The 57671-nt window shown below is 52.2% G+C and carries 51 protein-coding genes, 1 other RNA gene and 3 pseudogenes (1 of these 55 cut by a window edge); 19 read left to right on the plus strand and 36 right to left on the minus strand.

All coding sequences use genetic code 11. From position 1 onward, the window contains the following. Window positions 1-95 precede the first annotated feature (95 nt). Window positions 96-581, plus strand: a complete 486-nt coding sequence (locus CLH62_RS01545; RefSeq protein WP_099616396.1) for a MaoC/PaaZ C-terminal domain-containing protein — start codon at window positions 96-98, stop codon at window positions 579-581. Window positions 582-630: 49 nt separating this feature from the next. On the opposite strand, the gene CLH62_RS01550 is transcribed toward CLH62_RS01545, so the two are convergent. From CLH62_RS01550 to CLH62_RS01650, 21 genes are all read right to left on the minus strand, one after another. Beyond that, window positions 631-1623, minus strand: coding sequence for an AgmX/PglI C-terminal domain-containing protein (locus CLH62_RS01550; RefSeq protein WP_099616397.1), 993 nt, complete (start codon window positions 1621-1623; stop codon window positions 631-633). Beyond that, window positions 1616-2104, minus strand: a complete 489-nt coding sequence (locus tag CLH62_RS01555) for an ExbD/TolR family protein (protein WP_228152742.1) — start codon at window positions 2102-2104, stop codon at window positions 1616-1618. The genes CLH62_RS01550 and CLH62_RS01555 overlap by 8 nt, the downstream gene beginning before the upstream one ends. After that, window positions 2101-2631 (minus strand): ExbD/TolR family protein, encoded by a 531-nt coding sequence (locus tag CLH62_RS01560; RefSeq protein WP_099616398.1) that lies wholly within the window; start codon window positions 2629-2631, stop codon window positions 2101-2103. The genes CLH62_RS01555 and CLH62_RS01560 overlap by 4 nt, the downstream gene beginning before the upstream one ends. 9 nt (window positions 2632-2640) lie before the next feature. Then, complete coding sequence (locus tag CLH62_RS01565; protein ID WP_099616399.1) at window positions 2641-3300, minus strand: MotA/TolQ/ExbB proton channel family protein; 660 nt, start codon at window positions 3298-3300, stop codon at window positions 2641-2643. A 27-nt stretch (window positions 3301-3327) separates the two neighbouring features. Further along, complete coding sequence (locus CLH62_RS01570) at window positions 3328-3678, minus strand: hypothetical protein (protein ID WP_099616400.1); 351 nt, start codon at window positions 3676-3678, stop codon at window positions 3328-3330. Continuing rightward, window positions 3679-4158: a tetratricopeptide repeat protein gene (locus CLH62_RS01575; RefSeq protein WP_099616401.1), complete on the minus strand. Its 480-nt coding sequence runs from the start codon at window positions 4156-4158 to the stop codon at window positions 3679-3681. Further along, window positions 4148-6967, minus strand: coding sequence for a tetratricopeptide repeat protein (locus CLH62_RS01580; protein ID WP_099616402.1), 2820 nt, complete (start codon window positions 6965-6967; stop codon window positions 4148-4150). The genes CLH62_RS01575 and CLH62_RS01580 overlap by 11 nt, the downstream gene beginning before the upstream one ends. Next, the gene (locus tag CLH62_RS01585; RefSeq protein WP_099616403.1) at window positions 6964-8406 is read right to left on the minus strand and encodes a hypothetical protein; all 1443 of its coding nucleotides are present in this window, start codon (window positions 8404-8406) and stop codon (window positions 6964-6966) included. Before CLH62_RS01585 ends, CLH62_RS01580 begins: the two co-directional genes overlap by 4 nt. Before the next feature lie 6 nt (window positions 8407-8412). Beyond that, window positions 8413-8961 carry an AraC family transcriptional regulator gene (locus tag CLH62_RS01590; protein ID WP_228152743.1) on the minus strand — a complete coding sequence of 183 codons (549 nt, stop codon included), beginning with the start codon at window positions 8959-8961 and terminating at the stop codon, window positions 8413-8415. Window positions 8962-9320: 359 nt separating this feature from the next. Beyond that, window positions 9321-10499: a vWA domain-containing protein gene (locus CLH62_RS01595; protein WP_099616404.1), complete on the minus strand. Its 1179-nt coding sequence runs from the start codon at window positions 10497-10499 to the stop codon at window positions 9321-9323. Between the two features lie 22 nt (window positions 10500-10521). Further along, window positions 10522-11364: an AAA family ATPase gene (locus tag CLH62_RS01600; RefSeq protein ID WP_099616405.1), complete on the minus strand. Its 843-nt coding sequence runs from the start codon at window positions 11362-11364 to the stop codon at window positions 10522-10524. Between the two features lie 18 nt (window positions 11365-11382). Continuing rightward, window positions 11383-13386 (minus strand): VWA domain-containing protein, encoded by a 2004-nt coding sequence (locus CLH62_RS01605; RefSeq protein ID WP_099616406.1) that lies wholly within the window; start codon window positions 13384-13386, stop codon window positions 11383-11385. 22 nt (window positions 13387-13408) lie between these two features. Beyond that, window positions 13409-13753 carry a hypothetical protein gene (locus CLH62_RS01610; RefSeq protein WP_099616407.1) on the minus strand — a complete coding sequence of 115 codons (345 nt, stop codon included), beginning with the start codon at window positions 13751-13753 and terminating at the stop codon, window positions 13409-13411. Then, window positions 13753-14199: a YcgN family cysteine cluster protein gene (locus tag CLH62_RS01615; protein WP_099616408.1), complete on the minus strand. Its 447-nt coding sequence runs from the start codon at window positions 14197-14199 to the stop codon at window positions 13753-13755. The genes CLH62_RS01610 and CLH62_RS01615 overlap by 1 nt, the downstream gene beginning before the upstream one ends. Continuing rightward, on the minus strand, window positions 14196-14489 hold the full coding sequence (locus tag CLH62_RS01620) for a YcgL domain-containing protein (protein ID WP_099616409.1): 294 nt from the start codon (window positions 14487-14489) through the stop codon (window positions 14196-14198). The genes CLH62_RS01615 and CLH62_RS01620 overlap by 4 nt, the downstream gene beginning before the upstream one ends. Next, window positions 14486-15643 (minus strand): ribonuclease D, encoded by a 1158-nt coding sequence (locus CLH62_RS01625; RefSeq protein ID WP_099616410.1) that lies wholly within the window; start codon window positions 15641-15643, stop codon window positions 14486-14488. Before CLH62_RS01625 ends, CLH62_RS01620 begins: the two co-directional genes overlap by 4 nt. Before the next feature lie 18 nt (window positions 15644-15661). Further along, window positions 15662-16264 (minus strand): recombination mediator RecR, encoded by a 603-nt coding sequence (gene recR, locus CLH62_RS01630; protein WP_099616411.1) that lies wholly within the window; start codon window positions 16262-16264, stop codon window positions 15662-15664. Window positions 16265-16295: 31 nt separating this feature from the next. After that, window positions 16296-16619, minus strand: coding sequence for a YbaB/EbfC family nucleoid-associated protein (locus CLH62_RS01635; protein ID WP_099616412.1), 324 nt, complete (start codon window positions 16617-16619; stop codon window positions 16296-16298). Window positions 16620-16622: 3 nt separating this feature from the next. After that, window positions 16623-18458 carry a DNA polymerase III subunit gamma/tau gene (gene dnaX / locus CLH62_RS01640; protein ID WP_099616413.1) on the minus strand — a complete coding sequence of 612 codons (1836 nt, stop codon included), beginning with the start codon at window positions 18456-18458 and terminating at the stop codon, window positions 16623-16625. Window positions 18459-18609: 151 nt separating this feature from the next. After that, window positions 18610-18706, minus strand: an RNA gene (gene ffs / locus CLH62_RS01645) — signal recognition particle sRNA small type. A gap of 125 nt (window positions 18707-18831) precedes the next feature. After that, window positions 18832-19581 carry a 2OG-Fe(II) oxygenase gene (locus CLH62_RS01650; protein ID WP_099616414.1) on the minus strand — a complete coding sequence of 250 codons (750 nt, stop codon included), beginning with the start codon at window positions 19579-19581 and terminating at the stop codon, window positions 18832-18834. A gap of 118 nt (window positions 19582-19699) precedes the next feature. Here CLH62_RS01650 and CLH62_RS01655 point away from each other — a divergent pair, with 118 nt between their 5' ends. The 12 genes and pseudogenes from CLH62_RS01655 to CLH62_RS01715 all read left to right on the plus strand — a co-directional run bounded on the left by CLH62_RS01655 (window position 19700) and on the right by CLH62_RS01715 (window position 35475). Further along, window positions 19700-20623: a D-hexose-6-phosphate mutarotase gene (locus CLH62_RS01655; RefSeq protein WP_099616415.1), complete on the plus strand. Its 924-nt coding sequence runs from the start codon at window positions 19700-19702 to the stop codon at window positions 20621-20623. Next, on the plus strand, window positions 20620-21435 hold the full coding sequence (locus CLH62_RS01660) for a lysophospholipid acyltransferase family protein (RefSeq protein WP_099616416.1): 816 nt from the start codon (window positions 20620-20622) through the stop codon (window positions 21433-21435). Before CLH62_RS01655 ends, CLH62_RS01660 begins: the two co-directional genes overlap by 4 nt. Next, window positions 21435-22388: an SDR family oxidoreductase gene (locus CLH62_RS01665; protein WP_099616417.1), complete on the plus strand. Its 954-nt coding sequence runs from the start codon at window positions 21435-21437 to the stop codon at window positions 22386-22388. Before CLH62_RS01660 ends, CLH62_RS01665 begins: the two co-directional genes overlap by 1 nt. Before the next feature lie 187 nt (window positions 22389-22575). Beyond that, on the plus strand, window positions 22576-23199 hold the full coding sequence (locus tag CLH62_RS01670) for a DUF642 domain-containing protein (RefSeq protein ID WP_099616418.1): 624 nt from the start codon (window positions 22576-22578) through the stop codon (window positions 23197-23199). Between the two features lie 126 nt (window positions 23200-23325). Beyond that, window positions 23326-25461 carry an XrtA/PEP-CTERM system histidine kinase PrsK gene (gene prsK / locus CLH62_RS01675; protein ID WP_099616419.1) on the plus strand — a complete coding sequence of 712 codons (2136 nt, stop codon included), beginning with the start codon at window positions 23326-23328 and terminating at the stop codon, window positions 25459-25461. A 102-nt stretch (window positions 25462-25563) separates the two neighbouring features. Continuing rightward, on the plus strand, window positions 25564-26937 hold the full coding sequence (gene prsR / locus CLH62_RS01680) for a PEP-CTERM-box response regulator transcription factor (RefSeq protein WP_099616420.1): 1374 nt from the start codon (window positions 25564-25566) through the stop codon (window positions 26935-26937). Window positions 26938-26987: 50 nt separating this feature from the next. After that, entirely contained in the window at window positions 26988-29687 is a 2700-nt protein-coding gene (locus tag CLH62_RS01685; protein ID WP_099616421.1) for a tetratricopeptide repeat protein, read from the plus strand. A gap of 206 nt (window positions 29688-29893) precedes the next feature. Beyond that, window positions 29894-30227: pseudogene (locus tag CLH62_RS01690) on the plus strand (IS1380 family transposase); the annotation flags it as partial. 743 nt (window positions 30228-30970) lie between these two features. Then, window positions 30971-32077 (plus strand): glycosyltransferase, encoded by a 1107-nt coding sequence (locus CLH62_RS01700; protein WP_099616423.1) that lies wholly within the window; start codon window positions 30971-30973, stop codon window positions 32075-32077. Continuing rightward, a complete protein-coding gene (locus CLH62_RS01705; RefSeq protein ID WP_099616424.1) occupies window positions 32074-32850 on the plus strand; it encodes a phytanoyl-CoA dioxygenase family protein in 777 nt (258 codons plus the stop codon). The genes CLH62_RS01700 and CLH62_RS01705 overlap by 4 nt, the downstream gene beginning before the upstream one ends. A 289-nt stretch (window positions 32851-33139) precedes the next feature. Further along, window positions 33140-33360: pseudogene (locus CLH62_RS01710) on the plus strand (transposase domain-containing protein); the annotation flags it as partial. A 168-nt stretch (window positions 33361-33528) separates the two neighbouring features. Continuing rightward, on the plus strand, window positions 33529-35475 hold the full coding sequence (locus CLH62_RS01715) for a PA14 domain-containing protein (protein ID WP_099616425.1): 1947 nt from the start codon (window positions 33529-33531) through the stop codon (window positions 35473-35475). Here the strand turns inward: CLH62_RS01715 and CLH62_RS01720 are convergent, their stop codons facing one another. After that, on the minus strand, window positions 35476-36198 hold the full coding sequence (locus CLH62_RS01720; protein ID WP_170005742.1) for a 4'-phosphopantetheinyl transferase family protein: 723 nt from the start codon (window positions 36196-36198) through the stop codon (window positions 35476-35478). Between the two features lie 144 nt (window positions 36199-36342). Here CLH62_RS01720 and xrtA point away from each other — a divergent pair, with 144 nt between their 5' ends. Then, on the plus strand, window positions 36343-37833 hold the full coding sequence (gene xrtA, locus CLH62_RS01725; protein WP_170005743.1) for an exosortase A: 1491 nt from the start codon (window positions 36343-36345) through the stop codon (window positions 37831-37833). Window positions 37834-38080: 247 nt separating this feature from the next. Here xrtA and CLH62_RS01730 read toward each other — a convergent pair. After that, window positions 38081-38301 (minus strand): annotated as a pseudogene (locus tag CLH62_RS01730) (transposase); the annotation flags it as partial. A 29-nt stretch (window positions 38302-38330) separates the two neighbouring features. Between CLH62_RS01730 and CLH62_RS21495 the strand changes: the two are divergent. After that, a complete protein-coding gene (locus CLH62_RS21495; protein WP_265734805.1) occupies window positions 38331-38465 on the plus strand; it encodes a hypothetical protein in 135 nt (44 codons plus the stop codon). Window positions 38466-38600: 135 nt separating this feature from the next. Here the strand turns inward: CLH62_RS21495 and CLH62_RS01735 are convergent, their stop codons facing one another. From CLH62_RS01735 to CLH62_RS01755, 5 genes are all read right to left on the minus strand, one after another. Further along, complete coding sequence (locus CLH62_RS01735; RefSeq protein WP_099616428.1) at window positions 38601-39572, minus strand: glycosyltransferase family 2 protein; 972 nt, start codon at window positions 39570-39572, stop codon at window positions 38601-38603. A gap of 312 nt (window positions 39573-39884) precedes the next feature. Next, on the minus strand, window positions 39885-40652 hold the full coding sequence (locus tag CLH62_RS01740) for a sulfotransferase family 2 domain-containing protein (RefSeq protein WP_170005744.1): 768 nt from the start codon (window positions 40650-40652) through the stop codon (window positions 39885-39887). Window positions 40653-40880: 228 nt separating this feature from the next. Beyond that, the gene (locus CLH62_RS01745) at window positions 40881-41801 is read right to left on the minus strand and encodes an ATP-grasp fold amidoligase family protein (RefSeq protein WP_099616430.1); all 921 of its coding nucleotides are present in this window, start codon (window positions 41799-41801) and stop codon (window positions 40881-40883) included. A gap of 82 nt (window positions 41802-41883) precedes the next feature. Then, window positions 41884-43056, minus strand: a complete 1173-nt coding sequence (locus tag CLH62_RS01750; protein ID WP_099616431.1) for a DegT/DnrJ/EryC1/StrS family aminotransferase — start codon at window positions 43054-43056, stop codon at window positions 41884-41886. Window positions 43057-43093: 37 nt separating this feature from the next. After that, complete coding sequence (locus CLH62_RS01755; RefSeq protein ID WP_228152744.1) at window positions 43094-44227, minus strand: glycosyltransferase family 2 protein; 1134 nt, start codon at window positions 44225-44227, stop codon at window positions 43094-43096. 204 nt (window positions 44228-44431) lie between these two features. Here CLH62_RS01755 and CLH62_RS01760 point away from each other — a divergent pair, with 204 nt between their 5' ends. The 4 genes from CLH62_RS01760 (at window position 44432) to CLH62_RS01775 (ending at window position 48852) form a co-directional block, all read left to right on the plus strand. After that, complete coding sequence (locus CLH62_RS01760) at window positions 44432-45466, plus strand: polysaccharide deacetylase family protein (protein ID WP_170005745.1); 1035 nt, start codon at window positions 44432-44434, stop codon at window positions 45464-45466. Window position 45467: 1 nt separating this feature from the next. Further along, complete coding sequence (locus tag CLH62_RS01765; RefSeq protein WP_170005746.1) at window positions 45468-46619, plus strand: glycosyltransferase family 4 protein; 1152 nt, start codon at window positions 45468-45470, stop codon at window positions 46617-46619. A gap of 17 nt (window positions 46620-46636) precedes the next feature. Next, the gene (locus CLH62_RS01770) at window positions 46637-47587 is read left to right on the plus strand and encodes a glycosyltransferase family 2 protein (RefSeq protein ID WP_099616434.1); all 951 of its coding nucleotides are present in this window, start codon (window positions 46637-46639) and stop codon (window positions 47585-47587) included. Window positions 47588-47670: 83 nt separating this feature from the next. After that, entirely contained in the window at window positions 47671-48852 is a 1182-nt protein-coding gene (locus CLH62_RS01775; RefSeq protein ID WP_099616435.1) for a glycosyltransferase family 4 protein, read from the plus strand. 200 nt (window positions 48853-49052) lie between these two features. Here the strand turns inward: CLH62_RS01775 and CLH62_RS01780 are convergent, their stop codons facing one another. The 8 genes from CLH62_RS01780 to CLH62_RS01815 form a co-directional block, all read right to left on the minus strand. Next, the gene (locus CLH62_RS01780) at window positions 49053-49982 is read right to left on the minus strand and encodes a glycosyltransferase family 2 protein (protein WP_099616436.1); all 930 of its coding nucleotides are present in this window, start codon (window positions 49980-49982) and stop codon (window positions 49053-49055) included. 6 nt (window positions 49983-49988) lie between these two features. Further along, window positions 49989-50858 carry a polysaccharide lyase family protein gene (locus tag CLH62_RS01785; protein WP_099616437.1) on the minus strand — a complete coding sequence of 290 codons (870 nt, stop codon included), beginning with the start codon at window positions 50856-50858 and terminating at the stop codon, window positions 49989-49991. A 179-nt stretch (window positions 50859-51037) separates the two neighbouring features. Next, window positions 51038-52042, minus strand: coding sequence for a glycosyltransferase (locus CLH62_RS01790; RefSeq protein WP_099616438.1), 1005 nt, complete (start codon window positions 52040-52042; stop codon window positions 51038-51040). A gap of 38 nt (window positions 52043-52080) precedes the next feature. After that, window positions 52081-52908 (minus strand): sulfotransferase, encoded by an 828-nt coding sequence (locus tag CLH62_RS01795; RefSeq protein WP_099616439.1) that lies wholly within the window; start codon window positions 52906-52908, stop codon window positions 52081-52083. Window position 52909: 1 nt separating this feature from the next. Continuing rightward, window positions 52910-53761: a sulfotransferase family protein gene (locus CLH62_RS01800; RefSeq protein WP_099616440.1), complete on the minus strand. Its 852-nt coding sequence runs from the start codon at window positions 53759-53761 to the stop codon at window positions 52910-52912. Then, window positions 53761-55254 carry a lipopolysaccharide biosynthesis protein gene (locus tag CLH62_RS01805; RefSeq protein WP_170005747.1) on the minus strand — a complete coding sequence of 498 codons (1494 nt, stop codon included), beginning with the start codon at window positions 55252-55254 and terminating at the stop codon, window positions 53761-53763. Before CLH62_RS01805 ends, CLH62_RS01800 begins: the two co-directional genes overlap by 1 nt. Next, window positions 55247-56485, minus strand: coding sequence for a glycosyltransferase family 4 protein (locus CLH62_RS01810; protein WP_099616442.1), 1239 nt, complete (start codon window positions 56483-56485; stop codon window positions 55247-55249). The genes CLH62_RS01805 and CLH62_RS01810 overlap by 8 nt, the downstream gene beginning before the upstream one ends. Then, a protein-coding gene (locus tag CLH62_RS01815) for an O-antigen ligase family protein (protein ID WP_099616443.1) crosses the window boundary here: on the minus strand, window positions 56482-57671 show its 3' portion. Its footprint extends 169 nt past the window's final position; the window shows 1190 of its 1359 coding nt (coding positions 170-1359); its start codon lies off the right edge, out of view — the gene reads right to left on this strand; it ends in the stop codon at window positions 56482-56484. The genes CLH62_RS01810 and CLH62_RS01815 overlap by 4 nt, the downstream gene beginning before the upstream one ends.

The following is a 57671-nucleotide window of genomic DNA, read 5'->3' on the forward strand; positions in this document are numbered from 1 at the left end:
GTGGGGAGAGAATAGCAGTTTTGTAACCGATGAGGTAGTTTTCGAGGTTCTTACCCGAACACCTGTACTTAAATGGCAACCGTGCGGAGCGCACCATGAGCGATACCCTTGATACTCTTGAAAATATTACCTATGACGAGCTGAACGAGGGCGATACCGCCACCTTCACACGCACCCTTTCCGAAGACGAACTGGTGCTGTTTGCTGCGGTCTCCGGTGATGTGAATCCGTTACACCTGGACTCCGATTTTGCCGCTGGCTCCACGTTCAAGGAACGTATTGCCCATGGCATGTGGAGCGGCTCCCTGATCTCGGCAGCGCTGGCAACGGTAATGCCGGGCCCCGGAACCATTTACCTGGAACAAAGCCTGTCATTCAAACGCCCGGTGAAGCTCGATGACACACTGACGGTTAACCTGAAAGTGCTGCGCAAGGAGCCGAAGAACCGGGTCGTTGTCGCGTGTGATGTGCGGAACCAGAATGGCCAGAAGGTGGTCTCCGGCGAAGCCAAGGTTATCGCGCCGACGGAGAAAGTTTCCCTGCACAAACCCCAACTGCCCAAAATCACTATTGAAAGCTGATTCACCCGGGGACAGCGCACCGCTGTCCCCTCTGGCACCTTACTTCCGGTCAGCCGGGCAGGAAATCAATCGGGAACCGCACTTTGCGGGTCTCGACCTTGTCGGCACCAAAGTGGAACAGTCGTACCCGCATGGCGATTCTCTGCTCCAGGGAAGGATGCTCCAGTTCGGAGCTGACAACTTCACAGGCGGAAACCGAACCATCCGGTTCGATCACCAGCTCCAGTAATACCTTGCCCTCAAGCGTTGGGTCCTGCCGCAACTCCCGTCGGTACAGGGAGTAAAGCGCGGTTTTCTGGGCGTCAAATACCTTGCGAATATTGCTCATGGCACGCTCACCCACTGACGGCCCGGAATCAGCAGGCTTCGCAACCACGGCACGGGCCTCCTCAACGGGCGCTGCGACTTTCCTGACCTCGTGTCCGGCCACATTAACCGATGTTTCCGGGGTCACAGCGTCTGTAACCCCGCCGCTGCCACTGAGCACCCTTTCCGAATCCCCTGGGGCAACGTTGCGAGCCACGCTATCGGAATCTGTGTTCGCCACAAATTGCCTGCCTGGCGCCGGTTCGGGCGCCCTGAGCGAGGCCAGCCGGTCTTTCATCGCCAGCAGCCCGGACCGGGATGCCTTCTCCCTCGCCTGCTCGGTGGTTTGCTGCGGTTTGGCCGGCTGGGCAACGGTGGGCTCCGGCCGGGGTGCGGGTTTCGGTTCAGCTTTTACGGGTTCGGGGGTCGGCTTTTCCGGTTCTTTTTTCTGAACCTCGGGTTCGGGCTCCGGTTCTTGTTCGACCGGCTCTGGCTTGACAGGCTGAGGTTCCACAACGGGCTTTGGCTTCTCCACAAGGCGCGCAAGCCTCGGTGCAATTTGCTCGGCGTCACTGCGTTCAATTTCCGGCAGGTCCAGTGTCGGAATCAAAAATGCCGGAGGCAGTAACAGTGCCAGCATCACCGCGACGATGGCACCAAACCGGAGATTCTCACCGGTATCCCGGCTCCATGGCAGCCCGGCGGATTGCGCCGCAGGAGAAAAGGTATCAGCCATTGCGAGCCTCCCCTTCCACCGCAAGCCGAACCTGTCGGTATTGCTCGTCAACACAAGTCTGCATCACTTTCCGGAGCAGCCGGTAATCGGTATCACGGCCGGCCATGATGGTAACCGCCAGTCCCTCATCGGGGAGCTCGGGCCAGCGGTTACGCCGCCAGGCCAGTTCCTTCGATAAACCGGAAATATGGGTATCTCCTGTTTCGATGCCGTCCAACCGGGCCACTTCATTGCCCTGAACGAGAATTGAGTTGCCGGTTACCTGCACCGTGAGACTCTCTTCGGCTTCCTGCTGTGCCGTCGATTTGGGCAGAGTCACATCGGTGGTGTTCTGCATGACCTTCACATCGGAGGAATTCACCATCAGGAAGAAAACCAGAATGGTGAAGATGTCCATGAGCGAAACCAGATTCAGGCCACCCGGCTTGTGCATGCGGCCACGGTGCCGCTGGATCCTGCGGGCCTTTCGCGATTTCTTCACACGCCCTCCCCGGATGCTTTCCTGTTAGCGGCGGCAAGCTGGCGATTCTCCGGAGCATCCATCAGGGAAACATCCGGAAAAAGCTCGCCCTCAACCACACTGGCCGCGACCACGGCCGGGTAAGAGCGAACCGTATCCATGGCGGTGACCAACGTCTGGTAATCGATATCGGGGCCAACTTCCAGCACCACATCGGTTTTCGCCGGCACCCGGTTTTTCACCTGGCGAAGGACGTCACGAAGCGCGTCAAAATCCTGTGCTCCCTGATTTTTCGGCAGCACACGGATCAGCCCCCGATCGCTGTCAGCAATTTCGATGCCCTCCGGAATCAGTGTTACCACTAGGCGAAACTCATCCGCTTCCGGAGCGTCGCCGGCCTCCATTCCCGGAAAGTTCAGTTCGATCATGCGGACCTGGCTGAACACCATGCCCAGCAACAGAACCGGCACCAGAACGATCATGAGGTTCAGAAAGGCAGTTATGTCCAGCTCCGGCGATGTACTCAGCCTGCGGTGTCGGCGTCTCATGGCATCAACTCAGGCTGCGGATGGCCGGGAGTGCGGGTTCGAAACAGGATCAGAAACAATGTTCAGTAGTTTCACGCCAGCCATTTCAAAACTGTCCACGATTTCGTTGGTGCGGGTTTGCAGCACGGCATGGAACATCAGCAGCGGTATCGCAGACATCAGCCCGAATGCGGTGGTATTCATGGCAACCGAAATACTGCTGGAAAGCAGGCTGGCCTTTTGGGAAGGGTCTGCGGCGGCCACTGCGGTGAAGGCGGCGATCAGACCGATGATGGTACCCAAAAGTCCCAGAAGAGTGGCGATGTTGGCCAGGGTTGCCAGGTACTGGGTGCGTTTTTCCAGCCGGGGAAGGACTTCCATCAGACCTTCCTCCATGGCGTATTCAATATCTTCCCGCCGGCTGTTGCTCAGCAACCGGCCAATGCCTGCACCCATGATGGCGGCAATGGCACTGTCCGAATTGCTGGCCGCTTTCATGGCCCGCTGGTAATCACGCTTCTGCAACAAGGGCAGGATACCCCGCTCGAAGGCCGCCCGGTTGCGCCGCCTGACTCCGGAGAGGTAGAAAAACCGTTCCAGGGTAATGGCCAGGCCCAGCGCCAACACAACGGCGATGGGGTACATGAAGGGGCCGCCTTCCTGGAAAAAACGTACGATGGTGTCGAGCATGATTGTTCTCCCGTTGTTACTGCACAGTCATGGCTGAGTCCCCGAGGAGCTGGGAATCAGGGGGCTCAGGATCAGGGGGTTAAGGGTTTCACGAAACAGGCGATGCCTTTCCAGCGCCACAGGGTCTGCCGGCCGCATCAGTTCTGGCGCCGTATCATCCAGCTTTGCCCGGGGGCGTTTTGGCAGGCTCGGTGCCCGCCAGGGCAATATGTAAAGCACCCGAGGCTCATCCTCGCCAAGACTGGCCGATATGCCGTCAACGCTCAGACGAACGGTGTCATCCGGGCTCGCCTCTGCACGGACCGGAGCCAGCGCGATCAGTCCGGCCACAACGACTGACAACACACCCGTTGCGGTTTTCTGCAGGTAGTTGCGCATCTATTGCAGCCTCCGTTCCAGGTCGGCAATCCATCCGGTGACGAGCGTGTCGTCTTCCTCCGTCAGTGCCCGATAGCGGTGGTAGTGAATCAGCGCCTTGTCGAGTTCCAACAGATACAGTTCCGCAATCACGGCCAGGTTGTAATGCAGCTCGGCAACCTCCGGCGAGTTCGAAATACCGGTCTCCAGAAGCTTTGCCGCTTCGGCAAAGCGGTGTTGATCTTTCATTACCAGGGCCAGATTATTCACGACGACCGCATTGCCCGGGTCCAGCTCAACGGCCTTCTGCCATGCCTCGGCGGCGGCATGCCTGCGGCCCTGTTCCAGAGCCAGTTGCCCTTCCCTTGCGAAGCTTTTTGCCAACTCCGGGTTCGCCTGCACGGGTTCGGGCTCTTGAACCGTCTGCCCGGCGCAGCCTCCCAGCAGAACAAGCAGAAGAGTCCAGGCCAACAGGCTCTTCAAGCAGCCATTACGCACCATCACCAGCCTCCATGTTCCAGCTCAACCATTTCACCTTGCGCTCGTAGCGCCCCGGATGCAGATCGGCCAGAACACCCAGGCTGCGCCCAATCCATGCATCGTATCCCCGGGAGGTGATCCGCCGATGGTTCTCGGTGTGCAGCCGAATGGCCTTCTCTTCAAACGGATAGGCTTCCTCTTCCAGCAGCATTTGGTATTGCATGGTCTCCAGCTCATTCAGGTCCGCGGGCACTGATGACGCCATAAGGTCCCGGGCCAAACCCCGATACAGTTCCGCACGGCGATAAAGGGACTCAGACAACACCGCCTCTCCGCCAAGTGCCTCGGCATCCAGGAATCGTTGACGCGCGGTTTCCAGCGCGCTTTGCTTACGTGCCAGCGAGTCTTCCAGGGGATGGGTCAGTTCAATGCTGGTGAAAACGGCAGCGGCGCGGGCACCGAGAACCAGCGAAGCGCGAGAAGCCCACTGCAGGGTGTCCGGGCTGTGCCACGGGCTGTCCAACTCCGCGCGGACCATGGCTTCCCGCCAGTAATCCCCCTCAACGCCTGATTCCATAAGGCGGTAACGCATGGTCTGAAGTTGCAGGTGGCCCGGACCATCCTCAGCAACGATGCCAGTGGCCAGATAGTCCCGGTAAAGGCCATTGCGTTCGGCGACATTACCAGCTTCGTGTAGCAGTTCGGCGGCTCTGAGCCGAAGCTCCCAGGGATCAGGTTGGCCTTCAGCCACCAGGAGGAGTTCTGATGCGGCCAGCGCTGGCTGCCCCGATGAAACCCAGGCGTGAACCAGCTTATCGCTGATGCCCGATGCCAGCTCATGCCCCGGGAAGTCCGACCGGAAACGTTCAAGATCTTCAATTGCCCCGGGCCAGTCCGACGCTTTGAGCAGGGTGTTGGCGGCGTCGTAGCGGCCCTTGATGGCAAGATCTGATCCCGGCAGCACGGAACCGACGCGACGGAAGTGTCGGACCGCCTCTTCGATCTTGCCATTGGCCGCGGCCCGCTCGCCTTGACGGTACACCACCGTGGCCAGCTGTTTGCGGATGCTTGCTATCTCATCAGCCCCTACCGGGTTGTTGGGGAGATTCCCGATGTCGCTGTTTTCCGCGAGCTCCAGAGCCTGCGTCCAGGCCCTCTCTGCAAGACCGTATTCATCCTGTTGCTGTCGGACTTTTGCGGTTACCTGCCATGCTGCATAACGTTCCCGGGGCGAAGCTTTCCCACGGGTGATGACTCTGGCGCTGTAATCCAGAGCGCGCTGGTGTTCGCCTGCGGTGAGCCAGCGGTCAGACAGATCTGCCATCAGGCCGGCACTTCTGGCATCGCCGGAAAAACGTTCGGCAAACCGATCGGCTTCGGCAGAAACTTCCTCAAGCCCCGGGGTGAATCCCTGGCCCGTTCGCCGACCATCAAGGCCTTCGCGTAGCAACGAAACGGCCGCCCATCCGGCATCAGCCGCCTCGTTGTAATTCACCTCATAGGCGGCGCGCCTGAAGTTCGCCAGTGCCTCGGGAAACTGACCTGCCTGGAGCCGCGCGTCACCCGCCAGCCGAAGGATTTCACCAATCCGGACTGAATACCGGGCAAGCCCCTCGTAATACCCCGCAGCCAAAGCAAAAGCCGCCTCGCCGATGGTAACATCGTTCGTGTTAGCCGAGTTTGTTCCCCGGTTATACTGAAAGTCCGCCAGCATCCGGCTGAAGCCTTGCCATTGTTTCTGCTCGCCCGGGTTGAGGCGATCGTAGCCGGCGTCGGTCGCGAAACGTGCAACGAACTCGGCCCTCGCGCCACGAACCCGTTCAGGCTGGCCAGCCCGCTGCCAGACATCGACTAGCTGCAACAGGAATGCGGGAACCTTGGCGTGATCCGGCGCGTAGTGAATAAATGCCTCGTTGACGGCAACGCTGGCTTCGGTCTGCCCCTGGACAGCGTAATAATCCGCGAGCCGGTCAAACAGCAGATGCGCCCAGGGCCGCATCCGGCTCTCGTCCAGCCAGGAAATCAGAGTTTCAGGACCACGTTTTCTGGCCGCCATCAGGGCAAGCACGCGGAAGGTGTCATCGATAGTGTCGACACTCGATTCGTTAACATTTTCCAGGCTTTGGGCGCTTGGCAGAAACTCGTCCAGAACGGTGACGAAGGTATTGGCTGCCCGGTCCCAGGCCCGGGCACCCTGCTTGAACTGACTCCAGCCCAGCATATATCGGGCCTTGGTGCCGAGTTCGCCGTTTTCGCCGGATTCAACCAGAAGCTGATAACCAGTTTCTGCCTCTGCGTAGCGACCGGACGCAAAGGCGGACTCCGCAATCCGGAACCTGGCCTCTGGCACCAGCGCCGAATCCGGATAGAGGCCGACCAGCTGTTTCAACCGCTGAATGGAATCCTCATGGTTGCCTGTCAGGGCATGGGCCTTGGCCATCTGATAGAGCAACTCATCAAGCCGCCCGCCAAAGGAGCCCCGTTCCAGGATCGATTCGTAGCTACTGATGGCCTCGCGGTAAACCTTCTGTTCCTCGGACGGAGAGAAGCCGATGTCCGCACCGGACTTGTCGCGAATGTTACTCAAGCGATTCAGGGCATCAATCCGCACCTCCGGCTCATCCGAGTTCAGGAACAGGCGATGATAGCGACGTGCCACTTCCGAAGCCGAAATCGCCGGCATGGGGCGGGACTCGAATTTCAGAAAAACGGGGCGCATGTCACCGATGGTTTCGCCATCACGCCCGAGGTCGACCCGGAAGGACTCCTGGGCCATCACCGGTGAGAGGAAACAAAGTGCGGTGAAAAACGTTGGAACCAGTCGTCTCATGGCCGCCCCTCCCCCGCTTTGTCTTCGGAGAGATCGGCGTCGGCAAGACTCTGCAGAGCAAGGTATTCGTACAGGTGGGCTATCTGTTGTTCGGTTTTATCGAGGGCGAATGCCATCTGCTGATCCCGGCTGGCAACGTAATCGAGGGCCAGTTTGTCCAGAGCCTCCTCGGCTTTCATTCTCAGACGATTAACCGAGGAGACGAGCGCGTCATTCCTGCTCTTTAGCGCGAGAGACTGATAGCGCAGCTGCCGAAGCTCCTCCGGTCGCCCGGATGCCCGATGATCGAGATTGGCCAGCCAGTCCTGGGTATCCGCCAGGGTTTGCGCCAGACTGGAGAGCCGGCTTTTGTCAGCGGAATCCGCCGCTTTGGCCGACAAACGCTCGATCCTGTCCCTGAGATCAGCTCCCTGGCTGGCGAGTGCTGCTGTATGTGCGCTAGCAGTTTGCCGCTGAATGTTGGCGATCTGCTCGGCCAGCGCACTGTCGAAGATTCCCAGATCCCTCTGGTAACCCGCAAGCCTTGCGGCCATCGCTGCCAGAGCGGCGACCCGCCCCGCGGCATGCTGGGCGGCTGGCTGCTCCATGAAACCCAGCAGATAGGCCATGCGTGGCTGGGTCAGTGTGCGGCTGTCCGCCAGGAACCAGTCAATCCCGGTTTCCCTGGCATCTTCCACCAGTGTCTTGTAAGCCCCTTGGTCCCGGATTTTTTCAGCCAGTTTGCGCAGGGTTACCCGCTCGCTTTCAAAGGCTGCGTTGGCTGCGAGGTAGGCTTCACCGGCCTGCCCGAGGTAGCCAGAGAGATCGTATCCCCGGCCCATACCAATCCAGGCGTCCGCAACACCCGGGTAAGCCAATGGGTATTTCCTGGCCCGGTGCCAGCTCTGCATGGCGGCCCGGTGGTTGCTCCGCTGCGAGAGTGCAAGGCCATGAAGATAGAGCGCCCTCGGTGTGTTGAAACTGTCCAGTGAGACTTTTTCCAGAAAACCGATCGCTTTCTCGTACTCCCCGTGCTGGTACGCAAGGTAGCCGGCGCGGACGAGCAAACGGTTGCGAAGCTGGTCACGGCGGGCGGAGTCCTCGTCGCCTTCCAGCATGGCCAGGGCGACCCTCAGGGCAACCAGGGCACGGGCAGGGTTCAGGTCTTCCCTGGCATAATCGGTAGACAGATTGAGGTAACCCACAGCGGCCCAGTAGCCTTCTTTCATTCCGGCAAGGACGCGCCCGGCATCGTCCGTCTTCCCGCTCAAACGAGCTTCCTCGGCATCCCTATAAAGCGATTGCTGGTGGTTGTCGCCCAGGTTCACGCCCACCCCACTGGCCTGCCTGAATTCTTCCAGGCCATCCCGGATATCAGCGGGTAATACAGGTGCGGCAGACACCGTCAGTGGGTTGATGATCAGAAGCGATAAAGAAATGCGCAGGAGTCGAAAGGTCATGGCAACCTACTTCCACTCAACAAACGAAACCCGGGGTTCATAGTCCGGTGCACGTGCCTCCAGACTCATCTGTAACCGGAGGGTACCCGGGCGCTTCTGAAAACGGTGTACCGATTCGCGGCGAACGAAATCATCATTGGCGGAGCGGGCAGTTATAACCGTTTTCAGCTCGTGTTCCCCGTTCTTGAGATTGCCGGTAAACAGTTGCTGAATCCCTCCGCGTTCGAGGGAGGCACGTTCTCTTTCGGTATAAAGATGTGAAGCAACTGGCTGGCCGTTTACGAACAGCTCCACCGAATCAAGATCAAGCGCGTCCCGGCTCTGGAGCGTCAGAAAAACCGCCAGCCGGGTATTGGCGGGATGCAGCAGCTTCTGTTCAAGGGCAAAGACGCTGGCAGAGTGCCCGGCAACCTCGGCGCTCAGCGTCTCTATTTCCTCATCCAGCTCCGTGGCAGCCTTTGTCGCAGCGGGCAGCAGCAATAGCAGAAATAGCCAGCCGGTGAACGCTCTGTGTTCCTGAATCCGGCGTTTTTGTGCTTGTTGTATGCCGAACATAAGCCTCCTGCCTTTGTAACCCATGCAAACTTCTGTAACAGATCGGCAGAAAGCGTAACACTTGGTAACCGCCAAGAACGGTATCCAGATCACCAATTGGAAAACAGGGAGTGAAGAGAAATAAGGAGGAGTGTTGAACTGAAAGTTCGGAGAGTGTCGAGTTATTTAACAGAGGCAGAAATGGTCAGGGCAGCCGGGCCACTGAAACCGAATCCCGATACCACCAACCAGTTGATTTTATTGCTTCTATTTTAACTGGCCCTGTAATTGCTCATTGGAAGGCGACGGGAGCGCCTAACAGGCAACCCCCGTTTGATATGCCGAGCTTTGCCGATGCCCTCAACCGCATCGGCTTTTTTTTATTTGCTGAGTTGCTTCATGGCCGATTCAAGGCCCTCAACGGTAAGCGGGTACATGTGATCGTTGACCAGCTGCCGGGTCATGGCCAGTGAGCCGCCATTGCCCCAGTAACTTTCGGGCAACGGGTTGAGCCAGACCACCTTGCGGAAGTGATCGGAAATGCGCTGGAACCAGGTCGCGCCCGCTTCCTCATTCCAGTGCTCGATTGAGCCGCCCGGGTGGGATATCTCATAGGGCGCCATGGTGGCATCACCCACAAAGATGACTTTGTAGTCCGGCGTGTATTTGTGAAGGATGTCCCAGGTGCTTATGGTCTCGTTCATCCGGCGGACATTCTTCTTCCAGACGCTCTCGTAAACGAAGTTGTGGAAGTAAAAATATTCCATGTGCTTGAACTCGAGACGTGCCGCCGAGAACAACTCCTCACAGACACGAATGTGCGGGTCCATCGAGCCGCCCACGTCAAAGAAGATCAGCACTTTCACCGCGTTGTGACGCTCCGGCACCATCTTCAGGTCCAGGTAGCCGGCATTTCGCGCGGTAGAACGGATGGTGTCGTCCATATCCAGCTGGTCAGCCGCACCCTGGCGGGCAAACTTCCTCAACCGCCGCAGCGCCACCTTGATGTTACGGATACCCAGGGTAACGCTGTCGTCGAGGTCTTTGTATTCGCGCTTTTCCCAGACCTTTACGGCTCTGCCATGGCGGCCGCTCTTCTGGCCAATCCGAAAGCCTTCGGGATTGTAGCCATCAGCGCCGAAGGGCGAGGTACCGCCGGTGCCGATCCACTTGTTGCCCCCGGCATGGCGTTCCTTTTGTTCTTCCATGCGTTTCTTGAACGTGTCGATCAGCTCCTCAAGACCACCGAGAGAGTCGATCTGGGCCTTCTCCTCCTCGGACAGGTGCTTTTCGAACTCAGCCCGCAGCCATTCGTCCGGAATCAGCGCCTCCAGCAGGTCATCCAGGTTCTCGATACCCTCGAAATATGCCTGGAAGGCCCGGTCGAACTTGTCAAAGTGGCGTTCATCCTTTACCAGGCAAAGACGGGCCAGGTAATAGAATTCTTCCATATTGGCAAAGGCCAGCCGGTGCTGCAGGGCTTCCAATAAATCCAGAAACTCCCGCAAGCTGGCAGGTACCTTTGCGCGCCGGACTTCAAGAAAAAAATCAATCAACATAAAACGTGACTCTTGCCGGGTATCAGCTGCGGCGACGCGCCATGAATGCAAGCTTCTGCAACAGGTGCACGTCCTGTTCGTTCTTCACCAGAGCACCGTACAGAGGCGGTAACGCCGAGCTGGTATCTTTCTCCTGCAACATTTTTGACGACAGCTCATCGGCCATCAACAGCTTCAGCCAGTCAATCAGCTCCGAGGTGGAGGGCTTTTTCTTGAGCCCCGGCACCTTGCGCACATCGAAAAACACTTCCAGGGCATCACGAACGATTTCCTGCTGCAAGCCCGGGAAATGAACATCCACGATAGTCTGCATGGTGTCACGATCCGGGAAGCTGATGTAGTGGAAGAAGCAGCGGCGCAGAAACGCGTCGGGCAGTTCTTTTTCGTTGTTACTGGTGATGACGATGATCGGGCGTTGCTTTGCCTTAACGAGTTGCTGTGTCTCGTAGACAAAGAACTCCATGCGATCCAGTTCCAGCAGGAGGTCGTTGGGGAACTCAATGTCAGCCTTGTCGATTTCGTCAATCAGCAGAACAACCTGCTCGTCAGCTTCAAAGGCCTCCCAGAGTTTACCCTTGACGATGTAATTGCTGATGTCCTTGACCTTCTCGTCGCCGAGCTGGGAGTCCCGCAGACGTGATACCGCATCGTATTCGTAAAGCCCTTGCTGGGCCTTTGTGGTGGACTTGATGTGCCACGAAATCAGCTTCACACCAAGGCCTTCGGCCATCTCTTCGGCCAACAGGGTTTTCCCGGTGCCCGGCTCGCCCTTGATCAACAGCGGGCGCTGAAGTGTGATAGCGGCGTTGACGGCCATTTGCAGGTCATCGGTGGCAACGTATTTCTCGGTACCGGTAAACTTCATGAGTCTGGTTCCTGTTGGTTACTTTTTCTGATCTTTGTCGTCGGCTTTCTTTTTCGGATCGTTATCCGGCAACCCGGATTCGTCCTGGTCGAAATCCGGTAAGTCGTCGAACTCGGACAGGTCAAAATCCTCAAGCCCGAATTCTTCGCCGTCATCGTCTTCCGGGGCGTCGGCATCAGATGGATCGGCGACGTCTTCCAGTTCCGGAATGTTTTCTTCCTCGTCTTCTGCCTGCAGCGTCGCTTCGTGCTCATCAACCACTGCTTCCAGTTCCGACATATCATCGTCGGCCATTTCCTCTGTGACCTCCGGAATTTCCTCTGGTTCTGGTTCTGGTTCTGGCTCAGGTTCCGGTTCCGGCTCGGACTCGGGCTTCTCTTCCAGATCTTCCAGAGTCTCACGCTCAGCAGCAGCCTCCGCCTGGGCCTCCCGGCGCTTCTTGCGCTGACGAAGGGCGACCCATACAACGCCGGCAAACAGCGCAACCCCACCCGCGGCAGCCGCTATCATCCACATGGGCACTGGGAAGCTATCCTGCCTCTCTTCCAGCTCTGCTGACTCTGGTTCAGGCTGCTCGGGTTCAGGCTGCTCTGCCGCCGGCGCAGGAGGCTCCTCTACCTGGCTCACATCTATGGGTGGGGCAATCTCCGGCTCAGGCTGTTCAGCCACCGGTTTGGGCACTTCAGCCTCGGGTTGCGGCGCTACCAGTGGCTCGGCAACGGGCTCGGCGCCTTCCGGGACCGTAAACCCGACGGTCGCGCTGAACTTGCGGCTGAAGGTCTGGCCGTCGGCAACCACATCAATCCGGTACAGGCCGGCAGCCGGCAACCGGTTGACTGAATCCCGATAGGTTCCGTCTTCCGGGGGCTGTTCGGCTGACAAGACCTTTGTTCCACTACGACCGTCCTCGGAGGTGATGGTCAGCTCAACATCCAGAACTCCCAGAAAGTCCGGGTTGGTAATCTTTTCCTGTTCTTCAAAAAAGGCGATCCGGATATCGACCGGCCGTTCCGCAGAGAAGGTAGTTGGTAACGGATTGACCACCATTCGCAGATCGCTGACAACCGTCACCCGGCTGCCCTCACCCAGCTCTCCGTTTAGTCGCCACTCGCCTGCCACCGGCTCATCCACGGTAATCAGGTCATACCCGGCCTCCCGTGCCCACCGTATGTTGTCCGGCGAATCCGCCAGGTTAACCGCTTCGCCGTCGGGACGGACCAGCTCAAGTTCCCGCGTGGCCGAGGTTTCCGCATCGCCCCAGAAGATCAGCGCGGTAAATTCGCGAACGCCGTCGTCAACGGTAAAAGCGTTGCCCTCAATCGGAATCTGTTCCTGAGGAACTGCCGTGTTCAGGGCCTCCAGAAAGGCAAGATTCAGGGCATCCGCGGTTTCGGCAATCTGATAGCGACCGCCGGATTTCGCGGCCAGCGCCCTCAGGAAGTCCGTATCCGCGGCTTCAGAAAGCGCGACCGGATGAAAAGTTGCGCCCCTGGCGACCAGAGCGGGAACCATCTTTTCCAGAATGCGCTGCTCCTCTGCAGAATTTGCTGCAGAGTCGGCGGAAATATCCACCTTGCCATCGGTCAGCAGAATAAAGTGGGTGCTGCTCAGATCACCGTCGGTGTAGTAACTATCACTGGCGACTTCAATGGCCTTGCCCAGATTGGTTCTCAGGGCAACGGAATTTATCTGCTCCGAGCGTTCAATGGCCATTTCCCGCCATTGATCGGTCACCTCGCGGTGCGGAACCAGCATGTTCACGTACTGCCCGAAGGTCCAGACACCCGCCGTCGCGCCTTCTGGCAGGAGGCGCGCAAGCAGTCGTACAGCAGGCTGGCGTAGGTTCTGGGGATCGGTGTCCTTCATGGAACCGGAGATATCGACAATAATCCGCACATCCGACTGCCCGGGGAGCTGAACATCATCAGCCTCCTGCGCAGCTAACGGCAGAGGAAGGCTGAGTGCGATGACCAATGCAAACAGGCTCAGCAATCTGTGTTTAAGGGCTATCAAGGCTTTCATCCGTTCTTATTATTGATTGGCGTTACCGACGAACCAGGCGATAACGAACCAGATCCAGCACCCAGACCAGCAGCATCACCAGACCCGCAAGGCCAAGGTTGAACAGCGCCCGGCCCGCGGCATCTGCCTCTCCCAGGATCATTTCATAGCCGCCAAACAGCCAGGCCGGAATCCACCAGCCGGCAACCTCCGGGGACTCAACCGGGGTCAGCAGCAGGGCAACCAGCGCGGCGAGTATCAGTGTTCTCAACCCGTACAGGGGCAGGAAGCGAATCAGGCTCTTCATCATGTAAAAGAACACGACGAAGGCAATGGCGTAGGCGGCCCAGAAAATCCCGTAGGCCATTTGTGCATCAGTATCGATCATTACAGAATCCAGTGAATGATGTGTTCTTCCCAGTCCTCTTCCGGCACCCGGGCCTCTGAAACAACCCGGTGGCGGATGGACACGCCCGCCTCGTGCACCGAATCGGGGTCACCGCTTCGCAGCGGATGCCAGGCCGCCAGCGGCCGGCTTTCGGCCAGGGTTCGGTAGGCACAGGTATAAGGTAGCCAATGGTAGTCGGTGATGGTGCCCGGTGTCAGCACTGTGCAACCCGGGACCTTTTTCAGCCGCTCATCATAGACGGTGCAGCGGCAAGTCTCTTCATCCATGTAACGGCACACCAGGTCGGTGTGGTAGACCTCGCCGGTGTCTTCATCTTCGAGCTTGTTCAGGCAGCATTTGCCGCAGCCGTCACACAGGGATTCCCATTCCTCAGGTGTCATTTCGTCCAGGCGCTTGCGCTGCCAGAACGGCACCTGGGCAATCATGGGTTACGCTGCTCCGGCTTCGTCCGGAAGTCCACCACGTAGCCGTCTCTCTCCTCGGACATCTGCAGGAAAAAATCCTTCTCCCCGATGGCTTCGAGCACCTGCTTGCCGGTGGTTCTTGCCAGTTTGCGCTCCGGCGTCATAACCAGATCCATGGAATGAACCGGCTGACCGAAAATGCCACGCAGGCTCTCCGGCAGCTCCTCCCATTCCTGGCCTCTGCGGACAAAAATATAGGTATCGCTCTTTTTGCTGCTTCGAAATACAGAGACAAATTCCCGTTCTTTCATGACTTCAGTAATTCCTCGATATCAGCGCGAACCGGCGCGAGAATCTGCGCCCGCCAGCCCTGAAAAAATTCATGTTGTCCCAGATCACGGTGCTGTACCACTTTCTCAAGCCGCTTCCTGGGCGCAAGCAATTCCATTGGTATATCAGCATCTTCCGCAGCTTTCCTAAACAAACGCTTTAAGTGTTTGAAGAACCCCTGCTGATCCCTCGACAACGGCGGCGCGATGCGTTCCAGCCCGGAATTATCCGCTGTTGCCCCTTTGCTAACAAGTTCGATGACCGTGTCGCCATAACGCCGGACCGCACCGGAAGGCACGCCCTGAATATTGGAAAGTTCTCTCTGGGAGCCCGGCATGTTCTCGGCGATGGCGATCAAAAGGGCATCCGACAAGACCCGGTTTCGCGGCCGGTCCTGTTTCTGGCATTCAAGCTCCCGCCAGCGAACCAGTTCCCGGAGCACGCCCTGTTGCTGTGGCGTGAGAGACCAGCCACCCCGGAGCTTCAGGTAATGGTTGTCCGGATCCTCCTGCCCTGCCAGTTCGTCAGCGAATCGTGTGGACTCCTCCGCCAGCGCCGCCTCAAGGCCCCTCTTCCGTAGCAATCCCGTTACCCACTCGTACATGGGTTCCAGAAAGCGGATATCCTCAATGGCATAGCGCTGCTGCGCCTCACTCAGTGGTCGGGCGAGCCAATCGGACCGGGTCACGGATTTGTCGAGAGTTTCGCCAAACAGAGTTTCCACCAACCGGGCGTAGCCCAGGGAGAATCCAGCGCCAGCCATGGCCGCACCAATTTGCAGATCAATCACACCTGCAGGCTCAAGGTTCAGCCACTGGCGGAACAGCTCCAGATCTTCACTCATGGCATACAGAAGCTTGGGCGTTGCCGGATCGGCTAACATCTCACGGAAACGGCGGGACTGCTCGGCAACGGCAGGATCCACCAGGCAGAATTCGCCGTCCAGTCCGAGCTGGACCAAACCCGGAATCGGGTAGAAGGTGTTTACCCGTTCAAACTCGGTATCCAGTGCCAGGGGTTTGCCGGGCGCGCGATCAAGCCAGCGATTCAGTGCCTCCGGCTCCCGGATCCAGTGAATGCTGGCAGGTGCCGGAGGAACGTCAACAGCCGCAGCGGCCTGGGCAGAAATATCCATAGAAATGCCTGGTCAGATTTATTCGGAGAGAGGTTTGCGGCCTCGAAAAGCGTGGGTCAGAGTAAAGCCGTCCACATAGCCCAACTCGCCGCCCACTGGAATGCCGTGAGCCAGCCGGGTAATCAGAATCCCGCGGCCATCGAGTCGGTCCGCAATGTAGTGGGCGGTGGCTTCACCTTCCACCGTGGGATTGGTCGCCAGAATCAGTTCGGTAACGCCTTCGTCCCGAACCCGTTTCAACAGACGTTCGATGCCGATTTCCTCGGGGCCGACGCCATCAATGGGCGACAGATGCCCCATCAACACGAAATAGCCACCGCGGTAATCACCAGCCTGCTCGATAGCCAGCAAATCCGATGGGCTTTCAACCACACACAGTGTGCCGGTGCGCCGCTGCGGATTGTCGCAGATGCCACAGATCTCGGTATCGGCAAAGTTCTGGCAACTTTCACAGCGCCGCACACCACTCATGGCCTGGTTCAGCGCTTCCGAGAGCCGGGTGCCGCCGGAGCGACCCCGTTCAAGCAGGTGAAAGGCCATGCGCTGGGCGGTCTTTTGACCGACGCCGGGCAGGCAACGAAGGGATTCGACGAGCTCGTCAACCAAAGGGCTGAACGCCATGAAATGTCCTCAGACTACGGCAGGATGGAATTCAGAACGGCATCTTGAAACCGGGAGGCAGGCCCATGCCCGACATCATACCGGACATTTTATCCTTCTGATTGGCCTCGACCCGGCGAACGGCGTCATTCACCGCGGCCGCCAGAAGATCCTCCAGGATCTCTTTTTCCTCAGACATCAGCGACGGGTCAATCTCCACTTTGCGAACATCGTGTCGACCGTTCATGGTGACTTTCACGAGCCCGGCACCGGCTTCACCGGTGACTTCCGCCTTCGCGATTTCTTCCTGGGCTTTCTGCATCTCTTCCTGCATTTTCTGGGCTTTTTTCATCATGTCGCCCATATTGTTCATCATGCCTTATCTCCTGCTTGTCTCAATCGGCCGAATACTCTCTTCGACTACCCGCGCCTCAAATCGTTCAACAATAGACTGTACGACCGGGTCCTTCCGAATGGATGCTTCCGCCGCTTCCTGCCGGGCCTTGCGCTGACGCTCTTCGTAAGCTGCAGGTGTGTTCGGTCCCGGGTGGCCCTGTTCTATACGTAATTGGATGGAGTCACCGAACCGGTTTCTCAAGCCCGCGACAATTCTTTCCTCGTGACGGCTGTTCAGCAACCGGGCGTGGCCCTCGTCAATCGTCAGAGTAATCGTTTCACCCTTCTGGCTCATCGCGCCGTGGCTGGCGAGGTTTCCCGGCATGCCAACGATACCGAGGCTACGGAAATCACGGTGCCAGAGAAACTCACCGTCCGGTTCGGCGGGAACTTCCGGTTCTGGCTGATGCTCTGGTTCGGGTTCTGGCTGTGAGACCGGCTCCGGCGTCGTTTCAGCGGCCTGCTCTTGCGCAACGGCAGGCTCCGGACGGGATGAATACGGATCGTCGTATTCCTCTGCTGTTTGCGCCTGCGCATCCAGACTGGCCAGCCACGAAGAATCCTCCTCCGGTAACGGTGGGGAATCCGTTTCCGGTGCCGACTCCGGTTTCTGCGGTTCCGGCTCGGGCTGCTCGACTTTCACCTCGGGAACGGGCGCCGGGTCGGGCTCATCCCGTGGCTCAGGTGCGGCACTTTGGCCGCCGGAACTGATGGCAGGCGGCTCCCGGCGGTCAGCACCCGGCCTGAACGCCAGCATCCTGAGCAGGGTCATTTCGAAACCCATCCGGGCATCCGGCGTAATGGCCAGGTCCTTACGGCCAATCAGGGCAGACTGGTAGAACAGCTGGGCATCTTCGGCACTGAGTTTGCGGGCCAGGGACTGCACCTGTTCGGCATCGCCAAGGGAGTTATCCGCACTTCCTGGAACCACCTGCTCCATGGTAACCCGGTGAAAAAGGGACAGAAGATCGGCCAGTATCACACTGTAATCCGGTGCAAAATCCGAAATCCGGCTGATTTCCGCCAGCAAGGCCGGGCCATCCCCTTCAACCAGCGTATTCACGATACGTTCAATATCGCGTTGATCAATGGTGCCGAGCATATTGCTGACATCACTGGCCGCCAGCTTCTGGTTACCAAAAGCAATGGCTTGGTCGGTCAGGCTCAGGGCATCCCGCATGCTGCCGTCCGCGGCCCGGGCCAGAAGCCAGAGCGCCGGCTCCTCAAACGGAATCTCCTCCGCGCCGAGTACGTGCCTCAGGTGGCCGGCAATGTGTTCCGGCGTCATCCGCTTGAGGTTGAACTGCAGGCATCGGGAAAGCACCGTCACCGGCAGTTTCTGGGGGTCTGTCGTGGCCAGCAGGAACTTGACGTGTTCCGGCGGCTCCTCGAGGGTTTTCAGAAAAGCATTGAAGGACTGATTGGTCAGCATGTGCACCTCATCAATGAGGTACACCTTGTAGCGGCCGCGGCTAGGCGAATACTGGACGTTGTCGGTCAGTTCCCGCATGTCGTCCACGCCGGTGCGGGAGGCAGCATCAATTTCGATCAGGTCGACAAACCGGCCTTCCTGAATCTCCTTGCAGCTGGAGCATTCACCACAGGGATTGGGAGTAACGCCGGTTTCACAGTTGAGACAGCGGGCCAAAAGACGGCCGATGGTTGTCTTACCCACTCCCCGGGTGCCGGTGAACAGGTAAGCGTGATGCAAACGCTGGCTTTCCAGGGCGTGAATTAACGCCTGGAGCACGTGTTCCTGGCCCACCATGTCCTCAAAGGTGCGTGGGCGCCATTTACGGGCAAGTACCTGGTAGCTCATGTTCCGCCAACTGCAGTTAAAAACGGCTCTAACCTTAGCATGGACACAGGTCTATAAGAAGCAAAGTTCATCCCGGAAACGGACCGAAAAAGGTGCTGGTATGAGAGGAAAATCAGGGTAATAGCAATGCAGGAGAGAAAACTGGGGGTGACTCCATCAGCGACACCCCGGCACACAATTCCACCGCTTCGGCTGCTCCCTTCCGGGCCTGACCGGGTTCACGGTTTCATGTTGCGGAGGCACCAATGGAGCCACCATAACGGCGTTTCAGGACATTTCCCTGAAAGCGGCGCGCATATTAGCAAAAGGGTTTGCGGACTACAATGGGAAATCCCCGCCCGCTCAAGATACCGGCTTTATACAGGGGTAAAGGCTACAGGGGCAATGGCACTTCATCCTGACGGAACCAGCACGCCAGACTGTAACGGGTTCGATTAGCCGGAAGCACCCCATGAGGGATTTCCTCACTCATGAATAAAGCCATACGCCCGGCCTCGGGCAACACGGTGCCGTATGCCTTGTGTTCAATATCCCGACTGAACACCTGAAGGGCGCCGCCGTCGGACTCCTGCCAGTCTTCATTGAGGTAAAGCACCAGGCTGACCACGCGGGACGCGCGGCCCTGGAAACTGTCCAGGTGCTTTTTATAGAAATCACCGGGATGATACGTGGCGTAGTGCGTTTCAAAGCGTTTCAGGCCAAGGAACAGACGCTGATTCAATCCCTGGCGGATAGCATCAAAGAATTCAAACAGGGCGGCCTGCGGCGCGGTGATCCCCTGCAGCCAGGCAATCTTGTCACGGCGAACAGACCGGTCACGCATCAGGTCGCTGCCCCGGCCGATACCGGCCTTTTTCATGGCATCCGTGCGGTCCAGGATTTGAACTTCCTTCTGCAAAGCCGCCAGCAGTTCGCTACCCAGCCGGGCACGCACATCCAGTGTCATCCAGCCCTGCTCGCTCAACCCTAGTGCCAGCTCATCCAGCCAGGCATCAGAAACCGCGTCCAGCCGATCATGCACCAGGTCCACTGGCTGAACATCACTACCAGCAACAGCGCCTCGCACAGCATTGACCGGCGTGATCAGCGGATCATGAATGGGGATGACTACCGGCGTTTCCATCGGCGGGCCTCGGGCAGAATTTGAACGTATTTTAGGCGCATTTCTCGCCGGAGCGGCAGTTTTAATTTACTCTCTGAGTAGGCAAATACACTTAACCGGGTTTGATCAGTAACTCACCATGTCAGAAAGCAGTAACAGGCCACCGATATCACTTTCTCCGGGCCAATGGTCCTTCACACGCTGGAAAACCATCGGGCAGCTGGAAGCCCTTGAGGTACACCACCCTCTGTTTCAGGCCACCATTGTGCTGCAGGGCGCCCACCTGGCCCGTTTTGCGCCCCAGGACGAAGCGGACTGGCTGTGGATGAGCCCCACCGCCCGATATGAACCCGGCCGTGCCATCCGGGGGGGCGTTCCTGTGTGCTGGCCCTGGTTTGGCGATCCTGGCAAGAACCCGCCAGAGGTCCGGAAACGCATTCATACCGAAACCGCCCACGGATTTGCCCGCACAGCACTGTGGAAACTGGAGGATGTCCGCGAGAGTGCCCATGAGGTGGAAATCAGCCTGTCCCTGGACGCCAATGAAGATTTCAGCGATGTCTGGGCCGGTCACGCCCTGGCGCTGCTGACCTTCAGCTTCTCAGTTCGCGGTTGCCAACTGGCACTGACCACCACAAACCTCGGCAATGATCCCCTCGCCTTCAGCCAGGCCCTGCACACCTACTTCCCCACCAGCGACATCAGCCGTACACGGGTTCTGGGGCTTGGTGGCAGCCATTACATCGATACCCTGGATAACTGGGAATATCGCACCCAGGAGGGCCCTGTCTATTTCGAAGGCGAAACCGACCGGATTTATGAGAGCGGTGAACCACTGACCATTGTGACACCCAAAACCTCTCGCAAGCTCTCGGCGGTTGGCAGTGATTCCACCGTGGTCTGGAATCCCGGCCCGGAAAAGGCAGCGCGACTGTCGGATTTCCCGGACACGGCCTGGCAGTCAATGCTCTGCGTCGAAACCGCCAATGCCGCCGGCGATTATCGGGTGCTTAATAAAGGACAAAGCCACACTTTGGGTGTTTCAATCGGAAGGAAAGCATGAGCCTGGCATCGTTTCTGAAATCCAGACTGGTTCCAGCGGAACTGGACGAACATATCAACCGGATCCGCAAACCCATCGGAACCCTCGGGTACGACCCCTGGGGGTATAACAACGAAGCCATGAAGTATGGCCTCTCGATCACCAGACAGATCTATGAGAAGTACTTCCGTGTAGAGGCCCACGGGGTCGAGAATGTGCCCGCCGAAGGCCCGGTACTGATCATTGGCAATCACAGCGGCCAGCTGCCCATTGACGGACTGCTGGTCGGCTACGCCCTCGCGACCCGCAAGGAAAATGCCCGCATTCCCCGGGCCATGATCGAACGTTTCTTCCCCACCGTGCCCTGGCTCGGCAATCTGCTCAATGAAGTGGGAGCGGTGCTGGGCGATCCGGTCAACTGCGCCAAAATGCTCGCCAACGATGAAGCCGTGATCGTCTTCCCTGAGGGCGTGCGCGGCTCCGGCAAGCTCTACCAGGACCGCTACCAGCTCAAGCGCTTCGGCAACGGCTTCATGCACCTGGCCATGAAATACAAGGCGCCTATCGTGCCCGTCGGCGTGGTGGGCTGTGAGGAAACCATCCCGGCCATCGCCAACATCAAGCCTCTGGCCAAAGCACTCGGCATCCCTTACGCACCCATCGCCCTGCCCGTGGTGCTTCCGGCAAAGGTGCACCTGAACTTCGGGGCGCCCATGTATTTTGACGATCTGGAAATTCCCGAGGAACAGGTCACCGAACGGGTGGAGACGGTCAAAGCCGAAATCAGCCGGTTGATCGACAAGGGACTGAGCGAAAGGAAAAGGCTTTTCTGATGACCGAACAAGAACAACGCAGACCACACATCCTGATAACCGGCGCCGCCGGCGCCCTCGCCCAACAGGTGATCAAACAGCTCCGGGACACCTGCGATCTGGTGGCCGTGGATTTCCGGGAACAGGTCTACCTGGGTGACGATATCCCAAGCTACTGCATCGATTTCAACAAGCGCGTATTTGAAGACCTGTTCCGGCGCTACCGGTTTGACGGCGTGATCCACATGGGTCGCATCATGTCCAGCCAGCTCACCCGCATGCGCCGCTACAATGCGAATGTACTGGGCACCCAGAAACTGCTGGACCTCAGCCACAAGTACGGCATCCAACGCGTGGTGGTGCTCTCCACCTTTCACGTCTACGGTGCGGTGGCCTACAACCCCGCTCTCATTGATGAAGCAGCTCCGCTGAAAAGCGCCGGCCTGAGCGCCGACCTAGTGGATTCCGTGGAACTGGAGAACCTGGCCAACATTTACCTTTGGCGTTACCCGGAACTCAACATCACCATTCTGCGCCCCTGCAACATCGTTGGTCCCGGTGTGCGCAATACCATCAGCACCCTTCTGGCAAGCTCACGGGCGCCGGTATTGGCGGGCTTCTCGCCGATGATGCAGTTCATCCATATTGATGACATGGCAGACGCCATCGTCCTGGCGTATAAAAAACCGACACGGGGGGTATACAACGTGGCGCCTCAGGACTGGGTGGCCTACCAGCACGCGCTCAAGCTTTGCGGCTGCACGCGCATTCCCGTGCCCTCGATTCCGCCTGTTCTGCCGAAATTCATCCTGGGCACACTCAAGCTACGCAGCTTTCCGTCGTATTTGATGGCTTTCTTCAAATACCCGGTGGTGATTGATGGTCGGGCCTTTGCCCGGGAGTTCGGGTTCACGCCCAAACGGCCGCTGAAGGAGATTTTCCGATTTTATCGGGAGAACAAACGGCCGGTTTGATCTCTGGTGTTCAATTTTTAATACAGCACACAGGGAGGTGTGTCATATTTCTTTACACTTACATAATCCCGGCATGTCCCCGCTTCACCGATCCTCCACCTAAACAGTAGGTTAGAAAATCTGGAACATTCCGTGCTTACACCCTTCCCTGCGCTTATGTGTTAAACCACGAAGGAAGGGAAAGATCATGTCCAAATTAAGAAGTATTGGGACCGTAGTTGGTCTGGCCGCTTTGCTGGCCTCACCTGTCGCATCAGCCAACCTGCTGATCAACGGTGGCTTTGAACAATCGCCGGAGCTCACTCAGGCAGGCGGCGGCTGGGGCTTTTTCGACCCGAGCCAGGTAAATGGTTGGGATAGCGAAGACAACAACATTGAGATCTGGAATACAGGCTTTAACGGAGTGACTGCTTTTGAAGGAAAACAGTTCGCTGAGCTTAACGCTCATCCGGAGACAGGCAAGGCATTCACTCTGTTCCAGGACATCGTTACCACCATCGGTAAGAGTTACGAACTGACCTTCGCATACCGGGCAAGGTCCGGTCAGGAATCATTCGACGTCAATGCCGGAAACCTGAATGTAAACGTATCCAACACCAACACGAACAGCTGGAGCATCTACTCAGCCATGTTCACCGCATCGAGTGAGCAAACCAGGCTGATGTTCACATCCGTTGACCCGGATACTGAAACCCTCGGCAACTTCCTCGACAAGGTTTCTATTATCGCCAAAGTGCCCGAGCCGGGCACCCTTGCACTTCTCGGCCTCGGATTGGCCGGCCTGGGAGTTTCTCGCAGGCGCCGGAGCTGATCTCAGCCAATAGCAATGGATAGCCAGCGCTTGAAAACCGCTGGCTTTTTTCGCAAATGAGTTAACCTGACTTTCAAACAAAGCTATTCTTCCCAAAGGCATTTCATCTATTTGGGGCAATGAAGCATGTTCAGTAACATGGACGTACTCAGCTACTCGCTGGCGGCGATTACGTTCGGGCTACTGGGAATATTGGTAGCCGCGCGCTACTTGCGCCGTGGAGTGGACCGGGCACTTGCTCTCGCTGCGGCCGTTTCGGCCTTATGGGCGCTTGCTATCGTCAGCCAGAGTCTCTGGGGGCATCCGGGATTTAATATCCGCTACCTGACTGAACTGGTTCGGGACGCCGCCTGGATTTACCTGATAATAGCCCTGCTAAAAGACGGCTTGCGGGAAAACAGGCTCACCAGCAAAGTTAAAAAAATCCTCGGCGCCAGCGCTGTCGTTCTGCTTGTCCTGTTAATCAGCACCAGCGTGATCGAGCATTTCGGAAGCGTCGAAATCTCCACCGGCAAAGTCAAACTGCTTGGCCAGATCGGTCTTTCCCTCCTTGGCCTTTCCCTGGTGGAGCAGATCTGGAGAAACTCCCCCAGCTTTGGCCGCTCCAGCATCAAATATATCTGCATTGGCGTTGCCACCATCCTGGGCTTTGATTTCTTCATGTATGCCGATGCCCTGCTGTTCGGGCAGGTTGCGGACTCCTTCTGGAACGCCCGAGGGTTCGTCAACGCTCTGCTTACCCCCCTGTTCGCGGTCAACGTCATCAACACACGTAAGCAACCGGTTGATTTCCAGCTGTCCCGTTCAGCGGTATTTCACGCAGGAACCCTGGTATTCGCTGGCGGTTATCTGCTGTTCCTGGCACTGGGGGGCTATTATGTTCAGATACTCGGCGGTGAATGGGGGGATGCACTCCAGGTCCTGTTTTTCACGATCTCACTGGTCTTCCTGACAACACTCATGCTTTCGCGGCGAATCCGCGCCAAACTCATGGTGCAGATCAGCCAGAACTTTTTCGACTACAAATACGATTACCGGGAAGAGTGGCTGAAAATGACCCGGGAACTGGCCGATCTCAGTGACGATCCGCCACTGCCTGAACGTGTCATCCGTATTCTGGCGGGCCTGGTCGAAAGCAATGGCGGTGCAATCTGGCTGAAAGGAGAAAGTGACGGTTATGTTCTTAAAGCTGCCATCAATCTGTCCACACCCAAACACACCCTGATTGACAGCGATGCTGAGCTGGTCAGTTTTTTCTCAAACCGTGAATGGATTGTCGATTTGCATGAGTATCAATCGGACCCGGTCAGCTACAACCTCCTGGAAATACCAGACGCCATCGCAAAAACCCCAGACGGATGGCTGATTATTCCACTGTACCTGGGCAACGATCTTTACGGGATGGCACTGGTCGGCAACCCTTATGCCCGTGTTGTTCTGAACTGGGAGAACTTCGACCTTATCAAGGTCGTTGCCCGCCAGACCTGTAATCTGCTCGCCCAGGCCGATGCCCAAAACCGGCTCGCCAGAGCGATGCAGTTTGAGGCGGTGAGCAAGGCCTCGGCCTTCATGGTTCACGACCTGAAAACAGTGATAGCCCAGTTGTCGTTGCTGGTAAAAAATGCGCCGAGGCACCGGAATAACCCCGCCTTTATTGACGACATGATCAACACCACCGACCATGCCGTGCGAAAGATGTCGAACCTTGTGGACCACATTCGCAGACCCGCCACCGATGATGAGGACCCGTTAAAGCCGGTGAATCTTACCAACCTGGTGACAGAGCTCATCGAACACCATCAACATCAGGCACCTGCCCCGCACCTGGAAGGAGAAACCCCAGATGCCATTATCAAAGCCGACGTCGATCAGCTGCGCAGTGTTCTCGGCCACCTGATCCAGAACGCCCAGGACGCCACCCCGCAGCATGGCGAAATCACCATCGCTCTGAAAATCGCAAAAGGCAACGCGGTCCTGTTCATTCAGGATTCCGGAGCAGGCATGACCAGAGAATTTATTTCCACTCAGTTGTTCAAGCCGTTCGAGAGCACCAAGGGACTTACCGGGATGGGCATCGGCGCGTATCAGGCCCGCGAATATATCCGGAAAATCGGCGGTAACATTGATGTCACCAGTGAACCGGGTATCGGATCCTGTTTTTCCATCCGAATCCCGCTTGCGGACGAAAAGCTCACGACACAGAGTGTTAAGGCAGTGCGACCAGCTTCCGCCTCTCAAAACCCGATAAAGAGCGCCAATTAATTGTCATTATTGGGAGGAACCGAAAACCAGCGTTGCAAAGTGTCAATGTTCGGTTGAGAATCAGTGGTGTGGAATTTTCTTTAAAAAGGACTTGTTGTAGTTGTGACCAGACGACTCTTGATTGTAGAAGATGATCCCGGCCTCCAGAGCCAGATGCGCTGGTGTTTCAGCGAAGACCTGGAAGTATCCCTGGCATCAGACCGGGAATCAGCACTCACCTGCCTACGGCGGGACGAGCCGGAGGTAGTAACCCTTGATCTCGGCCTTCCACCGGACGCCGGCGGTGCCACAGAAGGCTTCAGACTGCTTGAAGACATCCTCCAGCTGGCCCCGATGACCAAGGTGATCGTAGTTACCGGTCGTGAAGACAAAGAAAACGCCGTGAAAGCCATCGGCATGGGCGCCAGCGATTTCTATCAGAAACCGCTGGATGCCGACATTCTTACCTTTGTGGTCAACCGTGCGTTCAGGCTGGCGGAACTGGAACGGGACAACCGCGAGCTCGCACGGGACCACAACGGCACTAGCATCAAGGGCATTGTTGCAGCCAGCCCGCAGATGCTCTCCGTCTGCCGTACCCTTGAGAAAGTCGCCCCCACCGATGTCACCACGCTGATCACTGGGGAAACCGGAACAGGCAAGGAACTGCTGGCGCGAGCCCTTCATGATAGGAGCCATCGTGCGGACAAGCCATTTGCGGCCATCAACTGTGCTGCCATTCCCGAAAACCTCCTCGAGAGTGAACTGTTCGGGTTCGAGAAAGGCTCGTTTACCGGTGCCACCCAAAGCAAAAAAGGCAAGATAGAAAGTGCCAACGGTGGCACCCTGTTTCTGGACGAGATCGGTGACATGCCCATGGCCTTGCAAGCCAAGCTGCTGCGGTTCCTGCAGGAACGGGTAATTGACCGGGTTGGCTCGGTAAAACCGATATCGGTGGACGTGCGCGTGGTGTGTGCCACCCACCGGAACGTTCAGGAGCTCATTAGCGAGGGCACCTTCCGCGAGGACCTTTACTACCGCATCAGCGAAATCACTCTGGATGTGCCAGCCCTTCGGGACCGTGAGGGAGATGCCCTGGTGATCGCGCAATCCTTGTTGCAGTCCCTGGGCAAACAAATGGACCGCCCCAACCTGGCCTTTACGGAAGACGCCATCAAGGCCATCAAGAGCTATCCCTGGCCCGGCAACGTGCGCGAAATGATCAACAAGGTGAAACGAGCCACCATCATGGCGGATGGTAAACGGGTGACCGCCGCCGACCTGCAGCTCAACTGCGACGAGGGAGGCCCGGAGAGCCAGCTCAACCTGCGGCAAGTGCGTGAAAACGCCGAGCGGGCAGCAATTTTACAGGCACTTCAGTCCTGCAATTTCAATATGGCGCAGGCCTCGCGCCTGCTGGGCGTTACCCGGCCAACACTTTACAACCTGACCGACAAGTACCGGATAAGAACGTCATCTGAAGCGCCAAGTGCCTGAGTAGCAGGCAGGGATCCAAAACAAGACCTAAAAGGGAAAGGAACAGGCCCATGAAATCAGTATCAGCAGTACGTGCCACCCTTCTTTCAGTTGCCATTTCGCTGACCCTCGCCGGCTGCAGTGGCGACAACAACAACAATGAAATGAGTCAGGCAGAAATCCAGTATCTCAGTCACCTGGACCAGTCGCGCTTTTTCCAGCGCCAGGGTGAGCTCAAGGCCAGTACGCTCGAGGCGCGTAGTGCTGCCGAATTACAACCCAATAATGCCGAACCTTACTTCATCATTATTGACAACCTTCTCACTGCAGGTGACGCAGTTAATGCTGAGCGCCAGGTTAACTTTCTTAAAGACCGTATTGCTCCGGATGCACTCAACGACACAACCCTCAACAGAATCAAGTTAATACGGGCAAAATCCAAACAGCTCAAAGGCCAGAGTGACGAGGCTCTTAACATTCTCGACGACCTGCAGAATCCTGATCGACCGCAACAGATCCAGGCCAATCTGCTCAAGGCGGACACGTTATTTGCAAAGAGGCAGCTTGACGAAGCCGAACAGTTCTATAAGAAAGCTCAGGAACTGGATACCTCATCAGTCAAACCCCTCATCGGCCTATCCCGAGTGGCCTACGCCAGAGGTAATGAGCAGAGCGCAGAGGATTTTATCCAGCAAGCGGAAAAGGTTGATCCGGATTCGCCCGAGCTTTGGCTATGGAAAGCACAGTTTGCCCAAACGAAGGAAAATTGGCAGGAAGCTGAAGACGCCTACATCCGTGCGCTTGAGGACGTCGGCCAATATGACATCATGACTTACAAAAAGTATGAAACCATTTCTTCATTAATTCGCGTACTGAGAGAACAAGGAAAAGCAGCGGAAGCGTTTGTCTATGAGGAAATGCTTGCCAAGTCTGCACCCGGCACCATTCGCAGCAATCTAGAAGCCGCTCAAGAGGCCTATGAGGCAGGCAATCTGGACGACTCCGCGCGCTATTTGGAAGAAGTACTTAAACAGGCTCCGCGACATGAGCAAAGTGCCCTTCTGCTGGGGATGATTCGGTTTCGCCAAGGGCGGATGGAAGAAGCCGAACGCCTTCTCACACCCATCGTCCAGAATGAAGACACGGAAGCAGCTGCCAAGTTACTGGCAGCCACGCAGATTCAGCTAAGAAATCTGGAAGACGCCCGTGAAATCCTGGAGTCACTGAGTGATAAAGAGACAGACCCTGGTGTTCTGGCAATGGTAGGCATTACAACAATTGCCGGGGGGGAGAATGAAGCAGGCGAACAATTCATTGAAAAATCACTTGAGCTCAAGCCAGACAATAACCAATTGAGAATCCGCTATGCCCGTTACCTGATTCAGCAGAACAAGACTGATCGCGCTCTGGCGCAACTTGAAGAGGTCATCAAGAGCGATCCAGACTCTTCTGGTGCGAGGCAGATGATTATTCAGGCGCACATGAATGCAGGTAATCAGGCCGCTGCGATTAGTTATGCCGATGAGTGGCTCAAGCAAAAGTCCGAAAGCACCGAGGCAATGCTGGCCAGAGGCCAACTGGCCTTGATTCAGGATAACAGTGAACTCGCTGAGGATCTGTTCAGCAAGGCCGCGCAGAACTCACCTCAAAATCACGATCCACTGCTCTCTCTTGGGGCTCTCGAAAGGTCCCGGGGAAATTCCGGAAAAGCATCCGAATATTTCAAGCAAGCAGTGACCCTTGCGCCGAACAATCTCCAGGCGCTGCAGAACTTAACCAATACACTTCCAAGGGATCAGGTTGCGGGCTTTCTGCGAGAACTACTGGAGCAGGACCCGAAAGCTTCCGGCCCAAGACTTGTTTTGCTGGAGCATAGCCTCCTCAATGGGGATACCACAACGAGCACAGACCATCTCGCGGTTTTGCTCGAGCCTGTTGATGAAAACACACCCTCTCGCCTGTCCCCGCTCGTAGCCTCTATTTTCAGTAACGTCGCGGCGCAAAAAATCAATGCTGACGAGATTGTGGAAGCTGGAAAAGTTCTGGACAGAGCCTTGGGACTATTTCCTGAAAATGAAAGAATCGCCCTGCAAGCGGCAAACCTTGCCTATCAAACAGGCGAAAGAGATAAGGCCAACGAGATTATCCGGGAAACCAAGTTGAACCATCCGGACTCCGCCCAGCCATTCCTGATGGAAGCATCCTGGATGTCTGGTGACCAACGCTATCAGGAAGCTGCAGAGCTCTATCAACTGGCGCTTGAGAAACAGGATAATGCAGCCATCCAGCTTCGCTATGCACAGGCATTACAGAGAGCCGGCCAGTCAACAAAAGCGTTAGAAGCCATGGAGTCGGCGCAGTCGAGGTACCCGGACAATCGTCAGATAACCTTCGCATTGGCAATCGCCTACCAGGAGGCAGACCGCTTGGGAGAAGCCAAAGAGGCATACCAGACAGTCATTCAGACCCAACCAAACAACGTCATCGCCCTTAATAATCTCGCATGGCTGTATCAGCAGGAAGAAGATCCACGAGCACTCGAAGTTGCCAGAAAGGCCTTTGAATTAAAAAGTGACTCAGCGGCTGTCGCTGACACCTTTGGCTGGATATTGTTCAAAGCCGGGCAGCACGACGAGAGCGTGCCAATTCTTGAGAAGGCTCACGCAGCCAATCCGGAATCAACGGAAATTGGACTCCATCTTGCCGAAGCATACAAAGCGGTGGGTGAACAGGAAAAAGCCAAAGCTATTCTGGAACGAGTCCAGCAATAGAGTTCAAAAAACGTCGCTGACACCCCGGCCTCCCCAAAATAACCGCAGCTAACCTGCGGTTATTTTTCTTAGAAGGCAGAGGAATATTACCTGAATCCGTGTCTTCACACGGCCCGATTTGGACCTCAAGCCTGCGACAGCAAGGCCCCGGGCGGTATAATAGCACCTGCGATTCATTCACCCAGTCAGTGCATCGGCCCAGTTGGCGGCAACGGTTTGATGAAGATGCCAGGGCGCTGACCCCCTTGCTGGATGACGCCAATTGCTAGTTTCTGAAGTCCGTTGAAGCTCCGGCCTCCCCGCTGGAGATGGGCCATGTAGCCCTGGATATCGCGACAGCTACACCTACAAGAGCTACGACGGCTATGCGCCCATTGCCGTGAACCTCGGCCAGGGGGGGCTGGTGCCCGGGTTGCGAGCTGCGCCCCGGCAGCCAGCACGCCAACAACGGCTTTGTGGATACGCTTAAAGCGCGTCTTGCCCCGCGCCCGCGCACTCACCGCTTCTCTGACCCTGTTGCGGCTGGATAGTGCTCACGATGTATCGCTCTGGCTACGATTATGGCAAAGCCGGCGCGATGCTGATTCAACCATATCCACCCTAAAATTATTCCTCCCATGCTGAGACGGAACGATTTCCGTCTATGGCCGGATCCGGACTCTTGTCATATACCCCTGGCTGGCCGGGTGTCGGCTGATGCGTTGCAGCACGTCTACCAGGTATGTTTAAGGATTCAGATCGTGCAGTTTGCAGGGTAATCGTCCCCAATACCCGCTCTAAAAACCCGGGATTACCCCCTGTCGCAGGCTGTCAGTCTTTTTTACAAAGATGTTTAAAAAACATAGTAAATGACTGATCTTAAAGTCATGGCATGAAAGATGCTGATTGGCATACTTACATTCTAAGGAAGGAACCTGTGTTGTGCGTTTGATATCTATCGTCCTTACATCGCCTATGACCACCGCCTTCTGGTCTGTTCCAATTACCTATTTTTTTGAGGGTCCCACAGACAACATTGTTGTTAATCAGGGTAACCACAACCTTGCCCTACCTTTGATAAGAGATGATGGCGCGGTTATTATAAACGGCGACAAATCGATGGATGGCCAGATTGTATTTGATCCAACTGCCACACGGCATGGAGCCGCCGGCAACGGATATCTCCCTATCGTCAAAATTCGTAGTGTGGGTCCATCTTCGAAGTGATCTCTGATTTAAAAGCTGAGTAAAATATCCAGACATGGCCCAAACTCACAGAATACTAATAACAGGCTGCGCTCCCCATGTACCAACTCAATGTCCTTGCTGTGTGCGTCATTATATACTCTTCTTTTCTATACCCCTTGCTCTTGATTTTTTTTGCCAGAAATTTCGGGCGGAAAAACCAGCGAGCGTCTGTTGACGATATTTATTTACCTACCGTGAGCCATCTTGTGGCGGTGTTTAATGGCGAAAAATCTATCAACGACAAAATTGAAAATGTTTTATCAACTGCACCGCTTATTGGATTTCACGAATTAATCATCGTCACTGATGGTTGCACTGATAATACAGCCAATATTGTCGCTGATCATGAACATGTTAAACTTATTGAATTGCCGCATCGCGTGGGAAAGGAAACTGCCCTTATCGAAGGAATTAAAAAAGCTTCTGGTGAGATTATTATATTTTCCGATCTTGGCACAAGGATATTGCCAGGATCAGTTTCCGCTCTTCTGAATAATTTCTCTCAGAAGAAAATCGGCGTTGTTAGTTCGGTTGATTTCATCCCTGAAGACAGGTATTCACTGGGCGCTTTTTTCATCAGATTCGAAATGATGTTGCGGTTATACGAGAGTAAACTTTCTTCATGCGTGGGAGTCAGTGGCTCGTATTTCGCGGCGCGAAAGCACTTATGCAAAAAACTTACGGGACACGGCTGTTCTGACTTAGATATTGCGATGATTGCCGTCAGATCCGGATATTATGCAAAAACAGATTACAGGGTCAAAGGATACTACTCTTTAAGCGATACTTTTGTGGATGAATTTGAACGAAAAAAAAGAACCATAGTGCATGGAATATCTACTGTATCTATGAACCGAGATCTCCTCATTATCGCTAAACATGGCTGGTTTTCATGGCAGTTATTTAGCCATAAGATTTTGCGTTGGTTCACAGCAGCTTCTGCGGTTTGGCTCATAATATACTTCGGCACTGAAGCAGCTATGTTAGCCCCTTCTCTTACAGCTACAGCTATGTTGGCATTAGGTTCATTTATACGGATGAGAGGCAAAACCAAGTTGAGTAATATTGGATTTTTCCTGGCGTCTATAACAGCTGTCTTTAGTGCAATTTTTGCAGTTGTTACAGGCAATCGATATCGGACTTGGAAGCCATCTAACAAATGAAATCAATTCGATCGGTTCCGAGGGAACTTGAGCTTGTCACCCCGGAACTAGCACAGCTAGATTACTATGGGTTTATCCATCTGCAAAAAGTGCTGAGTGTTGATGGTTTAACTGAGGCTAGGCATGTTCTGGACTTTGCGTTTTCTGGAAGTCTTTGTAGCCAGGAAAATCTTCTCCTTCAGCATGGGTCGACCGATGAACACATAGGAGGTGTACAGGAAATGAACCACCTATTGAAGGCATTACCGAGTTTGCGTCGGTCAACATTGCTTGCCGAGTGCAATGGGCTCATAAATCGAATTCTGGGTCGGCACGCGAAGCCTTCTTTCGATCATGCAATCTATAAGCAGCCTATGAGCGGATCTGTTCATTGGCATCAGGATCAGGCTTACAAAGATAAAGTAAAAAAGATGCAGAGTGTACATGTCTGGATTCCACTTCAAGACACAAGCCCCTCAATGGGAGGCATGCAATACGTCCCCGGCTCACACCGATTTGGCAATTTAGCGCATCAACGTTACTCTAAAGGACATGCTCTTTTTACGAAAATAGATGGACTAGCCAGTTTTGATTCTGTGCAGGTCACTGCAAATTTGGGCGATGTAATCATCCACCTTCCACAAACACTTCACAGTAGTTTGCCCAACCAAACCGATGAAATGAGAAAAGCCTGGATAATTCATTTTAGCCCATACGGTTACTGGGAACCGCTATTACCCAAAAATATCTTATGGTACGTGCAGAAAAAAATACGTTTACTTTCTCGCTCTTAAATGAATTTGTTTGATTGTTACAACGATTTCCTGCTCGATATCGATACATTTTCTCATCTATTTCAGACGCACATTCCGGCTCCGCTAGTATGTTCGGTAATTAAGAGTCCCACCGAATTAACGGCAACAGGGAAATCTGAGGTGATGGCTGCGGCATTGAAAAATGGTAAGCGCCAATAAACCAGAACCTACATCCCAGCCCCGAGCTTGCCCACACTGACTCCCTCACCAATACTAGGAGGTCCAGCAAAACAGGCAGTTTCTTCTCTTATGGAAACACTTCCATAACAAGAAGGCATGGCTGTTCGCTGCCAGCTCACAAGGCGCTAAAGCCAGCGCTACCTGCTTCTAACCAATCGAGACCGCCAAGGCCAATGGCCTGGAACAATTAGCCTATATCCACCATGTGCTGGAACGCATTGCCGAGGTGATACGGTGAAAAAACTGGAAACGCTGCTGCCTAGGAACACCGAGTTGCCGGCTTCAAAAAAAGTGGTTCAATACGGCTGAGGCAAGTGGTCGATTTATTGGCTTACGTTATTTTTCTTAGAAGGCAGAGGAATATTAGTTATCAGAGAAAATTTCAAAGTCTAAAACATTCCAACACAGCACTAGTCAGGCAAAACTTAACCGCTATTCTTGAATGAGCGCAGGTAGATTAGTTGCTTGGGAGGTACTATGTCCGCTTCAAGGATGGCTTTACTAGGTTGTGCGTTATTAATGATTGGCGGCTGTCAAAGCTGGCAATACAGGGACATTGAATCACTTCCGCCGACGGCTGCACTGCCCCAAACAAGCCAACCCGGAGTTGTTCACGCATTTTACTGGGAAAATGTCACCGGCACGAACGTTGAGGATTTGATAGCGCGAGACACATATCCCGAAAACCCCGACGAAATCATCGAACTTGACTCTCTGAGTGGCCCCAGCGGGAGAGGCGATAACTACGGGACATTGGTTAAAGGTTTCATCGAGGCGCCTGTAAGTGGGGAATATCGGTTCTTCGTGAGCGGTGACGACGAAACTGAGTTCTGGCTAAGCCCATCCGAAAATTTGGAAGAGGCCACAATGCTCGCGACTGTCCCCGGATGGACTTATCAAAATGAATTCGACAAATACACATCCCAGACAACCCCCATTCAAGCTCTCGCGGCCGGACAGCGTTACTACTTTGAAATAAGACATAAGGAAGCTACCGGGGGTGATCATTTCAGTGTTGCCTGGGAAGGACCGGGGATCGGTCAGGAGATCATTTCAGCGGAGTACTTGCATTCACTCGCCATGGGCCCCGGCCTTGGTGTAAAAGAAGCATTCTCTTTGGGATACCGCGTTGGATTTCTGGACGGGAGTGAAGGCCTCGCCTTTAACACGGACTTCCCTCCCCGAGATCAAGATTCAGATGGGCTCTACGACAATTGGGAAATTGTTCACGGCCTCGACCCTGCAAACCCGGATGACGCCATAACAGACCCGGATAATGACCTCCTCTCTGCTGCTGATGAGTTCCTGTTAGGCACATCTGAAAACAATCCGGACACGGACCGTGACGGCATTCCTGACGGCGCTGAGTTTGCGTTCGGCCTCAATCCTCTTGACCCCGCTGACGCCAATGCCGACTTGGATAATGATGGATACTCGAATCTGGAAGAATACGCGGCAAACACGGCCATCAACGACGCAGAGGATATGCCCGAGCAAGGTCCGGAATACCTCGTTGGCTTCACCGGCCAATACTTCGAAGGCCGAGCTTTCGATCGTTTCATTACCCTTCGAATGGACGAAACCATTAATTTTACCTGGGGCAGAGAGTCACCGATGCCCGACGTGCCTCTGGACTATTTCAGTGTTCGGTGGGTCGGATGGTTTACAGCACCCCATAGCAGTGGCACAACCAATTACAGATTTACAACCACAACCGATGATGGGGTACGCCTTTATCTCAACAATGAACGAGTTATTAATGACTGGACTAATCATGGTCCTACCGATTTCTCCGCCAATGTGAGTGTTGGTGCCGGCGACACCATCCCTGTTGTTATGGAATATTATGAGGATACACGGGGCTCAGTCGCGATACTTGACATAACCGATGTGTCAACCAACCAAACTATTGCAACAGCAGAAACCATCCGCACCATTGATCCAACACTCAGCAATTCCACCGACACAGATAACGACGGTATACCGGATACATGGGAATTGAAGTTCGGGCTGAACCCGGTTGTCAGCGATGCTTCAGAAAGCGTCAATTCCTCAGGAATTTCGAACCTGGAGGCCTACGAAAGCGGGGTCAATCCCTGGACGCTTGAGTCGCTATCAGATGGCGCGTCCGGCACCGCCCCCGCCACAGAAATCACAGGCGGGAAGCCAGTAACATTATCCTGGACAGCTCCGTTAAGTCGAATCGACGGCACGTCAATTGAACTGAGTGAAATCGACCATTACGTGATAAGTTTTGGCCAGGACCCAGCTCGGTTGACAGAGACTCAGCGGGTAGATGGTCCAGAAACCAGTTTTGAGTTTGACGGACTGAGCTCAGGTACCTGGTACTTCACCATTCGAGTGGTCGATACCAGTGGTCTGTCCAGCCCTGAGTCGGATCCGGTATCTGTGGTCATTGATTAACTATTTATTCAGCATGGCGAATCTTGAAATTCTCTTTTGTCTGATTTCAAGATCCGGACTAGCGCTTTCCCAAGCCAATGCTACCTGAAACTGATCATCTATGAAGGTGTCGTGGAATCTCATCTGCTTAAGTTGCTGATTGGGAGGTCGTTGATCAAGAACATAATTACCTGAATTCCCAATAACAACTTCGATTTCGCGAGAAAGCCCGGCAAGCCCCTCCCCGGTAGCTTTGAGGTAAGCCTCTTTCATAGTCCAGCTGAGAAAAAACCGTCTTCCAATTGTTAAAGGGGTCCGACCACCAAGAATCCACTTTCTTTCGCGTTGAGAGAAAAACCGTGACGATAAAAAGTCGTCGACATTTATATTTTCAAAGCGCTCCACATCAATCCCGCATTTCGTTTGACCAGGTCTAATCAAGAGAACAGCCATGCCTTGCGTGTATGAGAGACTAAAATCAACAGCCAAGCCTCGATGCCCCGGAATGGCCAAACCTGGCTTACCGGATGGAGCACGGCGAAATACCAAATCCTCCGGGTCTACGCCCAGAAAATCCGACAGCCCGGTTTTCAAGAGGTAGCGTGACACCAAAAACTGTAACTGATTATCCTCAACCCTGAAGCTTTTTAGTTTAGCCAGCTCGGAAGGGCTGAGGATGCCCTCCAATTCTTCATAATGTCGGAAAGCAGCGTCGTAATTGTAGGGGCAAATCCAGAATTCCATAAATTTCCGCATTTTTTTGTTACCCCCCTTTTTCGAGGATACTTTTCGGATATCATGAGCAGGCAAGAAAACATTACCATTCGAGTCGTACTGAGGCCGAAGCGTAACCCAACTTCATCGTCACTCACAGGGATGTCGGTATCTATGATCACTTTTTTGAGCTCGCAGAGGCCTTTATTGCTTTCCTGTACAGCTCTATTCATCTTAGCCTTTTTACCGGAGTGGCATGATTTTTGGATTCTCTGGCGTGACTCTATAATCTACCAGCATGGTTTCCTGGTTCTGGCTACAATCGGCTATTTACTCTTCAAGCAGCGCTCAAAACTCTTTCAGATGGCATTTAACCCGTCGACATTAGGCTTACTTGCTCTTATCAGCTTGTCTTTAGTTATGCTTCTGGCTAAAGCTGCCGACATCAAAACCATACGGCTGGGCTTGCTCCCATTTATAGCATTGGCCTGGGGATATACATTATGGGGTAAAGCATTTTTAAAGAATGCTGGCACTCCCATTATTCTTCTTGTTTTTGCTACGCCAATCTGGGATGACTTTTCCTTTGTTTTCCAGAATATAACCGTTATCGCAAATAATGCATTGCTGTCGCTATTCGGAATACCCGCAACGATCAAAGAATTCTATATCACCATCCCCGGCGGCACTTTCTTTGTCGACGGAGGGTGCAGTGGAGTTCGCTATTTGATGGTCGGATTATTTATTGCACCGGTTTACGGTTTTTTATACTACAAAACGGTTTCTAAAACTGTTTTATTAATTGTTGTCGCAGCATTTCTGTCAATGCTGTCCAATTGGATCCGGGTATTCGGAATTATAATCGCAGGTCATGTCACTGACATGCAAAGTTCTTTGTTAAAAGACCATGAACTTTTTGGATGGGTAATTTTCATCCTTATAACTCTTATACCCCTATTCTTTATCGCAAGAAAACTGGAATCTGATGCTCCATCGACTGCTGAAGATGCCCAAAGCAGTGTAAGCAACAACGTCGACCCTGAAATTCCGAGAAAATGGATTATTGGTTCTTCAGCGGTAGTCGCATTAATCCCGATCGTGCTTTTTGTGCAAACAGATCTGCTTAAACCCTCATCAGTAGCCGGACTGACAGATCTGCCCAATGTAGAAGATCCCTGGCGAGGCCCGCTGACCAATGCAAATATTTGGGCACCCGAATTCGTCAATGCCGATGTAAACAAAGGCGGCATCTATGTATCTGATGAATTCGAAATGCTACAAATTTATTTGGTTTCATACGCACAACAAGATCAGGATCAGGAGCTTATCTACTATCAGAATGAGCTTTACGACAACGAAAATTGGCGCCTGATATCTTCGCAAGTGTTGGATGCGCCAGATAATTCGTTTGGCGTCACTCAGCTAAAGGAAACAATTCTTAAGAATAAGTCTGACAACGAATGGATCACCATTTGGTGGTGGTACGATGTTGGTGGTTTCAAAAGTATTTCGAAACTGGAAGCCAAGGTTGTTGGCGGTCTGATGAAGCTCGCAGGGAACAGCAAAGGCGAATTCTGGGCCCTTGCCGCACGGTGTGAAGAGCCAACTCTTGAGGCCTGCAAGGCACAGCGGGCAGTCTTTACGAAATTTCTAGGAAAGGTCTGAATATGAATAACCGCTGATTTTCGCCGATGTTGCTTTAAAGCAGCAAAAATCAAAAATTTCAGACGTTATTTTCCTGTTATTTGTATGTTTCTTTCCTATTTCCCGCCATTTTGGCGGAAAACAGGCGCATTGGCCCTACGCCAGTATGTATTTTTCACCAATCAGCAGATTGCTGAACGCGGCCAACGAATGCAGCCGGTTGTTGTTCTTGGTAAGGCCGCGATTGCGGACCTTGCCATAAACAAAGAGCCGAAATGATGGTGGCATCTACGATGCTGCCTTCTTGCAACATCATGCCTTTTTCTCCAAATGCTTGTTCACCTCTTTAAACAGTGCTTTGCCAAGACCGTGTTGCTCCAGGAAATGCCGGAAGTTGAGAATGGTGGTCTCGTCCGGCAAGCGATCCAGCTTCAGACCGGCGAAGTGCCGCATGGATTCGACCTCGTACAAAGCGTCTTCCAAGGGATCAACTTGTCCATCCGTTCCAGAAAGATCTCGTGACGGGTCTTACGTTTCTTGTTCTGGCACTCGGCTTCGGAGAAGGTGATCTGATCCATGGTGGCAACGAATCCTATGCCGTTGGCGATGAGCGTATTATCGCTGATTTCGAGACCTATTCAGAGTCTCCCTAGAGCGAATCAGTCCGTATCCACTCACTGAAAGTAATGCGGGCTCACGGTGAACCGCTGAGTTTAAAATGCAGATGACTACCAGGGTTTTTGCGGCTTATTGACTCTGACTGGCTAATGGGTGCCCCGGTTTTTGCTTCAACAGTCTGCTAATGGTTTGTCAGCCCCTTTTGCGGCTACAATGGTACGCAAATAGCCGACTAGCGGGCGGACGTTGCCAGGATTCAGCTTATAAGACTCCAAATAGGCCGCTTTGGCCTTATGCCTGTAATTTTTGGTCCGATAATTCCATGCTAATCCGCACAAGCGCCGGGAAAGATTTCTTTTGACAAATTTCCGGAAGACAGGGTCGTCGGCCTTGCTCGCAATTAGCTCCCTGAGCACTTCCACATCAGCTTCGTGACACGCCAGATGATTCACTGAGAGATTGTCGTCACCGCGCCCGACCCGGGTCATCGGACGGTCAATATAGATACCGCTGGCCGCCTGAGCCAGGCTAAGGAAGAAATGAAAATCCTCGGAGATCGAGCGGTGCTCAGGCCATTGGAGGACGTGCTGCGCGAGCTCCTTGCGTAGCACCAACGTGCAGGGCGACATGAAGTAGCCCTCGACAAGAAGGTTCAGCACCTGTTGTTGCGGCAACAGATAGGCGCTTTCTCCAAGTTGCATATTCTCAGAACAGTACTTATAAATTCTTTTGAAAAAAAAGGAGTTAGTGTTCTTAAAAAGACGATCCGGCGTGCCTATATTAAAGCGTGAGAAGTCGGTAAAGACAAATCCAGCATCTGGCTGCCGCTCCAATAGCTGAATCGATGTCGAAAGCTTGCTCGGCTCATAGAGGTCATCGCTGTCGAGAAACGCGACATAGCGCCCCGAAGCCCGGGCCATGCCATAATTTCGGGCACTGGAGACACCTCCGTTCTTCTTTTGCAGGTAGGTGATTTGGGGGTACTGGGAGGGCACGGTCTGGGCTGCGTTATCAGTGGATCCATCATCCACTACGACGATCTCGACCTCACCATCGAAGTCCTGCGAGAGGATGCTGTCGATTGTGCCGGTTACGACATCGGCACGGTTGTAAAGTGGAACAATGACTGAAACGTCTGCCATAGAGGTTTATCCTCATTACGGCGAAAGCGCCAAATTAACAAGGGCGCAAACGGATTCCAATTACAATGGGGTTGCTACACCTGACTACAGGCTGACATGTAATATTGTAGCAGTACTGGTTAGAGTGCAAGCCATTGCGGCTTCCTTCTGGCAAAAGCTGGGGCCTGCCGCTTGAATCGGCTGCTCCTAAGCTTAGATGGAAACTCACTCGGGAAGTGATTCGAAATATTGCTGGGAGGCCTTGTCTGAAGAGGTTTTTTTGTTTTGAATGTTCCGCCTTTCTGCTCTATGAAATGATTTAAGGATACTTTTCTAAACGTCATCCACTAGCCCACCCCTTTCCACTCGTTTTCGTTTCAGACCATCAAACTGATAGCCAAATAACGCAATATCTTTGCCGTAAAGCGAAGCTACGCGCTCAATAGCATCGCCTGAATACACTGACCGATAATCATTCCTAGGTGAAGCATTTGTATGCTTCAAGGATGCTGTCGGGTTCACGCGGCTGGCGATTAAACTGAAGTCTTCACCAATAGTTTCAAAGTAACCAAGATAATCCACGAGTAGCCGATCCTTTGCATCAAGCACAAACCAATTCTGTGGCCAGAGGTGAATGTGGCTATAGAGGCGCTCAGGGGTCAACCAATCGAGCACAAACTCATCAAATGTAGCTACATCTGCCAGGTTTTTTTCAGCCCAACGACGATCGTATTCATCCCAGCCTCCATTATTCAAATAGGAATAGGCTGAGTACAGCCGATCCCAGGGATTGCGCACGAACGTAAACTTGAAATATCGGTTAAAAGCTTTATGTCCAAAAATGACCCGGTATTGCCAAGCGGTATAGTGGTATGGCAAAGCGCCAAATAGACTCAGCGCAATAGAGGTGCCTGCTGCTTTTGTAATATGAACGAATATAGCCTCTCGCTCGGCACACCCTTTGAGCGAAAAATCAGCCTTCGGATGGCGATAAACGCGCTCTCTCAAGTGTTGGAATTCTTTTGCATGGCGGAGCTTATAAATCCAATAACGGCTCTCCGCTGAAAGGGCTCGATTGTAAACTGTGCGCAATACTGACATATAACTCTTCCCTATCCCATCAGTCGGCATTATACCGGAAGCACACCATCAAGACACAAACATGCAAGGTAACGGAGGCGTATGGGTGTCTGCCCCTTCGATTCTGGCATGAGGAATTATCCTCATTTAAGGAAGGTCCATCCGTTCCAGAAAGTTCACGCCGCGTGTCTTGCGCCTCTTGGTCTGGTACTCGGCTTCGGAGAAGGTGGCCTGCTCCATGGTGGCAACTTATACGAAGCCCATCCGATCGAGCAGACTGATGGCGCCGATTTTTAGGCGGGATTTAAGAGGTATCTTCAGGTCAGAGACGTTTAGTTTCTCTCCAAACAAGTAGTCAAATTGTTCTGGCTGAAAAGATGAAAAGCCACCGCCGGGATAGAAGGTAACTTCACAGAAATAAAAAGCGTCGGGCGTGGCAAGAAAGTCGACACGGCAAAAATTGAACTCCGAGGATATAGTTTTTGCGGCGTTTACCATCTCTTGAAAATAAGTGGGGGGGCTCATTGGCGTGGCACTCTGCTTCTTGTTGCCTTTGCGACACTCAAGACGATTCCAATTCATATCGTATATGTCGAGTGTATGGGCACCAAATCGATCGCAATCGACTTGAATATAATGCGGCAATCCTTCAAAGCAGAAAAACTTGAAATCCTTCAGATCCTTGCCAAGATGCCGTTCAATAATTATTTTAGGCTTTATATCTTTATAGCACCATTCACGAAGTATATAATAGTGGTTAATCGCCAACCAATCATTCAGCCTGGCAATGACTTCTTCTTCTATTAGCTCAGATTTATCTGAGCAAATAATATTGGTAGCCCATGAGTGATTGCATTTGATGACGAAAGCCTGAGGGAGTGAAGAAAAATCTATATCCTCTGCCCGATCATAAACACCAATCAATACATTAAGTATATTAGCTAACCCCAAGTTTTTGATATGTTGTCTTGCAAGGTACTTGTCAGACAAAAAAGTCATGCGGGGATTTCTGTTATACAGTTTTTGTAACTGTAATTTTTCATTGAACGTTTCAGGATTAAAGAAATTCATTCTCCTGCCGAAAGTATTGCGGAAATTTTTGGCAATAATAAATTCATCGTTCAACGATTTTCTGGCAAAACTTTTTAGATCGCTTAAGAAAAAATCCATTTCAATGCAGCTCCAGAATCCCTCGTGGAACCTAAAACCTACCTGAATCTGCTATTTTTATCCAGAGAGATTGCCAGCCAACTTACTCGTTGGACGCGACATCAAGAAGAACACGTTCAATGCAATCCAGATCTGAAAAAAGCACGTCCTCATGGCAAGGTAATGTTAGTAGACGATCAGCAAAAGCGTCAGCAGACTGGAACTCAGATGAAGCATTTGCCAGATGTTCCGAAGCGCCGGCCAGCCTGGAAAGAGGCACGTTATACAGCGAGTTGGCTCCAATACCGATTGCATTCAATGCCTTAATGGTGTCTTCACGCTTACCGAAGGACGGCGCCAGGAGAGAATAGCGAAGTAACTTTTCCACTCCGGCATCCTGGCCTGGAGCCCGTTTGCAGTTCTCGGGGAGCAGCGTCCACCCCCTCTTGGTCAGTGGCTCTAAACGTTCGCGGTAGCCAGCCTCAAGAGGCTGGCGTTCATACATATTTTTCGCACCAGTAGAAAGAAGGCCCTCATTCAGCTCAATCCGTGTTATACCTTCCAACATCTCGAACGTGGTCTGTCCCAGACCAAGAAACGGGATCTTTTCAAGAACACCGTAGATCCTTCTGTTCATCAAAGTATTGAACACTGCACGTTTTAAGAACCAGACGATCCCTGGTCTTTGGTCTTTATAGGGAAAGCCGTTAATTATAGAATTGCTAGCCTGATAATGGTCTTGCCGAACCAGTAGAGCGCCGCCGCCCATTAGATTAATGGGCTTACCCCTGCCAAAACTTAAAACCGCAAAATCAGCAATGCCTGCGCGAGCCGAGGTTGGTGGAAATTGCTGGGCTGAATCCTCAATCAGTACCAGGCCAAACTCGGATGCCAGCTTCCCAAGCTCATCCAGGCGCTCGGAAATACCAAGAAAATTTACAGCAATAATAGCAACCGTGTTCTCCGAAACGGACGCCCGAAGACATTCTAAATCCATCCACGGTGTACCGGCCTCCAAATCAACAAGCCGGGGGGTTAAATCCTGAGAAATAATGGCTGATACCAGGTCCGGGCAGCCATAAGCTGGCAACAGAACTTCTGGAGATTGAACACTCGGGCGTAAGGCTAGTGAACATTTGACAGCCACGGCGAGGGCCGAGGTTCCGCTGTCAAAATATTCTATTTCATAAGGTCCCCACTCAAGACCACCCCGGTGATCAGTGCCACTGGGCCTGGGTATTCGGCTACCAACCGGTCTAAGTTTTGATAAGCTCATTCGTTGCCCAGATACGAGTTTCAGTGATGGAGCGCGCCTAACGCTGAGACGGCGCCCAGACTGTCATGCGCTTACCTCTTACAAACTCTATAAACGCATTGGCAATCGCAATGTTTACCTGCAAAAAAAAGTAGGGGATCTTCACATAGGGTTTTGCTCTCAGAGGCTCACTCAAGTGACCTGCCACAACGAGCCCATAGAACAGAAACTGCCCTATTGTTGCAAGCCAGTAGAACCCACCTTTGTGATAGAGCAGCAGGCTGGCAATAAACAGTGCCAGCAAACACCATGGCACCGCCCACCGCATAACCTTGTGGCTTAGAACCTGTATTGAAAACCATCCGAACTTGAGTGGGTTCAAAACTTCAGCATGGCGCTGCAGAGCTGTCATGCCCCGGATAACGGTTCTTACCTTTCTGTTGTACTCCCGCTGGGGATCCGCGACATCTTTGTAGTAACCCAATACATCAGGCGCCGTAACCGCAACCAAACCCGCCCGGGCACAATTCAGAGCCGTATTAAAATCGCTAGGGGATTCAATATCCCAGTCTTTGCAGATACTTTTGCGCGCCGCGAAGAAAGAGCCACTCAAACCTACGAGACCTGATCGTCGCGACTCCAATTTACGTAACCACATCTCATACTTTACATAGGCGCCCTCACCTGCGATCCCACCGTCCCGGCTGACAAAACGGTCTTCGCTGGATACCGCTCCAACTTCAGGATCCTCAAAATAACGGGCTAACGCCCTCAGGGCATCTTCAGGAATTTCTGTTGCTACGTCTGAAAACACCAGAATATCGCCGGATGCCTGCTGGATCGCTTGCCATTGCGCATTTTCCTTGCCCTTCCGCTCTTCCGCGCGGGCGAGGACTACATTGGCGTCGCTGTATGAACGGACGATTTCGTCGGTACCATCGGTGGATGCATCTGAAGCTACAATAATTTCTAAATCCGGGTAATCCAAAAGGAGGCAATTTTGCAACTTCGGCTTAATTCGTGCCTCCTCGTTGTGTGCCGTTACAATAAGAGAAATACGGGGAAAACTCTTACCGGGTTCCTTAGCACCAGACATCCTGCGAGCCGGAATGCATTGCAGCAGAAGCGGGTAAAGAAAATAGCTGAAAACGGCGCCTAACAAACTCAGCCAAAATATCCATTCCGCCATCATTGATCTGTCCTTTAACGCGACTCGAAGAATTTATGGTACCTGAAAACCTGACGAATAAAATCGCACCTTTACCAGTTAATGAAGCAAAGGCGGAGACATCCCCTCACCTTGCGAGCTGCCTATAAGGATGACTTGCACAAACGGCTGTGCGACTATATCACGGATACGAATTTTTCCAGGAATGGACAATCCACGGACATGCCGATGCTTAAAAAAGCAGTAAAGTTTTGGCTGGATGCCTTCTTTGCTCTGCGGGCTTTAATTGCGCTCCGGCGCCTCAGGCAACCCAGCCTGGTGATATTAACCTACCACCGGGTTTTGGCGGAAGACGACTCCCATCGGCTCTGCGAGCAGCCGGGCATGATTGTCTCTCCCGGGCACCTTCGGAATCACATCGCAATTATGGAGTCTCTCGGAGCTGTTCCCATGTTCCTTGATGACTGGCTGGAGCAACAGAAACAATCTCCGGAAAATCTCCCCAGACTGGCCTTTGCCGTCACTTTTGATGATGGCTGGAGAGATAACTTCACTCAGGGCCTCCCGGTGCTGCGGGAAAAGAATACACCAGCAACCATCTTCCTTGTCTCAGATTTTCTGGACACCAAGCATGTGTTCTGGCCGGAGCAAATTCTCCACTTGTTAACGACAGTCCCGCCTGCCACAGTGAAACGGTGTCTTCCAGGCACGCTCGATTGGCTCCGGGATTACGCCAGGGATTTCAGGCTAGGCGAGCGCAAACTGTCAATTGAAGATGCGGACAAAGTCATTAATCGCCTGAAAACCCTTGATGATTTTGAAATATACGAGCATCTGAAAAAAACCTTCAACCAGTGCCCCGAGCTCCAGCCCCGAGCTGAAACAGCTTATATCCTGCAGGCCGCGGATATCGATGCGCTGGTGGACAGTGGCCTGATCCGCTTCGGCGCCCACACCAGGAATCACGCCCGCTTGAACAGGCTTCAGAGTATTGAGCAACTGAAAGACGAGGTGGTCAACTGCAAACAATTGCTTGAGGAAAGGCTCAAAAACCCAATTGGGCTTTTCTGCTATCCAAACGGCGACATTACACCGGATGGTGAAAGGCTGGTAGAAGCTCATTATACAGCGGCTTGCACGACAGAGACCGGTTTGAACCGAGCGAGCACCTCCCCCTTCAAACTCCGCCGTCTGAACTTGCACGATGGCAATGCACGGCACACCCTTGGATTGCTGGCAACACTTGGCAAAGGGAAGCTATAAAATGCCACTGGAACCAACAAGCCCCCTTCCAACCGTAACCCACATCGTATCAGGTGATGTCTGGGCTGGCGCTGAAGTTCAAGCTTTCCAGTTGTGCCAATCCCTCAAACACAGTGGCAAGGTAAGGCCGACAGCCATTGTGTTTAATGAAGGCACGCTCTATGAGCGCTTGAAAAAAGCCGGGATCGACGTGAGCCTTCTAGACGAGAGGGTGCTCTCCCCTCTCGCCATGATCAGCGGTATTCGCAACCACATCCAAACCCAAGGCACCAGTATCCTCCATACCCATGGATTCAAAGAAAATATATTAGGTGTCTCAGCCGGCGTACTTGCCGGTGTTCACTGCTCAGTACGGACAGCCCATGGCAGCCCTGAAACTCCTGCCCCATGGTATCGGCTCGATAAACGTCTTCTTAATATCCTGGACAATCTGGCGGCCCGCTTTTTTCAGGACGCCATCATCGCTGTCTCGGGGCAACTTTCCAACACGCTCACGCAAAAGTTCGGAGACAAAGTTCACCATATACCCAATTTTATCGATGTGGACCAATTGCGTCGCGACTACCTGGACCGAAGGTCCGTTGAACACGAGAGCGCCAAGCCTCTCATAGTAGGTATTGTCGGGCGCCTTGTTCCGGTCAAACGCGTAGATCTGTTTGTTGATACCATTGCCGAATTGATTCATAAGCATCAAATAGATGTTCATGGCATGATCATCGGCGACGGCCCTCTCCGATCAGCCATCGAGCAGCGGGTTCAACAGAAGGGTCTTGAGTCAAACATTACCATTACCGGATTCCAGAACCCGGTCTATCCGGCATTAACAAAGCTCGACATCCTGCTAATGACCTCGGATCATGAGGGCTTGCCCATGACCCTGCTGGAAGCATTAGCACTGGAGGTGCCGGTTGTCGCTCATAATGTCGGAGGTATACCAGAAGTTCTGAATCAGGGTTCGGCGGGAGTCCTGGTTAACGACCACTCGCCCAGAGGCTTTGCCAGCGCCGTAATGTCACTAAACTCTGAGAAAAAACGAAATTCCCTCGGAACCGCAGGGCGGCAACACGTTGAAAAGACCTTTGACTGGCGGGTTAATACTGCCAAATATCTCAATTTGTACGGTTCTTTAGTTCCTGTTTCTTCCTTTGAATAATTGTGGAGCCCCCTACCATGGAATGGCCGTTAGTCTCGATCATCATTCCGACTTTCAACCGCACCAATGTGCTTGTCCATGCCCTCAACAGTATCGACTATGAAAATTACGAAGCGATTGTAGTCGATGATGGGTCCACCCCACCTGTCAGAGACACGCTGGATCTGTCTCAATTCCCGGCTGTAAAACTCATTACAAAACCCAACGGTGGGATTTCAAGTGCGCGCGCGAGAGCGCAGGAAGAGGCTAAAGGCGAATATATAGCCTATCTTGATTCCGATGATGAATTCGCCCCGGGTAAGCTGCAAAAACTGGTTGCGCTAATGGAAGAGCATAAAAATATTCACTTTGCATTTCACGACATAACACGCTTCAGGCAGGATGGCGACCAGAAAATCCAATTTGAAAAGCGACATTCAGATTTTTTTCCAAATTTCAAAACCGAGTACAACCAAACCAAAAAAATCACAGACACCGCCTGCGTAATCCCCTCGGAAACAGCATTTTACTATCTGACATCCGGCACCCCGATTTTTCCAAGCAGTGTTGTCATCAGAAAATCCATTCTAAGTTTAGTTGAGCCATGGAACGAAAAGTTCCTTCGCTGCCAGGATATGGAATATTTCGCACGTGTTCTTTGCCACACTGATGCGTTGTACATTAACGAGCCATTAACAGCTATGGGCATTGGCGAGGACAACAATTCTAAAGACCCCATGCGACAGTTAACATCCGATACTGAAATACTGCTTTCACTCACAGAAGCCATTAAATCGAGGGCCCATAAGAAACAATTGGCGAAAGCTATTCAAAAACGATTTCGTGAACTTGGCTGGCATCTTAAACAGAAAAACCGCTTAAAAGAGGCTGCTAATGCCTACAGGATTTCTCTCCGAGAAAAACCAAGCCTTAACGCTTTTTTAAATTTGGCATTAGTGGTTGTTCGTTCCAATATCTCCCGTTATTGAAGGGTTGAATTCAGAATTACCAACTTGTCGCGACCATTTAAGCAACCGCTAAATGGGAATACCAATCAAGAAGTCAAGAAAATATGATCAAAAAGACGCGTTCAAGTCAAAATGAGGAGAAAGTAACATCCAGGAATACTCGTATCCTGCTGCTCTACCACTGCAAAGCCAATACAGGCTATGCTATCGAAACACTGGAACGAACATTCTGGGAGATGGCAATCAAGCTCACCGGAACAGCAGATAATATTCATCTGTGTTACCCGTCCTATGAAGATGGCTACCCGACATATGTGCCAAAAGGTTTTAACCAATACTTCAAGCTCGATCCAAAAACACAAGATCTCAAGGAGCTAGAATCCTTCCGGAAATATATTCTTGCCAATCAGATAGACATAATTTTTGGTTTTGACCAGCCACCTGAACGAGCCTACTATAAGGCTGCTCGTCAAGCGGGTGTATCGAGGATTATCTCTTATTGGGGCGCACCAATGAGCAGCCCGAATCACGGGCTAAAGCTCTGGCTAAAAAGGTTACAAAACAAATTTTATACGAACCAACCCGATTTATATATTTTTGAGTCTTTCGCGATGCAAGCATCAGCCTTTGGTGGCCGCGGAATTCCAAAATCTCGCACATCAGTCTGTTATCTTGGCGTAGACACAAAGAAGTTCTGTCCCAATTCCGAAGATCGTTATTACGCACATAATGTGCTTGGCATCGACCGATCACAGAAACTGATTTTTTATTCTGGCCATTTTGAACCACGGAAAGGCGTTTCAGTAATTGTCGAGGCAGCAAATCAAATAGTTCGAGAGCGACAGGACATTACCTTTATCTTGTTTGGAAATCAGCCTGGACAGGAACGTCCCTATGCTGAACAATTAACCCCTGAGGCGCGCGATCACATCATCTTCGGAGGTTACCGTAAAGATCTAAACCGCATACATAGAAGTTGTGCTGCTGGAGTAATCGCTTCCACTGGCTGGGATTCTTTTACAGTTTCATCACTAGAAATGCAGGCCAGCGCATTACCATTATTGGTCTCCGATCTTCCAGGCCTCAATGAGACCATTGAAGATGGTGTAAGCGGTTATCTATTTGAACCTGGCAATAGTGGGTCGTTCACAAAGCTTTTAAATGATCTATTGAACGATTATCAGCTTAGGACAAGACTCTCGAATGGTGCTCATGAAAGAATACAACGGATGTTTAAACAGCAACAGCAATTAGAACGGTTAATCGAATTTGCAAACTGTCATTAAAGCTCGTACAGATTAGGATGGTAATCCACTCTATTATTCCAGCTCTGACGAGGAGATTTCCGTTGACATATTCTATTAATGAACAGCATCATCACCACACCATCTAAGAATAGTTAACAATTTCACTACGTCTGGAAGGCTTTACGAATTTACATTAGGGATTTTAAAACAGTCGACTCGAGTATCATTTCAATATTTTATTAAAGTTTTAATAATTTTAAATTACCCCAAAAAGATAAGCCGCGAGCCCACAAATATAAAAATGACAGGCCCATGTGAACTGCCCTACCATAGACTCCTATCTTTGAAGGTGTCTTATGTAATGAAAAATACAACAAAAGTATACCAGCAACAAACAATATTAAATACGAAAAATAATAATTTTCAAGAAATAGAGAAACGATAAAGGTTATATTAGTCAACACAAACAACAGCGAAAAAAGCGCCGTTTTTGAAGTGAACAGATTGCTTAAACTTTGGAAATCCCCTTTTCCGTGCCAAAACTCTCTTCTCACGAAGCTCTTAAGATCATGCGGATAACCAATATGGATGGCCTCTAGATCTGAATCATACAAGATTCGTGCGCCATTTTTTTTCATACGGACACAGAAATCATAGTCCTCGCCGGTTTCTAACCGCTCATCAAAACCCTTGCATTCTAAAAAAAGGTCTTTGCGTACGATCATATTTCCTGTGCCAACATAGTTCACCACTTTTGACTCTTTATTGCGCAAAAGTGGTTTAAACCAATACTTGTGTATCAGGTAAGGACTTTCTGGAACAGCCAAGGCTCCTCCAACGACGTCAGATTCCTCGAGGTACTGCACCATGCATGAAGAAAATTTCTGGGCCCACTGCTTTGTAAGCCTAACGTCTGCGTCATTAAAAACCAGTATTCTTCCTTTTGCATAAGATGCCCCAACGTTACGCAACCCTCCCACGGTTTTCGTTGGCTCCACAATAACCAGATCTGCAATCTCTTTTGCCATCTCTGTGGTTTGATCGTCTGAACCATTATCAACAACTATTATCTCATGCGATATATGCGCTACCGACTCTCGAATAGCATTCAACGTATGAGTAATCTCGTGCTCTTCATTTAGAGTAGGTATAATAAAGCTAACATCCATTGGAAACTATTCTATTTGTAAATCAACTTGTCTAGGGGGTGATTTAAAGTCTAACGAGTTCCAGCTACCGATGTAGGGATGGCCCTCCGAATCATAATTGCTTGGCCGATCCGACGTCATGATTATGTTATCTATGTACAGAGACTGGGTACGTGGAGCTTTACCATTCCAATACGTAAAGAAGAAAAGTGAGTCCGCCCAATCAGGGCTATTAGTCAAAGTCTGAACATCTTCACCGTTCCAAACTAGATTGTCATCAATCCATAATCTAAAGTGCGCTAGGCCACCCTCTGATTTCGGGACTGAATCAAAAGAAACTCCAATTTCAACTTTGAACCACTTATCTCTTGGTAGCAAGAAATCCTTATTTTCCTGAGTACCCATGTAACGCCAACCACGAGCTGCCGCACCTTCCTTGATGTATCGATAAACAGCGCCATTGAAGGATTCGTCATCCATGATCTGAAAGTCATTAAATCCAGCGGTAGCTTCAGGTATTGCAGCTCTCGTACGAACACGAAGGAATTTTAAAGCTCCATTTCCTTCTGCATAAAAAACAAAGTCACTGGGAACGTACATGTAAAACGATGCCCAGAATTCATCACCTTTAAAAAGATTCTCAGGAAAATTTAAGATACCACCCCAATAACCAAAACCCGCTTCGCCTTCTAAAACTGTCATCTTCGCACTGAGGCTTCCATCTAGCGAAACTTTGTCGCTGAAAGCTGTTCGACCAGCCGCTCCATCAAAGGTAGACTGAGTCTCGGCTTTGCTACCAACTGCTCCGTCATTAAAATCTATGATCCGCGTCCATGCACTTGCGTAACCTGCCGACAGAAGAAAGGTTACGATTAAACACCGGATTATCAGTTTCATGGCAATTTTACCTAAACTAAGCGGTACGAATGGACTAATATAATGTTTGATTTCACTATTTTTTACAAACCTGTTTTCAATATTTTAAGCGCATATGCAGCATGGGTCTCATAACTACAAATCGTTACCTGCGGTCACTTTGTGTTAATTAGAGTCGATGCCCCTGATTTAGAAGACATTCACCGCCAGTTTGCGACGGCAGCCAACAGGTCGCGCATCATCCTGTCGTGCCCCTTTAGACTGTCCGCATACTCGAACCCGTTTATAGCAAGGTTACGATAGAGGTTTTGGTCATCTCTCAACCTCTCCAAGGAGCGAGCCAAAGAGGTAGGATCGTCGGGAGGTACTAACAATACATGCCTCTCGTGTTCAAGCAAACCTTTTGTTGAACTTCCATCGGTAATGACGACGGGTTTTCGGAACAACATCGCCTCTAGATAAACGCTTATACCCGCAGGCTGCAGGGACTCTGGGACAATTGGCACTACAACATTGAAGCAGTCGGCCATAATCTTATACCAATCGTCTTTATCTAAATAGTCTTGGATGATGGTAACGTTTAAAGGGAACTCGTGCTGGGTGAACCGGGTGTTGTGCTTTTCGGCAAGCTCTTTTGGCAAAAGAATTTTAACTGGAATATCAATCAGTTGTGCAGCTTTTATCAAAGTATCGATATCTCTTTGACTTGCGCCGCAACACAGTACATACCCCATATTTCTTACATTATACTTTTCGTACACCCCATAATTATTTGCTTTGAAAGGCAGATACCGACACTTTTCTGGATTCAAATTATAATTTTTCTGATATCCGCTCCAGTCCTTGTGAATCATCAGGTAACCACTCGCAGATTTTAGCAATAGCGATTTAAAAAACGCAGTGACTTTTTCATGCTTCTTTTTTGGAAACTTTAAGATAATGTCAAAAATAAATATTTTTTTAGTTGGCCTTATTATTTTAATGAAAAAAATAGAAATTAACGTCAAAATTGTTGAGGATGTGAAAACTATTGAATCATATCCCTTCAATCGGAATATGATATTTTTCAATGAAGAAAAAGCACTCCAAACGCTTGAATTATCGAATTTTTGAAATCCAACTTCAACGTCTTCTGTTGAGTAAGGCCGTAAATCAACTGTTGCCAAGACTCTAGGCTTGTTTTTTGAAATAACTCTATTCTTCAAAGCTCTACTCCTGGCATAGTGGAACGTAGTTCTGAATACTAGGATCTTTCCAAAAGGCGATCATTAAAAAATTCAACATCCTCTGCTATCATCGTTGCTAACGAACTGTACAGTTCCTCAGGAATCTTCACTCGATTGTTGTCCGCGTTAGAATGCTCCTCAATAGCTGGAGACTGCCAATTTGAGTCAACCTGTAAAAAGTCAAGTATGCTTGCCAGGAAACTCTTCGGGTCATTCACTAGATCTTGGTAGAAAAATAGTCGAAATCTGTCACCAAATTGCCTCTCCCACGTGGGCACGGTATTTGAGTAAGACGAGCGAATTTGATTAGTCGGCTTCAACATAGCTCGACGCAACGATTCAATATCTTCGCCTATCTTTTCGTTACGCCACCGATAGTTCATTTTCAAACCCGACCAAGCTCTTTCCACTGGATCACGCAATATCATAAAAATCCTGCAATGGTCGGGCACCGATTCGTAAACATAGCGGACGCCTTCTTCATCCAGAGTCGAATAGGCCGGAGTTAGTTCACCTCTGATTCTAAAATCATCTTTGGGGAAAAGGCTTCGATACCATGCGGCATCTTTTGATTTGAAATTATACCGCAACAACCAAAGAAGCGTTTCCAGCGACGGGCGCTCCTTTAAAAAACGCATCCGGGAAATAGACCCGCCCCAGGGGTATTCTTCGATTCCGGCAAGTTCCGGATGAGGGCGGGCGAAATTGAAGTAGTGAAGTTCCTTGATAACTGGCAACCAGATCTCGGGGTGATGTACAAGCTGGTCGTAAAGCCAGGTTGTACCTGCCTTTTGTGCGCCAATACAAATGAAGTCGGGGCCAGAAGTCCGTTCCGCCTTTTTCATGTCACAACTCCCACTGTTGATAGGTTTTACCGGTCAGCTGGGAAAGCGATCCTACTCGTTCTCTGAAGTAATCGCGGAAACGAGTTCGGACTGCGGCCATCTCCTCCATGCTCAGAACCTCAGTTGCTTCAGTTTCCGACATATCGGCGCCCCACTCCCGCAGTTGCTTTGGTACTGCTCCAGACAAAGAATCCCAGGTTCTAGAGTGGCGAACCCGATTAAGAAGCCCCCGGCCCCGGGCCTTTTTGAACCTCTCCGGCGCCTGATTGGCCGCTATCGTGTCACCGATAGGCACATCCGAATCGATCTCCATCCAGTCAAATATATCACTCATGACTTCCTCAGCATTACTGATGAGCTCTTCAAACGTCAGTGTATAGACGCGGTCTGCACCAAAAAGTCGAAAATACGGCTCCAGTTGCATCGCATAGTCGGAATAGCCAAGGTACATCGGATCTTTTTCTATCGCACGCATGATGGTCCTCGTCTCACCATAAAAATGAAGGTCCCTGACTGCATGGCGATAATGGCTGAACAACCGCTTGATGGGGTCTCGCATTATGTAAAGAATACGGGCGTCATTATTGTAATGGTGGATGCGCTCGGCAACGCCGGTATAGGTGGGTAGTTTGGTATAATGCGTGCTCGATTCGCCACGATAGGTTGCCGAATCAGCACCTTCAAACAATGCGTTGTATTCTTGGTCTGTGCGCCCTTTCCACAGTTCGGGGACGAAGTAACCCGGTTCTTTTTCAGGTGACATATAAATTGCAGGATGGCGCTCGAGATACTCATGCAATGTTGTAGAGCCTGATTTCATGGCGCCCACCACGAATAAATTAACTTGAGTCATTACACTTTATCCACTTTGCTTTGCCTTACTTTAAGCAGCAGACCAAAGGTATCTTTGATCTGGCTTAGGGGAATAACTCCCAGTGCTACAACGAGCAGCGGAAACATGAGCGAAAGCGCCAAGGCGACTGCGAAGGGGGGCCAGAATTGAACTAGGTAAAATTTTAGCGCGACTAACACAACAGCCAAAATAAGCGCCGTAACCGGCGGATACCAGCGTAATCCCATGTCGAATTCTTTGAATGAGAACCAGTGAATGGCCAGCAGCCGGATAAAGAAAGTGATAGTAGTCGCCCAGGCGGCGCCATACAGACCAAAGAATGGAATAAGAACGGCGTATGCTAGCAGGCAGAATAAGGCGCTGACCATCGTGATACTGCCAAAGTAGTGGGTTTTCGCTTTTACGAAAAGGCCCATATTGATGAAGCTGGTCCAGGCCAGGAAAACATAACCCATCAAGATGATCGGCACGAGCTCGGCCGCGCCCCAATAGGCTGGATCAGACATTACTCTTAGAACAGGGTCTACCCAAACGCTGATACCAAGGGCAACGTACATCACAAGTACCGATACGAGCGAAAAGACCTTCTCGAACATCGGGTGATGGTCGGAATTTCTGTAGATTTTGTACCGTTCCGCGTCCCACATTGTGAGGAATGGAGACCAGCCAAGCGCGAAGAGCATGAAGCCAAATTTATAAGCTAATGCATAGATACCCACAGCTTCAAGGTTCAGATTGACGCGAATGAAGTAGCGATCTCCATAGGTGATCACGAACATGCTTAGCGCTGCCAGAATGATTGGTGCGCTAAATGTAAGTAATTGCTTTGCCAGGCTCCAGGAAAAACTAAAGCGCCTATACCGCATAACGGCCAGGGTAACTGTCAGCGCGCTGATAAAAGTGGCCAATACTGACGCCACAGCAACGCCCTCTACGCCCAGGCCCAAATACACTAGAAAATAGAGGTTCAGGGAAATCTGGAGGAATAGCTTCCAGAGTGAGAAACCCAGAACCAGGTAGGCTTTCGACTCGGCGCGCAGAAAAGCCAGTGGTATCTCGAGTACTCCTCCAAAAAACAGGGTCAATGAAAATAGAGCCACCAGGTGACTGTAGTCGTCACTCCCGAACAACACACGGCTCAGCAGTGCCGCGCCTACAATCAGCATCAGAACACCCAACAAGTGCGTCCCCGCTACCATTCCATAGGCGCTACCCAGAACTCTGGATCGTTCATCATCCGAGTCCGCTAGGCCATAATAGCGCAGGAAACTCTGGCCGATTCGCGCACCAAAAAATATGGCGCTGAACTCAACCAGCATGGTGAGCAGTTCGATGACCCCATAGTCGCTGGGTGCCAGGTATCGGGTATAAATTGGCAACAGCGCGAATCCCGCCAGCGCTCTAGCCACCATCGCCAAACCATAGATGGCAGTTTGGCTCAGAAAGCGTTTACCAAGCTGTCCGTGGGTCTCGCTTGACGCGTTTTCACCCATGGTTGGCTTCTCCAATAACATCTTTGTAGATTGACTCTATCCGCAACGTATAATCCTTTGGCGAGAAAACTTGGATCACCCTGGCCTGGCCTCTACGCGCCATGGCTCCCCGCATCTCCTTGTCTGACACTAATTGATCAAGCTTGTGAGCAAATGTGCTCACATCGGTTGGTGAGACCACGAAACCTTCAACGCCGTCCTTAACCAATTCCGGCGGCGCGCCCAAGTCAGATATGATCACGGGCTTTCCACATGCCATCGCCTCCGTCACCACAAGCCCAAAAGGTTCCGGTTCAATCGAGGCGTGAACAATGATGTCAGAGGCTTCGTAAAGCGCGCGTACCTCTTTAACAAATCCGGTAAAGGTTACCCGGTCTTCAATACCATGGGTTTTCGCAAACTGCCTCACTTCCTCCTCGTAACCAGCACCAAAGCCTTCTGTTGCACCGCCAACAATCAAAACACGGATCGAATCGGTACTCTTCATGGAAGATACTGCCTGCAAGAACTCCAACTGACCTTTCCATCGAATGACACGACCGAAAATCGAAATAACGCACTCGTTGTCCGCGATGCCCCATTTTTTACGCGTTTGCCACCTAAGCTCTGGACCGGCTGGCACCAGGAATTGGTCGGCAACCGGATTGTGAGCGGTGATAAGCCTGTCGTTGGGATAACCTCGAGCCACTGCAGCCGCCGATACGTAATCCGAAATCGACAGGTATCGGTCTACTCTGAACTGAAGCAGACGTTCCATGAGACTCGGTGGTTCGCCCGGGATACCATGAAAATGCCAGATTAAAGGAGTGCGGGTAATTACTGCTGCCAGCAAGACAAAGACACTGTTGTTAGAGTGGACCACGTCAATTCGGTGTTTACGGATTAGTCGACAGATCCTGAATACGTAAGGCAGGTTTTTAACCACATTAATAACCGTAAAAACGTAGGCCATTAATTTCCGAATCCAACGACTTCTGATACGGGCGATCCGGGCTTGATTTCGGAAATGGTTTACGTAGGTGTATCCCGGCGCACTGGATTCCGTTTCGATTTCGCCAGTATCCAGCCAGTCATCCACATTGCCATCGATCGCCGATACTACGACGGGCCGGAATTTCGGGCTAAGGTTCTTCGCTATGCTCATGAGTACAACCAGAGCGCCACCAAAAGACAGCCCCTGGTCCACCAACAGGACATTACTCGGCTTATCGACTTCGTTGTGTTCGGTCATTTCAACTCCGCGGCTTCGTTTTCGGAGGCGTGCAGCGCTCCCGATTTGAGTCCGTTCCGAAATGACACCTGCATGCTTGCCACTAAAGCAAAGTAAATCCACAAGAAGGGGTAATACAAAACCGTAACAAACGACGCACTAATCAATAGCCCGACCAGGCCCAGATCGAACCCGTAGGTTAAAAAGTAGTAAAAGCGTTCATCGATTTCTTTTGCCTGGCGCCTGATCTGTCGGGTGGTTTTCAAGGAATAGAATAACAGCAGTCCCAGTGCAAACAGGCCGGCATATCCCAGCTCGGTTCCGCATTGTATAAAGACGTTGTGTACCATATTGCTTCCGCTGATTTCAGGGCTGAAATGGTTGGCGTAATACACCTCCCAGGCGTTATGCCCTACACCAAGGAATGGAAACTCATTAATGGTCTGCCAGCCATCCTCCCACCGCTCGATACGGTGCAGCGACGTCCTGTCGTCACCAGCGGTATCAAAGCGCGCCTTGAACTCCTCTGGAACGACCTGCCAGATTATTGCTCCCAGGACGGCGACCACGATAAGCATGCGGAAAAAATATCGAGTTTTTACCAGTGCCATAACACAACTGGCCGCAAGGCCGACCATGGCACCACGAGAGGACGTAGCGATGAGGGTACCTAAACCGGTAAGCGGCATAGCATAAAAAAAGACCCGCCAGAGAGGATGCCAATAAGGCCGCAAACCTATTATCAATGCTGCAGCCATAGGCACGTAAATGGTCATCTGTATACCCAATTCACCGGAGTTCTGAAAAAAACCAGGCGCTCCGGTAACGCCCCAGTCGGCAAATGAAAACCCCCGTTGTGCCCAAGTAATAAACCCGTGCTGAGACATTTTCAGGCTATAGATCAGAAAAGAAAGGAAAAAGATAAAAAACCTGGCTGGCGTGGTAACGATCTTTACAATAAGGAAATAGATTATGAACCAGTTATAGAAAGTCCAAAGCCTGCCAAAGGACACCGAAGGATACTGTGAAAAAACCGAGGAAAGGATAACCACCCCAAAGTATAAAACCATGAGTTTGTTCAATACATGAGGTGCAGCTTGTCTTTTCTGATCAACAAACAGGGCAATAAGCGCTCCGCCCAATAACATTGGAACCCATGGAAGCACGTCCAGCCATGTCCAAATGGATTGGGGGCGAACGTACTCGA

This window comes from Marinobacter guineae (assembly GCF_002744735.1).
Taxonomy (GTDB): domain Bacteria; phylum Pseudomonadota; class Gammaproteobacteria; order Pseudomonadales; family Oleiphilaceae; genus Marinobacter; species Marinobacter guineae.

Coding starts and splice junctions, on each gene's coding strand:
- CLH62_RS01760 (WP_170005745.1), top strand. CDS start 44,432: ATGCTTAAAAAAGCAGTAAAGTTTTGGCTGGATGCCTTCTTTGCTCTG.
- CLH62_RS01705 (WP_099616424.1), top strand. CDS start 32,074: ATGAAATCAATTCGATCGGTTCCGAGGGAACTTGAGCTTGTCACCCCG.
- CLH62_RS01615 (WP_099616408.1), bottom strand. CDS start 14,199: ATGATTGCCCAGGTGCCGTTCTGGCAGCGCAAGCGCCTGGACGAAATG.
- recR (WP_099616411.1), bottom strand. CDS start 16,264: ATGGCGTTCAGCCCTTTGGTTGACGAGCTCGTCGAATCCCTTCGTTGC.
- prsK (WP_099616419.1), top strand. CDS start 23,326: ATGTTCAGTAACATGGACGTACTCAGCTACTCGCTGGCGGCGATTACG.
- CLH62_RS01770 (WP_099616434.1), top strand. CDS start 46,637: ATGGAATGGCCGTTAGTCTCGATCATCATTCCGACTTTCAACCGCACC.
- CLH62_RS01565 (WP_099616399.1), bottom strand. CDS start 3,300: ATGCTCGACACCATCGTACGTTTTTTCCAGGAAGGCGGCCCCTTCATG.
- CLH62_RS01720 (WP_170005742.1), bottom strand. CDS start 36,198: ATGGAATTCTGGATTTGCCCCTACAATTACGACGCTGCTTTCCGACAT.
- CLH62_RS01620 (WP_099616409.1), bottom strand. CDS start 14,489: ATGAAAGAACGGGAATTTGTCTCTGTATTTCGAAGCAGCAAAAAGAGC.
- CLH62_RS01545 (WP_099616396.1), top strand. CDS start 96: ATGAGCGATACCCTTGATACTCTTGAAAATATTACCTATGACGAGCTG.
- CLH62_RS01765 (WP_170005746.1), top strand. CDS start 45,468: ATGCCACTGGAACCAACAAGCCCCCTTCCAACCGTAACCCACATCGTA.
- CLH62_RS01755 (WP_228152744.1), bottom strand. CDS start 44,227: ATGATGGCGGAATGGATATTTTGGCTGAGTTTGTTAGGCGCCGTTTTC.
- CLH62_RS01810 (WP_099616442.1), bottom strand. CDS start 56,485: ATGACCGAACACAACGAAGTCGATAAGCCGAGTAATGTCCTGTTGGTG.
- CLH62_RS01595 (WP_099616404.1), bottom strand. CDS start 10,499: ATGTTGATTGATTTTTTTCTTGAAGTCCGGCGCGCAAAGGTACCTGCC.
- CLH62_RS01700 (WP_099616423.1), top strand. CDS start 30,971: ATGTACCAACTCAATGTCCTTGCTGTGTGCGTCATTATATACTCTTCT.
- xrtA (WP_170005743.1), top strand. CDS start 36,343: ATGATCACTTTTTTGAGCTCGCAGAGGCCTTTATTGCTTTCCTGTACA.
- CLH62_RS01800 (WP_099616440.1), bottom strand. CDS start 53,761: ATGACTCAAGTTAATTTATTCGTGGTGGGCGCCATGAAATCAGGCTCT.
- CLH62_RS01685 (WP_099616421.1), top strand. CDS start 26,988: ATGAAATCAGTATCAGCAGTACGTGCCACCCTTCTTTCAGTTGCCATT.
- CLH62_RS01605 (WP_099616406.1), bottom strand. CDS start 13,386: ATGAAAGCCTTGATAGCCCTTAAACACAGATTGCTGAGCCTGTTTGCA.
- CLH62_RS01795 (WP_099616439.1), bottom strand. CDS start 52,908: ATGAAAAAGGCGGAACGGACTTCTGGCCCCGACTTCATTTGTATTGGC.
- CLH62_RS01570 (WP_099616400.1), bottom strand. CDS start 3,678: ATGCGCAACTACCTGCAGAAAACCGCAACGGGTGTGTTGTCAGTCGTT.
- CLH62_RS01775 (WP_099616435.1), top strand. CDS start 47,671: ATGATCAAAAAGACGCGTTCAAGTCAAAATGAGGAGAAAGTAACATCC.
- CLH62_RS01660 (WP_099616416.1), top strand. CDS start 20,620: ATGAGCCTGGCATCGTTTCTGAAATCCAGACTGGTTCCAGCGGAACTG.
- CLH62_RS01670 (WP_099616418.1), top strand. CDS start 22,576: ATGTCCAAATTAAGAAGTATTGGGACCGTAGTTGGTCTGGCCGCTTTG.
- CLH62_RS01735 (WP_099616428.1), bottom strand. CDS start 39,572: ATGGCAGACGTTTCAGTCATTGTTCCACTTTACAACCGTGCCGATGTC.
- CLH62_RS01580 (WP_099616402.1), bottom strand. CDS start 6,967: ATGAGACGACTGGTTCCAACGTTTTTCACCGCACTTTGTTTCCTCTCA.
- CLH62_RS01600 (WP_099616405.1), bottom strand. CDS start 11,364: ATGAAGTTTACCGGTACCGAGAAATACGTTGCCACCGATGACCTGCAA.
- CLH62_RS01585 (WP_099616403.1), bottom strand. CDS start 8,406: ATGACCTTTCGACTCCTGCGCATTTCTTTATCGCTTCTGATCATCAAC.
- CLH62_RS01560 (WP_099616398.1), bottom strand. CDS start 2,631: ATGAGACGCCGACACCGCAGGCTGAGTACATCGCCGGAGCTGGACATA.
- dnaX (WP_099616413.1), bottom strand. CDS start 18,458: ATGAGCTACCAGGTACTTGCCCGTAAATGGCGCCCACGCACCTTTGAG.
- CLH62_RS01550 (WP_099616397.1), bottom strand. CDS start 1,623: ATGGCTGATACCTTTTCTCCTGCGGCGCAATCCGCCGGGCTGCCATGG.
- CLH62_RS01650 (WP_099616414.1), bottom strand. CDS start 19,581: ATGGAAACGCCGGTAGTCATCCCCATTCATGATCCGCTGATCACGCCG.
- CLH62_RS01590 (WP_228152743.1), bottom strand. CDS start 8,961: ATGTTCGGCATACAACAAGCACAAAAACGCCGGATTCAGGAACACAGA.
- CLH62_RS01740 (WP_170005744.1), bottom strand. CDS start 40,652: ATGTCAGTATTGCGCACAGTTTACAATCGAGCCCTTTCAGCGGAGAGC.
- CLH62_RS01625 (WP_099616410.1), bottom strand. CDS start 15,643: ATGGATATTTCTGCCCAGGCCGCTGCGGCTGTTGACGTTCCTCCGGCA.
- CLH62_RS01655 (WP_099616415.1), top strand. CDS start 19,700: ATGTCAGAAAGCAGTAACAGGCCACCGATATCACTTTCTCCGGGCCAA.
- CLH62_RS01575 (WP_099616401.1), bottom strand. CDS start 4,158: ATGGTGCGTAATGGCTGCTTGAAGAGCCTGTTGGCCTGGACTCTTCTG.
- CLH62_RS01785 (WP_099616437.1), bottom strand. CDS start 50,858: ATGAAACTGATAATCCGGTGTTTAATCGTAACCTTTCTTCTGTCGGCA.
- CLH62_RS01635 (WP_099616412.1), bottom strand. CDS start 16,619: ATGATGAACAATATGGGCGACATGATGAAAAAAGCCCAGAAAATGCAG.
- CLH62_RS01665 (WP_099616417.1), top strand. CDS start 21,435: ATGACCGAACAAGAACAACGCAGACCACACATCCTGATAACCGGCGCC.
- CLH62_RS01805 (WP_170005747.1), bottom strand. CDS start 55,254: ATGGGTGAAAACGCGTCAAGCGAGACCCACGGACAGCTTGGTAAACGC.
- CLH62_RS01610 (WP_099616407.1), bottom strand. CDS start 13,753: ATGATCGATACTGATGCACAAATGGCCTACGGGATTTTCTGGGCCGCC.
- CLH62_RS01715 (WP_099616425.1), top strand. CDS start 33,529: ATGTCCGCTTCAAGGATGGCTTTACTAGGTTGTGCGTTATTAATGATT.
- CLH62_RS01745 (WP_099616430.1), bottom strand. CDS start 41,801: ATGGATTTTTTCTTAAGCGATCTAAAAAGTTTTGCCAGAAAATCGTTG.
- CLH62_RS01750 (WP_099616431.1), bottom strand. CDS start 43,056: ATGAGCTTATCAAAACTTAGACCGGTTGGTAGCCGAATACCCAGGCCC.
- CLH62_RS01780 (WP_099616436.1), bottom strand. CDS start 49,982: ATGGATGTTAGCTTTATTATACCTACTCTAAATGAAGAGCACGAGATT.